The sequence below is a fragment of the Aliivibrio logei genome, from assembly GCF_001691055.1.
In the GTDB taxonomy this organism is placed as follows: Bacteria; Pseudomonadota; Gammaproteobacteria; order Enterobacterales; family Vibrionaceae; genus Aliivibrio; species Aliivibrio salmonicida.
In genome coordinates, this window is the sequence record NZ_MAJU01000008.1 from 1,047,533 (window position 1) to 1,105,203 (window position 57,671).

General features: G+C 40.9%; 58 protein-coding genes (1 of these 58 cut by a window edge). 1 reads left to right on the forward strand and 57 read right to left on the reverse strand.

Going from position 1 to position 57,671, the window contains the following annotated elements:
- From A6E04_RS08875 to flhA, 22 genes are all read right to left on the reverse strand, one after another.
- On the reverse strand, nucleotides 1–222 hold the start of the coding sequence (locus A6E04_RS08875; RefSeq protein ID WP_017023434.1) for an MlaA family lipoprotein. It extends 564 nt beyond the left edge of the window; 222 of the gene's 786 nt are visible here — the first part of the coding sequence; it begins with the start codon at nucleotides 220–222; its stop codon lies beyond the left edge, outside the window.
- A 153-nt stretch (nucleotides 223–375) separates the two neighbouring features.
- Nucleotides 376–1,590: a c-type cytochrome biogenesis protein CcmI gene (ccmI, locus tag A6E04_RS08880; RefSeq protein WP_012550776.1), complete on the reverse strand. Its 1,215-nt coding sequence runs from the start codon at nucleotides 1,588–1,590 to the stop codon at nucleotides 376–378.
- Nucleotides 1,587–2,099 (reverse strand): cytochrome c-type biogenesis protein, encoded by a 513-nt coding sequence (locus tag A6E04_RS08885; RefSeq protein WP_023603874.1) that lies wholly within the window; start codon nucleotides 2,097–2,099, stop codon nucleotides 1,587–1,589. Before A6E04_RS08885 ends, ccmI begins: the two co-directional genes overlap by 4 nt.
- On the reverse strand, nucleotides 2,099–2,650 hold the full coding sequence (locus tag A6E04_RS08890; RefSeq protein ID WP_023603875.1) for a DsbE family thiol:disulfide interchange protein: 552 nt from the start codon (nucleotides 2,648–2,650) through the stop codon (nucleotides 2,099–2,101). Before A6E04_RS08890 ends, A6E04_RS08885 begins: the two co-directional genes overlap by 1 nt.
- Nucleotides 2,650–4,608, reverse strand: a complete 1,959-nt coding sequence (locus A6E04_RS08895) for a heme lyase CcmF/NrfE family subunit (protein WP_012550779.1) — start codon at nucleotides 4,606–4,608, stop codon at nucleotides 2,650–2,652. The genes A6E04_RS08890 and A6E04_RS08895 overlap by 1 nt, the downstream gene beginning before the upstream one ends.
- A complete protein-coding gene (gene ccmE / locus A6E04_RS08900; RefSeq protein ID WP_023603876.1) occupies nucleotides 4,605–5,090 on the reverse strand; it encodes a cytochrome c maturation protein CcmE in 486 nt (161 codons plus the stop codon). The genes A6E04_RS08895 and ccmE overlap by 4 nt, the downstream gene beginning before the upstream one ends.
- Nucleotides 5,087–5,293 carry a heme exporter protein CcmD gene (gene ccmD, locus A6E04_RS08905; protein WP_012550781.1) on the reverse strand — a complete coding sequence of 69 codons (207 nt, stop codon included), beginning with the start codon at nucleotides 5,291–5,293 and terminating at the stop codon, nucleotides 5,087–5,089. Before ccmD ends, ccmE begins: the two co-directional genes overlap by 4 nt.
- Before the next feature lie 23 nt (nucleotides 5,294–5,316).
- The gene (locus A6E04_RS08910; protein ID WP_017023439.1) at nucleotides 5,317–6,069 is read right to left on the reverse strand and encodes a heme ABC transporter permease; all 753 of its coding nucleotides are present in this window, start codon (nucleotides 6,067–6,069) and stop codon (nucleotides 5,317–5,319) included.
- 43 nt (nucleotides 6,070–6,112) lie between these two features.
- Nucleotides 6,113–6,781, reverse strand: a complete 669-nt coding sequence (gene ccmB / locus A6E04_RS21150; RefSeq protein WP_017023440.1) for a heme exporter protein CcmB — start codon at nucleotides 6,779–6,781, stop codon at nucleotides 6,113–6,115.
- Nucleotides 6,782–6,784: 3 nt separating this feature from the next.
- Nucleotides 6,785–7,399 carry a cytochrome c biogenesis heme-transporting ATPase CcmA gene (gene ccmA, locus A6E04_RS21155; RefSeq protein WP_017023441.1) on the reverse strand — a complete coding sequence of 205 codons (615 nt, stop codon included), beginning with the start codon at nucleotides 7,397–7,399 and terminating at the stop codon, nucleotides 6,785–6,787.
- Between the two features lie 271 nt (nucleotides 7,400–7,670).
- Complete coding sequence (locus A6E04_RS08925) at nucleotides 7,671–8,132, reverse strand: DUF2802 domain-containing protein (RefSeq protein ID WP_017023442.1); 462 nt, start codon at nucleotides 8,130–8,132, stop codon at nucleotides 7,671–7,673.
- Nucleotides 8,132–8,626 carry a chemotaxis protein CheW gene (locus tag A6E04_RS08930; RefSeq protein ID WP_017023443.1) on the reverse strand — a complete coding sequence of 165 codons (495 nt, stop codon included), beginning with the start codon at nucleotides 8,624–8,626 and terminating at the stop codon, nucleotides 8,132–8,134. The genes A6E04_RS08925 and A6E04_RS08930 overlap by 1 nt, the downstream gene beginning before the upstream one ends.
- Before the next feature lie 28 nt (nucleotides 8,627–8,654).
- Nucleotides 8,655–9,704: a chemotaxis protein CheW gene (locus A6E04_RS08935; RefSeq protein ID WP_065610932.1), complete on the reverse strand. Its 1,050-nt coding sequence runs from the start codon at nucleotides 9,702–9,704 to the stop codon at nucleotides 8,655–8,657.
- Nucleotides 9,704–10,471, reverse strand: a complete 768-nt coding sequence (locus tag A6E04_RS08940) for a ParA family protein (protein ID WP_012550788.1) — start codon at nucleotides 10,469–10,471, stop codon at nucleotides 9,704–9,706. Before A6E04_RS08940 ends, A6E04_RS08935 begins: the two co-directional genes overlap by 1 nt.
- Before the next feature lie 9 nt (nucleotides 10,472–10,480).
- Complete coding sequence (locus tag A6E04_RS08945) at nucleotides 10,481–11,623, reverse strand: protein-glutamate methylesterase/protein-glutamine glutaminase (protein WP_065610934.1); 1,143 nt, start codon at nucleotides 11,621–11,623, stop codon at nucleotides 10,481–10,483.
- A gap of 15 nt (nucleotides 11,624–11,638) precedes the next feature.
- Nucleotides 11,639–13,804 carry a chemotaxis protein CheA gene (locus A6E04_RS08950; RefSeq protein ID WP_065610936.1) on the reverse strand — a complete coding sequence of 722 codons (2,166 nt, stop codon included), beginning with the start codon at nucleotides 13,802–13,804 and terminating at the stop codon, nucleotides 11,639–11,641.
- 9 nt (nucleotides 13,805–13,813) lie between these two features.
- Nucleotides 13,814–14,533, reverse strand: coding sequence for a protein phosphatase CheZ (locus tag A6E04_RS08955; protein WP_017023447.1), 720 nt, complete (start codon nucleotides 14,531–14,533; stop codon nucleotides 13,814–13,816).
- Nucleotides 14,534–14,565: 32 nt separating this feature from the next.
- Nucleotides 14,566–14,934, reverse strand: a complete 369-nt coding sequence (cheY, locus tag A6E04_RS08960; RefSeq protein ID WP_012550792.1) for a chemotaxis response regulator CheY — start codon at nucleotides 14,932–14,934, stop codon at nucleotides 14,566–14,568.
- Nucleotides 14,935–14,984: 50 nt separating this feature from the next.
- A complete protein-coding gene (locus tag A6E04_RS08965) occupies nucleotides 14,985–15,716 on the reverse strand; it encodes an RNA polymerase sigma factor FliA (RefSeq protein WP_012550793.1) in 732 nt (243 codons plus the stop codon).
- Complete coding sequence (locus tag A6E04_RS08970; RefSeq protein WP_012550794.1) at nucleotides 15,709–16,599, reverse strand: MinD/ParA family protein; 891 nt, start codon at nucleotides 16,597–16,599, stop codon at nucleotides 15,709–15,711. Before A6E04_RS08970 ends, A6E04_RS08965 begins: the two co-directional genes overlap by 8 nt.
- Nucleotides 16,596–18,080 carry a flagellar biosynthesis GTPase FlhF gene (gene flhF, locus A6E04_RS08975; RefSeq protein ID WP_017023448.1) on the reverse strand — a complete coding sequence of 495 codons (1,485 nt, stop codon included), beginning with the start codon at nucleotides 18,078–18,080 and terminating at the stop codon, nucleotides 16,596–16,598. Before flhF ends, A6E04_RS08970 begins: the two co-directional genes overlap by 4 nt.
- A gap of 33 nt (nucleotides 18,081–18,113) precedes the next feature.
- Nucleotides 18,114–20,207 (reverse strand): flagellar biosynthesis protein FlhA, encoded by a 2,094-nt coding sequence (flhA, locus tag A6E04_RS08980; RefSeq protein WP_017023449.1) that lies wholly within the window; start codon nucleotides 20,205–20,207, stop codon nucleotides 18,114–18,116.
- Nucleotides 20,208–20,487: 280 nt separating this feature from the next.
- Between flhA and A6E04_RS08985 the strand changes: the two genes are divergently transcribed.
- Nucleotides 20,488–21,153: a flagellar brake protein gene (locus A6E04_RS08985; RefSeq protein ID WP_017023450.1), complete on the forward strand. Its 666-nt coding sequence runs from the start codon at nucleotides 20,488–20,490 to the stop codon at nucleotides 21,151–21,153.
- 1 nt (nucleotide 21,154) lies between these two features.
- On the opposite strand, the gene flhB is transcribed toward A6E04_RS08985, so the two are convergent.
- From flhB to A6E04_RS09160, 35 genes are all read right to left on the reverse strand, one after another.
- Nucleotides 21,155–22,285 carry a flagellar biosynthesis protein FlhB gene (gene flhB, locus A6E04_RS08990; RefSeq protein WP_017023451.1) on the reverse strand — a complete coding sequence of 377 codons (1,131 nt, stop codon included), beginning with the start codon at nucleotides 22,283–22,285 and terminating at the stop codon, nucleotides 21,155–21,157.
- Between the two features lie 30 nt (nucleotides 22,286–22,315).
- A complete protein-coding gene (fliR, locus tag A6E04_RS08995; RefSeq protein ID WP_012550799.1) occupies nucleotides 22,316–23,098 on the reverse strand; it encodes a flagellar biosynthetic protein FliR in 783 nt (260 codons plus the stop codon).
- A gap of 62 nt (nucleotides 23,099–23,160) precedes the next feature.
- Nucleotides 23,161–23,430, reverse strand: coding sequence for a flagellar biosynthesis protein FliQ (gene fliQ / locus A6E04_RS09000; RefSeq protein WP_012550800.1), 270 nt, complete (start codon nucleotides 23,428–23,430; stop codon nucleotides 23,161–23,163).
- A gap of 9 nt (nucleotides 23,431–23,439) precedes the next feature.
- Nucleotides 23,440–24,255 (reverse strand): flagellar type III secretion system pore protein FliP, encoded by an 816-nt coding sequence (gene fliP, locus A6E04_RS09005; RefSeq protein ID WP_370527174.1) that lies wholly within the window; start codon nucleotides 24,253–24,255, stop codon nucleotides 23,440–23,442.
- Nucleotides 24,256–24,295: 40 nt separating this feature from the next.
- Nucleotides 24,296–24,685, reverse strand: coding sequence for a flagellar biosynthetic protein FliO (gene fliO, locus A6E04_RS09010; protein ID WP_012550802.1), 390 nt, complete (start codon nucleotides 24,683–24,685; stop codon nucleotides 24,296–24,298).
- A 31-nt stretch (nucleotides 24,686–24,716) separates the two neighbouring features.
- Entirely contained in the window at nucleotides 24,717–25,100 is a 384-nt protein-coding gene (fliN, locus tag A6E04_RS09015) for a flagellar motor switch protein FliN (RefSeq protein WP_017023452.1), read from the reverse strand.
- A gap of 22 nt (nucleotides 25,101–25,122) precedes the next feature.
- The gene (fliM, locus tag A6E04_RS09020; protein ID WP_017023453.1) at nucleotides 25,123–26,154 is read right to left on the reverse strand and encodes a flagellar motor switch protein FliM; all 1,032 of its coding nucleotides are present in this window, start codon (nucleotides 26,152–26,154) and stop codon (nucleotides 25,123–25,125) included.
- A gap of 7 nt (nucleotides 26,155–26,161) precedes the next feature.
- A complete protein-coding gene (gene fliL / locus A6E04_RS09025) occupies nucleotides 26,162–26,647 on the reverse strand; it encodes a flagellar basal body-associated protein FliL (protein WP_017023454.1) in 486 nt (161 codons plus the stop codon).
- A gap of 57 nt (nucleotides 26,648–26,704) precedes the next feature.
- Nucleotides 26,705–27,928 carry a flagellar hook-length control protein FliK gene (locus A6E04_RS09030; protein WP_065610938.1) on the reverse strand — a complete coding sequence of 408 codons (1,224 nt, stop codon included), beginning with the start codon at nucleotides 27,926–27,928 and terminating at the stop codon, nucleotides 26,705–26,707.
- A 192-nt stretch (nucleotides 27,929–28,120) separates the two neighbouring features.
- Nucleotides 28,121–28,558: a flagellar export protein FliJ gene (fliJ, locus tag A6E04_RS09035; protein WP_017023456.1), complete on the reverse strand. Its 438-nt coding sequence runs from the start codon at nucleotides 28,556–28,558 to the stop codon at nucleotides 28,121–28,123.
- Nucleotides 28,559–28,614: 56 nt separating this feature from the next.
- Complete coding sequence (fliI, locus tag A6E04_RS09040) at nucleotides 28,615–29,934, reverse strand: flagellar protein export ATPase FliI (RefSeq protein ID WP_012550808.1); 1,320 nt, start codon at nucleotides 29,932–29,934, stop codon at nucleotides 28,615–28,617.
- Entirely contained in the window at nucleotides 29,935–30,732 is a 798-nt protein-coding gene (gene fliH / locus A6E04_RS09045; protein ID WP_065610940.1) for a flagellar assembly protein FliH, read from the reverse strand. It abuts the gene before it with no gap.
- Nucleotides 30,733–30,865: 133 nt separating this feature from the next.
- Nucleotides 30,866–31,918 carry a flagellar motor switch protein FliG gene (gene fliG / locus A6E04_RS09050; RefSeq protein WP_017023458.1) on the reverse strand — a complete coding sequence of 351 codons (1,053 nt, stop codon included), beginning with the start codon at nucleotides 31,916–31,918 and terminating at the stop codon, nucleotides 30,866–30,868.
- Nucleotides 31,911–33,647: a flagellar basal-body MS-ring/collar protein FliF gene (fliF, locus tag A6E04_RS09055; protein ID WP_017023459.1), complete on the reverse strand. Its 1,737-nt coding sequence runs from the start codon at nucleotides 33,645–33,647 to the stop codon at nucleotides 31,911–31,913. The genes fliG and fliF overlap by 8 nt, the downstream gene beginning before the upstream one ends.
- Nucleotides 33,648–33,664: 17 nt before the next feature.
- A complete protein-coding gene (gene fliE, locus A6E04_RS09060; protein ID WP_012550811.1) occupies nucleotides 33,665–33,976 on the reverse strand; it encodes a flagellar hook-basal body complex protein FliE in 312 nt (103 codons plus the stop codon).
- Between the two features lie 100 nt (nucleotides 33,977–34,076).
- Nucleotides 34,077–35,513, reverse strand: coding sequence for a sigma-54-dependent transcriptional regulator (locus tag A6E04_RS09065; RefSeq protein ID WP_023603885.1), 1,437 nt, complete (start codon nucleotides 35,511–35,513; stop codon nucleotides 34,077–34,079).
- A gap of 2 nt (nucleotides 35,514–35,515) precedes the next feature.
- Complete coding sequence (locus tag A6E04_RS09070) at nucleotides 35,516–36,559, reverse strand: sensor histidine kinase (RefSeq protein WP_017023461.1); 1,044 nt, start codon at nucleotides 36,557–36,559, stop codon at nucleotides 35,516–35,518.
- A 126-nt stretch (nucleotides 36,560–36,685) separates the two neighbouring features.
- On the reverse strand, nucleotides 36,686–38,167 hold the full coding sequence (locus tag A6E04_RS09075) for a sigma-54 dependent transcriptional regulator (protein WP_017023462.1): 1,482 nt from the start codon (nucleotides 38,165–38,167) through the stop codon (nucleotides 36,686–36,688).
- Between the two features lie 196 nt (nucleotides 38,168–38,363).
- Nucleotides 38,364–38,774 (reverse strand): flagellar export chaperone FliS, encoded by a 411-nt coding sequence (fliS, locus tag A6E04_RS09080; RefSeq protein WP_012550815.1) that lies wholly within the window; start codon nucleotides 38,772–38,774, stop codon nucleotides 38,364–38,366.
- Between the two features lie 15 nt (nucleotides 38,775–38,789).
- Entirely contained in the window at nucleotides 38,790–39,080 is a 291-nt protein-coding gene (locus A6E04_RS09085; protein ID WP_017023463.1) for a hypothetical protein, read from the reverse strand.
- A 33-nt stretch (nucleotides 39,081–39,113) separates the two neighbouring features.
- Nucleotides 39,114–41,054, reverse strand: coding sequence for a flagellar filament capping protein FliD (gene fliD, locus A6E04_RS09090; RefSeq protein WP_023603886.1), 1,941 nt, complete (start codon nucleotides 41,052–41,054; stop codon nucleotides 39,114–39,116).
- 24 nt (nucleotides 41,055–41,078) lie between these two features.
- Nucleotides 41,079–41,498, reverse strand: a complete 420-nt coding sequence (locus A6E04_RS09095) for a flagellar protein FlaG (RefSeq protein WP_017023465.1) — start codon at nucleotides 41,496–41,498, stop codon at nucleotides 41,079–41,081.
- Nucleotides 41,499–41,624: 126 nt separating this feature from the next.
- On the reverse strand, nucleotides 41,625–42,761 hold the full coding sequence (locus tag A6E04_RS09100) for a flagellin (RefSeq protein ID WP_012550818.1): 1,137 nt from the start codon (nucleotides 42,759–42,761) through the stop codon (nucleotides 41,625–41,627).
- Between the two features lie 247 nt (nucleotides 42,762–43,008).
- A complete protein-coding gene (locus A6E04_RS09105) occupies nucleotides 43,009–44,136 on the reverse strand; it encodes a flagellin (protein ID WP_023603887.1) in 1,128 nt (375 codons plus the stop codon).
- Between the two features lie 460 nt (nucleotides 44,137–44,596).
- On the reverse strand, nucleotides 44,597–45,730 hold the full coding sequence (locus A6E04_RS09110; RefSeq protein WP_044583308.1) for a flagellin: 1,134 nt from the start codon (nucleotides 45,728–45,730) through the stop codon (nucleotides 44,597–44,599).
- A gap of 392 nt (nucleotides 45,731–46,122) precedes the next feature.
- A complete protein-coding gene (locus A6E04_RS09115) occupies nucleotides 46,123–47,256 on the reverse strand; it encodes a flagellin (RefSeq protein ID WP_065610942.1) in 1,134 nt (377 codons plus the stop codon).
- A 57-nt stretch (nucleotides 47,257–47,313) separates the two neighbouring features.
- The gene (locus tag A6E04_RS09120; protein WP_065610944.1) at nucleotides 47,314–47,691 is read right to left on the reverse strand and encodes a hypothetical protein; all 378 of its coding nucleotides are present in this window, start codon (nucleotides 47,689–47,691) and stop codon (nucleotides 47,314–47,316) included.
- 251 nt (nucleotides 47,692–47,942) lie between these two features.
- Complete coding sequence (locus A6E04_RS09125) at nucleotides 47,943–49,082, reverse strand: flagellin (RefSeq protein ID WP_012550823.1); 1,140 nt, start codon at nucleotides 49,080–49,082, stop codon at nucleotides 47,943–47,945.
- A gap of 561 nt (nucleotides 49,083–49,643) precedes the next feature.
- Complete coding sequence (gene flgL, locus A6E04_RS09130) at nucleotides 49,644–50,837, reverse strand: flagellar hook-associated protein FlgL (protein ID WP_065610946.1); 1,194 nt, start codon at nucleotides 50,835–50,837, stop codon at nucleotides 49,644–49,646.
- A gap of 16 nt (nucleotides 50,838–50,853) precedes the next feature.
- Nucleotides 50,854–52,734: a flagellar hook-associated protein FlgK gene (gene flgK / locus A6E04_RS09135; RefSeq protein ID WP_017021165.1), complete on the reverse strand. Its 1,881-nt coding sequence runs from the start codon at nucleotides 52,732–52,734 to the stop codon at nucleotides 50,854–50,856.
- Nucleotides 52,735–52,985: 251 nt separating this feature from the next.
- Nucleotides 52,986–53,984, reverse strand: a complete 999-nt coding sequence (gene flgJ / locus A6E04_RS09140; RefSeq protein WP_017021166.1) for a flagellar assembly peptidoglycan hydrolase FlgJ — start codon at nucleotides 53,982–53,984, stop codon at nucleotides 52,986–52,988.
- 151 nt (nucleotides 53,985–54,135) lie between these two features.
- Nucleotides 54,136–55,257, reverse strand: a complete 1,122-nt coding sequence (locus A6E04_RS09145; RefSeq protein ID WP_017021167.1) for a flagellar basal body P-ring protein FlgI — start codon at nucleotides 55,255–55,257, stop codon at nucleotides 54,136–54,138.
- A 2-nt stretch (nucleotides 55,258–55,259) separates the two neighbouring features.
- Nucleotides 55,260–56,045 carry a flagellar basal body L-ring protein FlgH gene (flgH, locus tag A6E04_RS09150; protein WP_012550828.1) on the reverse strand — a complete coding sequence of 262 codons (786 nt, stop codon included), beginning with the start codon at nucleotides 56,043–56,045 and terminating at the stop codon, nucleotides 55,260–55,262.
- A 12-nt stretch (nucleotides 56,046–56,057) separates the two neighbouring features.
- On the reverse strand, nucleotides 56,058–56,846 hold the full coding sequence (gene flgG, locus A6E04_RS09155) for a flagellar basal-body rod protein FlgG (RefSeq protein ID WP_012550829.1): 789 nt from the start codon (nucleotides 56,844–56,846) through the stop codon (nucleotides 56,058–56,060).
- Nucleotides 56,847–56,900: 54 nt separating this feature from the next.
- Nucleotides 56,901–57,650, reverse strand: coding sequence for a flagellar basal body rod protein FlgF (locus A6E04_RS09160; protein WP_017021168.1), 750 nt, complete (start codon nucleotides 57,648–57,650; stop codon nucleotides 56,901–56,903).
- Nucleotides 57,651–57,671 lie beyond the last annotated feature (21 nt).

Consider the following 57,671-nt stretch of genomic DNA (forward strand, 5'->3'; position numbering starts at 1 on the left):
GGCAATAGATACCGGACGAACTAAGTAAGGGTCTAAAATATTATAGTTAAGATCCCACATAACTCGGTTAAACCCTTCAATTGGGTCACCATCATGCGAGTCATCGTATTCAACTTCGACAGCTTCATTGGTTTCTATTTCAGGATCACTCGACTCAGGTGTTTGAGAACACCCCGTGATCACAAAAAGTAGTACCCAAGGAAAACATATTTTTTTATACACAACACACCTTTAACCTACTGAGACTAACTGAACGAGTAACTTGCTCGGCTGTACTCTTTATTTATTATTATAGTTATACAATTATAGTCATAAAAAAAACGGGCAGAAGCTCAATGCTTCTGCCCGTCATAGTATGACATTTGTTAAAAGGTATTAGTATTGCTTATCAATATCAAGCGACACATTCTTTCCTAATGTGCTGACTGCGCTCTCACCATACCAATCACCTTCTTTCGTAGACACATTGCCATCTTGGTCAATACGTGCTCGAACGATAAAATCAGGCATATCCGACAGCTTACGCTGTTCAATCATATTATTGTCATCTGACATCATGATTTTCAGAGGAAAACGGCTGAGTGGGATACGAGCCGCTGCAACAGGCATAGCAGAACCATCAGCAGGGTGAATTGAAACAATCACGACACCTTGTGAAGGCAACGTCACATTAGAGCCTAAATTCACAGTGATAGGAACTTGCTTATCTAAAGTCGCTTCTGGGTTCATCTTAGATTTTGCACGTTCAATACTGCGTACTAGCATTTCATAACGTGAATCATCAGGACCAATCAGCATTTGCATCGCTTTCCAAGCAGATACTGCACCTTTATAATCTTGACGCTCAAACGCACTGAACGCTAATAATGATAATGCACGTAGATTGGTTGAGTCTTGACGCAGAACTTGACGAAGTAATGTCTTCGACTGCTCTGCTTTCGCATCATCACCAGAAAGCATTAATGATTGCGCATAACCCAATTTAATTTCAACATCGTCAGGCTTAAGCTTATAAGCTTTTTGCATTGCTCCAACAGAAGTATCAATATCTCGGTTAGCCATACCAATACGACCTAATAACAACCAACCCATTGCATCGTTTGGTTCTTCATACAATTTAGTACGAAGTCCTAACGTTAAATCGATCATTTCAGAATCACTTAACGAAACACCTTCAGGATTCATCAATTGTTTTGATAACTCCGGTAAACGTTCAGAAACTTCATGCCATTTTTCAATTTTATCGATATTACCGAACTTAAAGTAAAAACCGTAAGAAATAGCAACAAACACAAGAATAGATGGCAAGATGAATAATTTTGCATCCATGCTGTCTTGCTGTGCTTTCTCTGGCGCTGGAATATCATCAAGTAATGATTGTTTAAGCTCTGTGATCAACTCTTCTTGGTTGTTCACAAGACCTTCAGCGTCTTCTTCTTCTAACTCCAGTAAGCGATCTTTATAGAACGCTTTGTTCAATTCATCTCGGCGAGCATCATCATCTTGCGCTTTAGCTTTCCATAGCGGAAGAACGATGAATGCGATACCAACAAAAATTAGGGCTAAGGTTGAAATCCAAAACAAACTCATTTGTTTACCTTCCCATCTTCTTTAGTGTCATCTAGTAATGCGTTCAAACGATCTTCATGTTCGTTATCCCACTCTTCTGAATTGTCTTCAGTTACGGTTTTGCTTTTACGGCTACGAAGTACAATGAAACCAAATCCAAACACTAATACAGCCAATGGACCTAACCATAAAACAAGCGTACCAGCAGTTAGCGGTGGATCATAAGTAACAAAGTTACCGTAACGATCAATCATATAAGAAACGATCTCATCATCAGATTTACCTTGCTTGGTCATTTCATACACTTTGTGGCGCATGTCTTGAGCAAGCTCAGCACTTGAATCAGCAATGTTGTTGTTCTGACATTTAGGGCAACGCAAGGTTTGCCCTAATTCTTTAAATTGCTGTTCTTGTTCTGGTGAATCAAATTTATACAAATCGATAGTGGCATAACTTGCTTGAGCAGCAAAAAAGCTCAACGCAAGAATAGCAGCAAGACGAAGACTCAATTTACGTAATATCATCTTCATTATTTAGACTCCGCAACTAGTTGATCGTACATTGGTTTTAGTTTCTCATTCCAATTACGATCATTTACATCACCAACGTGACGATAGCGAACGATGCCATTACTATCGATTAAGAACGTCTCAGGCGCACCATAAACACCTAAATCCATTCCTAGCATGCCGTCACCATCAAACAGCGTAATTAAGTATGGATTACCTAATTCTTTAAGCCATTTAACCGCTCCTGCTCGCTCATCTTTATAGTTCATACCAATAATTTTTACGCCTTCAGTTGCCAGCGTATTAAGGTATTGATGCTCTGCATAGCATGTTGGACACCATGTTGCCCATACATTTAGAAGCAGAGGTTCGCCTTTAAAGATACTTTGATCATAAAGCTTACCTTTTTCCGCTAGATCTTCTAAGCGAAATTCAGGTACCGGTTTACCCACTAAAACTGATTCCAGTTTTGTTGGATCATCGCCATTTGAGTTACGCGTTAATTGGGTAGCAAACACGGCAACTAAAAGTAAAAACAAAGCGAGTGGCACAAATAAAAACTTCTTCATTATTATGCCTCCTGTTTTTTCGATGTTTTACGGAAACGGTAACGCTTATCAGACATTGCTAACACACCGCCTAATGCCATGAATAGAGTACCAGCCCAGATCCAACGAACAAACGGTTTGTAGTAAATACGTACAGCCCATGAACGGTTGTCATCTAAACGCTCCCCCATTGCAATGTATAGATCACGAGTAATGCCACGGTCAATCGCCGCTTCCGTCATCATCGCTCCAGACGTTGCGTAGAAACGTTTTTCAGCGTGCAATGTATTGATGGCTTTACCATCTAACGAAATATCAAAATCAGCGGTATAACCATCATAATTAGGACCATCAGTATCACGAATGCCAGCAAAGTAGAATTGGTAGCCATTCATTTCAATGTGCTCACCAGGTGCCAAACGTACGTCTTTTTCAATACTGTAGTTTTGTACCATTGCAATACCGATAATCGTAATAGCAAGACCGATATGTGCAGATACCATCGCCCAATGACTGCGGCCAAGTTTCGTTAAACCAACAGCAAGTGTATGACGGTGAGTTGCACGTTCATACATTTCAAAACCATGAAGAATAATGATCCAAATTGACATCATCCAACCTAGGTAAGCCATAAATAGGAACTTATCGGCAAAGATAACCATCATTACAGCAGCAAGAGGAACGGTTACCGCTCCTGTGATTACCATACGTTTAACAAGACTATTTAAATTATCTTTCTTCCAACGGATCAGAGGACCGATACCCAATAAGAATGCAAATGGGATCATCAACCATGCAAATAGCATATCGAAGAACGGTGCACCGATTGAGACTGAACCTAAACCAAGTTGCTTATGTACTAAGGGTAATAACGTACCAACAAGAACAACAACTAAAGCCGTTATTAATAAAATATTATTGGCTAATAATGCATTTTCACGAGAAAAAAGAGCAAAATTACCACGAACACGAACTGAAGAACCTTTTAAAGCAAACAGCAGTAATGAACCACCGATAACCATCACTAAGAAGGCAAGAATGAACATGCCTCGAGCGGGATCAGAAGCAAAGGCATGAACCGATACCAAGATGCCAGAACGAACAAGGAACGTACCTAATAAACTTAATGAGAATGCTGATATTGCAAGTAGAACGGTCCAAGCTTTAAACGTACCACGTTTCTCGGTTACCGCTAATGAGTGCATTAGTGCGGTACCAACAAGCCAAGGCATGAATGATGCGTTTTCTACTGGATCCCAGAACCACCAACCGCCCCAGCCAAGTTCATAATATGCCCACCACGAACCTAGAGAGATACCTACGGTTAGAAATGACCATGCAGCAATCGTCCAAGGACGAGACCAACGAGCCCATGCAGTATCTAATCGACCCGTCATTAATGACGCAATAGCAAATGAGAACGCAACAGAGAAACCAACGTAACCCATATAAAGCATTGGTGGATGAATGATCAACCCAGGATCTTGAAGTAATGGGTTTAAATCACGCCCATCAATTGGGAAAAATGGCAGAGTACGTAAAAATGGGTTCGATGTTAAAATGATAAACAGTAAGAAACCAAGGGTAATCCAGCCCATCACTGCCAATACTCGAGCAACAGATTCTTGAGGCATTCCACGACTAAATGTCGCTACAGCCACAGTCCAACCTGCTTGGATTAATACCCAAAGAAGCAATGAACCTTCATGAGCACCCCACACCGCCGTTAAACGATAATACCAAGGCAGTAAACTGTTTGAGTTACTTGCGACGTATTGGAGAGTGAAATCGTTAACGTAGAATGCCCACATTAAGATCCCAAATGATAAACTGAGGAGTAGGAACATCCCCCAAGCGAGAGGTCTTGCACTTTGCATTAATGCTTTATTGCCACGGCTTGCACCGTACATAGGCAATATACTCAATAGGACAGCAAGTCCTAATGAGGCAATCATCGCAAAATGACCGAGTTCTGGAATCATTGACCAGTTCCTTGTTTTTGTTCTTCTGTGTATTTAAGAGGTTCGTGCGTTTTTTTCATCGCTTCTGCAACCTCTGGCGGCATGTACTCTTCATCATGTTTCGCTAATACTTCATGAGCCTTAACTGTTGTCGCATCAACAAGAACACCTTGCGCGACAATACCTTGGCCTTCACGGAATAAATCAGGAAGAATACCATCATAAATAACGGTGACTTTAGGGCCAATGTCTTCAACTTGAAAACGAACTTCTAAAGACTGAGAATCACGTTTAACCGATCCTACAACAACCATACCACCGATACGTAAACGTTGGCCGACTTCAGGTTTTGTTCCATCAGGCTTACCATTCACTAATTCTGTTGGGGTATAGAATAAATCCATATTTTGATTCAATGCATAAAGCATCAACCCAACCGTTGCACTCGCCCCTAGGACTAGAGCAAGGATCAACCCTAGGCGCTTTTTACGTCTTGGATTCATAATGTATTCTCCATAGTTTTTGCTTTTTTAATTCGTTCTTCTCTTGCCATTCTTTGCTCAATTTCTTTTAACAATTGGCGTCGTTTTCCAAGGCTAGAAAATAGAATCCAAAATAAAGAAAGAAAAGTAGCGCCAAAAGCACCCCATACATAAGCGGCGTAACCACCCATGGCAAAAAAATCACTTAATGTTTCAAAATGCATAACAGTAATTCCCTTCTCTTACATTATTTAGAGACGGTAGATTTAGTATCTACCAATGCTCTAACCCAAGGACGATGACTCTCTTTTGCTAAAATTTCATTCCTAAAACGAATAAGAGTCACAGAACCGAAGAAAGTTGCAAAGCCTATGATATTTAATAGTAAAGGCCACAACATATCTGAAGAAATCGAAGGTTTATCAAACTTTGTAATACTTGCACCTTGATGAAGCGTATTCCACCATTCGACAGAGAAGTGAATGATTGGCAGATTAATCACACCAACAATAGCAAGAATACCCGCAGCACGAGCAGCGGTTCGTTGATCATCAAACGCGTTATATAACGCCATAACCCCAAGGTATAAAAATAGAAGAATTAATTCTGACGTTAAACGGGCATCCCATACCCACCAAGCACCCCACATAGGTTTGCCCCAAACGGCACCAGTAAGTAAAGCGATGAACGTAAATACCGCACCAATAGGCGCCATTGCTGCCGCGGCCATATCTGACAATTTTAATTGCCAAACCAAACCGATAAAAGCAGCTATCGCCATCGACATATAAGCGGCCATAGACAAAATAGCAGCAGGTACGTGTATGTAAATAATTCGAAAACTGTCACCTTGTTGATAATCAGAAGGTGCAAAAGCAAGGCCCCAGATGGTCCCAACGGTCAAACTGATGATAGAGATCACCGCAAACCATGGTAGCAGTGTAGTACTTAATTGATACGCTTTTTCTGGTTTAGCGTAAGGATGTAGCCATTTCCACATTGGTTTATCTCACTTACTTAAATATAAAAATTATAATTATGATTTATTGCACACTGACTCGTAGTGCCGAACTAATGGCAAACGGAGTCAATGTTGCGGAGCCCATAAGAAGCGCCCCTAAAATAGCGAGTTGGCCATTATAAGCCATCCCTAGAGTTGCAGCATCAATTGCAGATGTCGCAAAAATTAGAACCGGTATATAAAGTGGGAGTATAAGAAGGCTTAGCAACACTCCCCCTTTTTGCAGACCCACAGTTAATGCAACCCCTACCGCACCAAGAAAACTCAGTGTGGGTGTTCCAAGTAACAGGGTAAGTACAATGGCTAACCATGTATTGAAATCTAAGGATAATAAAATAGCCAGTAATGGGCTGATAATAATCAGCGGCAGGCCAGTCAGTACCCAGTGAGCAAACACTTTGGCTAATACTAAAACCGACAATGGGCTTGGCATTAACATCATTTGTTCTAATGAGCCATCGGAAAAATCGTCTCGGAATAAACGTTCAAGAGAAAGTAAGGCAGACAATAAAGCAGCAACCCAAACAATACCCGCCGCAATACGCGCAAGCAGAATTGGCTCAGGGCCAATACTTAATGGGAATAAGGTAATCACGATAATAAAAAACCACAACGGGTTTAAAACATCGGCTTTACGACGAAAAGCGATCAATAATTCACGTTTTATTATCGTAGTCATTGAAGAAAGCATCTATTACTCACCTAACCTGATTTTTTTCAATTCGTTACTGTCAGTAAATAAATCCTGATGCGTCGTTAGCAAGACAATTCCACCCTGTTTTGCGTGATCCATAAACAACTGCTCTAACACCTTAACGCCCTGCTTATCAATGGCAGTTAATGGCTCATCAAGAACCCACAACTTATGATTGCTCAACCAAAGACGAGCTAATGCAACTCTGCGCTGTTGTCCTGCGGACAATTGCCCTGCTGCGACATCTTCTCGACCCGCTAAGCCAACACGAGCAAGTGCATCCCAAATAGCCTCTTCATTATAGTTGTTATGCATTGATTGATAAAAAGCCAGATTTTCAAATGCTGTCAACTCACGTTTTACACCCGTGTGATGACCTAGAAAAAGTAACGCGGAATGAAAGTCTTCTCGATTCTGTTTAATCGATTCGCCATTCCAATAAATATCACCTTCATCAGAATAACCAAGACCGGCAATAATTCGCAATAATGTGGTTTTTCCTGCACCATTTTGACCTTCTATTTGAATTAACTCACCGTCTGATACGGTAAAGCTGAGTTGTTCAAATAAAACTCTTTCATCTCGAATACAGGTTACATTACGAATTTCTAGCATAGACTTTTATCATTAGAGAATATTGAAAGTATTCTAGCACAGCAAAAACAGGGAAACTTAGATATAAAACAAATCTATTTGCATAGATAAGTAAATAAATATGTCATTTAGTTTCATTTTCATAATGAAAAAAATCCACATTTAATTCATAGGGTTATATATTAAAAAATTAAATACCACCTTATGGGTAGCTGTATTTTTTACCATATCCCATAACGAAAAAAAGCCCCTTAAATAAGGAGCTTTTGAATTCGTTAATCTGAAGAAATCGTTATTCTTCGTCTTCCATTCTTAATGGTGGCATAGAGCCTTTACCGCCAGCAATTTTGGCTTGTAAAGACATCATTAACTCAGCTTCGGCTTTTGGAAGTTCACATTCTTCCATAAGCTCATTAATCCCTGCACCCAGTTGAACCAATTTATTTGCTCTTGAATACAATCGACTGTCGACATCCGTATTCTCAAGTTCATTTAATCGGTCATCAAAATGTTGACTTAATTGAGTCATTTCCGCGACTTTCTGCCCCATATTAATAGAGCCAGAACGAAATTCAACAAATTGCTTTTGCAGCTTTTGTTGTTCATCTTGAAGGTTTTTATACTGCGCTTTCGCTTCTGTCAGCTGTTGCACGAGTTGCTTATTTCGTCTATTTAGTACAAAGAAGAAAACCAAAACAAGGATCATTGCTGTTGCAGCTAGTAGCTCTGAGAGCTGAGTTAAAATATCGACCATTATAGGCTTGCCATGTCATCCCATTCGTCTTCAGACAAAAGTTTATTAAGATCAACCAAGATAAGTAGTTTGCCTTCGCGGTTACTAACACCCTGAATAAATTTAGAGCTGTCTTCCGTTCCAACACTTGGCGTTGTATCAATTTCTGATGAACGTAAGTATACAACTTCTGCCACGCTATCAACAAGGATACCGATAACTTGATGTTCTGATTCAATCACAATGATACGTGTATTATCACTGATCTCGCCTTGCATTAAGCCAAAACGTGAACGAGTATCAATCACCGTTACTACGTTACCACGAAGGTTGATAATACCTAGAACGTAGTCTGGTGCGCCTGGTACTGGCGCAATTTCTGTATGACGTAATACTTCACGAACTTGCATTACGTTAATACCATAGGTTTCTTCTTCTAATTGAAAAGTCACCCATTGTAGTACTTCATCGTTTACTTGATCTTTACGGATCTCTACTTGATTATACTGAGACATTGTATTTCCTCGTCCTCTTAGAGTTATCTTACTCTATTCCCTTAATGTCGAGACCGGCATTAAGCATCGTAATCATTGCCTCAACGTGAATCAAGGCACACATCTTCTCTTTTACCATTCCAGACAACCACGGACGTTTTCCTGCGGTTTCACGCCAACGAATTCGATCACTGGTTAATGTTTCTGTTCCGGCTAACGCATTACACGCTAATCCCCATTTGCTATCACCAAGCATAACAAGGTATTGGTAATTCTCTTTGTAGCTCTCATCTTTGATGCTTTGTGGCATCACCCACTTCGCGGTATCTAACGCATCAATGGTGGTTTCTCGATTATTTTGTAACCCAAGATACCAATCAGGACGACCAATTAAATGACTCAATTCCGTGATCTGATGTATGCCACCTAATTGAGCCAATGGCACAGCAAAGGTCACGCCCATCACTTCAAAAAATAAGACTTGGAACTCTTCATCTAATTCTGAGTTCTTCCAATCTAACCCAATTAAAGGAGGTGATTTTCCTGTTTGAGTCTCTAATTTTATCTCTGAATCAATTGCAGGTTCTTCAGAAATCAACTCGAATTCTTTTATTTCTTCTGGTTTTTTAGTAACAATTTTATCTGAAATATCCCAATCAGAAAGATCCAGTTCTTCTTCCGATTCTTCACTCTCAATGTCATTAACCACATCTTGAGACACCATTGTCGTTTCAACAGCGAGATCTTCTTTTTCTTGTTTTACGAATGCATCGGTAATTAATGAATCAATTTCAACCTGAACTTCAAGTTGTGAATTCTCTAATTGACTTAATAATCGTTGAACATCCTCCAATTGAGGCAACTCAAATGGGTATTCATCGTCATCATCAATGTGTTGTGCTAGTTGTGGTTGATAGTGAGAAGTTACCTGATCTTCTACCATTACCGCTTCAGATGTCCATGTAATCTCTGGCTCTGGCTCTGGCAAAATGATCTCAATATCTTGATCATCTTCAAGCTCAATTATCTCTTCATTTAATAATGCTGAAAAGTAATCTTCGAGTGCTTCTTCACTGGTCAATGGTTTGAAACTCGCCATTAAACTAATCGCTCCAAGTAGTTCAACAACGTTTTATAGGCAAAAACACCACGGCTGTTTGGAGAAACAAAAGACGGTGGCATTCTTTTTAGACTTGCATCTCTAAATTTTGTATCAATAGGAACGGCTGAAGCCCACACTTGATCAGTATACATATGCTTCAGTTCCATTAATGTTTGTAACGACGCATTCGTTCGTTTGTCATACATTGTTGGAATGATCGTAACATCAAATAAAGACGGTTTATTTCTTTGCATGATGGCTAATGTTTTCATCATACGTTCTAAGCCTTTCATTGCTAAGAACTCTGTTTGAACTGGAATTAAGACACGGTTACTGGCCGCTAAGGCATTAATCATCATGACACCTAAGATCGGTGGGCAATCAATAAGTACATAATCGTATTCATCTTCAAGCGCTTTTAATACACGCTTAAGGACCAATCCCATGCCGGTTCGATTCCCCATCACACGATCAAGTGTCGCTAATGACATATGTGCAGGAATAATGTCTAAGCCCGGTACCTTGCTGTGTAAAACAAACGGTTTCACGGTTGTTTTATTTATCGTTGGAAGTTGAAACAATCCAAATAAGCTAGAAGGTAAATTGTCTGAATCATAGCCTAAGTACGTAGTTAACGAACCGTGTGGATCGGTATCCACCATAAGTACTCGTTTACCACGTTCATTTAATAAACCAGCCAGTGTAATTGTTGTGGTTGTTTTACCCACACCACCTTTCTGGTTTGCTATGCTCCAGACAATCATTCGGTTTTCCTACTTTAATCCAACTTCAACAAGCATTCGTTCAGCGACACGTTCTATCGGCAAACTTTCTGAAGACAAACCGGCTTTATCGACGGCTTGTGGCATGCCATAGACAACACAACTTTGCTCATCTTGAGACCAAATGGTTGCGCCAGCAGCTTTAAGCATACGACAGCCTTCACGGCCATCCGCTCCCATACCCGTTAAGATCATAGACAATACTTTATCGCCATACACTTTCGCGGCAGAGCCAAAAGTCACATCAACACATGGTTTGTAATTCATGCGTTCACCACCATCAAGGATCTTCAAACGAGAAGAACCAGGACGACCATCAACCATCATTTGTAAGCCACCTGGAGCCAAATACGCACAACCCGGCTTTAAAATATCGCCATCTTGCGCTTCTTTCACTTGGATCTTACATAAGTTATTTAATCGAGCGGCAAACGCAGCAGTAAACGTTGCTGGCATATGCTGAACTAAAATAATCGGATGTGGGTAATTAGCAGGAAGTGCCGTTAATATCTTTTGTAATGCCACAGGGCCTCCGGTTGAAGTCCCTATTGCGGTTAGCTGATATTTTTTACCCGTCGCTTTAAAACGTTGACCAATAGGTGCACTTGGCACTGCTTTTACTGGTTCAGCGCTCATTGGCGATGTAATTCGTGACGCAGTTACTCTTGTTGTTGCCGCGGCTCTAGGCTCAGTTTTAGTCACTTGAGTAGCTAAAGCAGGTCGACGCATAAACAATTTCTTACGTGCAATCTCAACAATGCGCTGCTGAAGCAATGAAACCGCCTCATCACGATTACGGGCGATATCTTCAAATTTCTTTGGTAAGAAATCCAATGCACCCGCATCTAACGCATCTAATGTCGCTTTTGCACCATCATGAGTTAACGAAGAAAACATCAAAGTTGGTGTTGGGCACACTTTCATGATTTCTCGAACTGCTGAGATACCGTCCATGACAGGCATCTCTATATCCATGGTGATAACATCTGGCTTTAAAGATTGCGCTTTTTCAACGGCTTCTTTGCCGTTTGTTGCTACATCGATGACTTCAAGGCGTGGATCTGAGTTGATAATTTCACTCACTCGACGTCGAAAAAAGCTTGAATCATCAACAACTAATACTTTTATTGCCATGTCAATCCTTGTGCATTAATGCATACGTACTGCATAACGCTTAAGCAAGTTTGGAACATCAAGAATAAGTGCGATGTGACCATCTGAAGTGATGGTTGCACCTGCCATTCCTGGAGTGCCTTGCAGTAATTCATCAAGAGGTTTAATTACCACCTCTTCTTGTCCAATCAGTGTATCAACCACGAAACCGACGCGTTGAGCACCTAATTGAATAATTACTACATGACCTAATCCCGTGCGCTCTGTTTTACGAGCACCAGAAACAAGCCAATCTTGTAAATAAAATAATGGTATCGATTTTTCACGAACGATGGTCGTTAGCTGCCCATCAACAATATTTGTTTTAGAAAGATCAAGATGGAAAATCTCATTCACACTTGCTAGTGGCAATGCAAACGGCTGGTTTGCAACCCCTACCATTAATGTAGGAAGAATAGCGAGTGTTAATGGTACTTTGATTACAATCTTAGTCCCTTCGCCCATGCTTGAATCAATATCGATAGACCCATTTAATTGGTTGATGGCTGTCTTCACAACATCCATACCTACACCACGGCCTGAAATGTCTGAGATTTCAGTTTTCGTTGAGAAACCAGGTGCAAAAATAAGGTTATAACATTCTTTGTTCGTAAGGCGAGAGGCTGCATCAGTATCCATCAAACCACGATTAACCGCGATTCCACGAAGCTTATCAGCGTCCATACCACCACCATCATCAATGATGCTTAGTAAGATATGATCGCCTTCTTGTGAAGCAGACAGAATCACTTTACCGGTACGATCTTTGCCCGTTTTTTCACGAACATCTGGCATTTCAATACCATGATCGACAGAGTTACGAACCAAGTGAATCAGTGGATCAGCAAGTGCTTCCACTAAGTTTTTATCTAGATCCGTTTCTTCACCGCGCATTTCAAGCACAATGTCTTTTTTCAGAGTACGAGCTAAATCACGAACAACACGTGGGAAGCGACCAAATACTTTCTTGATTGGCTGCATACGTGTTTTCATTACTGCGCCTTGGATATCAGCAGTAACGACATCAAGGTTTGAAACTGCTTTAGACATTTCTTCGTCATTGCTGTTCAAACCAAGACTCACTAAGCGGTTACGAACCAATACTAATTCACCCACCATGTTCATGATGTTGTCTAGCGTTGATGTATCAACACGTACCGTGCTTTCTGCTTGTGATTTCTGTTGTTTCGTTGGCGCTTTTTGAACTGGCTTAGGTGCTTCAACTGGTTTTGGGGCTTGTGTTCTTGTTGGCGCAAGCGGAGCTTCAACTACCGGTGCTTTTTCTACCACTGGCGTTTCTGCCATTGAAGAAGCAGGCTTAACCGCTTGTTCTAACTCTTCATCTGTTGGGCCTTTACCAGAACCGTGCAGCTGATCTAATAACTTTTCAAACTCATCATCAGACATTACATCCGAATCACCAGACATCGCAATATCGGCTGCTTTTGTGTCAACAACTGGTGCAGACACGGCCGCTACCGATGAATTTGTCGGGCTATTACCTGAACCATGTAGCTCATCAAGTAAACGCTCAAATTCATCATCAGTAATATCGCCTTCAGACATAGAGCTCACGGTATTTGAAGAAACAGGAGTTGACGCAACTGGCGCAGAAGTCACCGCTGAAGGTGCCGTTCCTTTACCGTGCAATTCATCTAACAGTTTCTCAAATTCATCTTCTGTAATGTCATCCACAGAATCATGGATAGCTGAAGTCGCGGTGATCACAGGAGCGACAACGACTGGTGCAACTACGGCAACTTCATCTTCGCTTGTCGGCTTACTTAGACGATGTAACTCATCTAAAACCTGTTGCGATGCTGGTGCTAAAGGCTCACCATTTTGCACTGAACCAAACATAACGTTCACGGTATCTAGCGTTTCTAGAATCGTATCCATCAGCTCAGAGGTAACTTTGCGTTTACCAGTACGAAGGATATCAAACACATTCTCCGCACCATGACATGCATCAACCAATTCAGTTAACGAAAGGAAGCCTGCGCCCCCTTTTACTGTATGGAAACCACGGAAAATTGCATTTAATAAATCAGAATCATCAGGGCGTTGCTCTAATTCAACTAATTGTTCAGAAAGTAGCTCAAGAATTTCTCCTGCTTCAATTAAGAAATCTTGCAGAATGTCTTCATCCATTTCAAAGCTCATAATATTCCTCTAAAATCCAAGACTGGCTAATAAATCATCGACATCATCTTGCGATGCCACAGCGTCTTCACGTTCATGCGGGTTCAAAATAGGACCCTCAGCTTTAGACGGCTTTTTAGATTCGTCTTCTGCAGCACCTAGGCGTTCTTCAACTTTAAACAACGTCAATATATCAACCAGTCGGTCTTCGACTTCCTGAACTAATGTTATTACACGTTTAATTATCTGACCGGTAAGGTCTTGAAAGTCTTGCGCCATTAAGATGTTGGTTAACTCGTTACGAAGTTCCGAGCTATTACCTTCAACTTGAGTAAGAAGTCCATCAATGTTGTGACATAAAGATTTAAATTGAGCTAACTCAATTCGACCTTTCATTAGACTATTCCATTGAGGACGAACCTGAAGAAGTCCTTCATGCAACTCGTCAGCAATAGGTAATGAACGATCAACAGCATCCATGGTTTTATTGGCGGCTATTTCCGTTTTATCAATCACATATTGCAAACGATCACGTGCATCAGGGATCTCATCATTAGCAATAGCAACAACGCGGTGATCAAGTTTAAAGTTCTTTAATGATTCGTGAAGATCACGAGTTAAAGATCCTATTTCTTGAAGCATTGGCTGCTCTTGAGGAACGGCGAGTGCGGCAACCAATTGATTGGCTTCTTCTTGCTTGCCGTCTTCTAATAAAGCGACAAGTTCCTTGGCATCTGTTAATGAAATCATTGTTAGGTGGTCCTTACTTACGCAACACTTTCTTATAAACGTTCAAAAATCTTGTCTAATTTTTCTTTCAATGTTGCAGCAGTAAATGGCTTAACAATATAACCATTAACACCCGCTTGAGCGGCTTCAATGATCTGCTCGCGTTTTGCTTCAGCGGTGATCATTAATACAGGTAAGTGTTTTAATTCGCCATCGGCACGAATTGTTTTTAGCAAGTCGATCCCTTGCATGCCTGGCATGTTCCAATCTGTTACTACAAAATCGAAACCGCCCTTTTTAAGCAATGGTAATGCTGTTAAACCATCATCCGCTTCTTGGGTGTTATTAAAACCTAAGTCACGTAATAAGTTTTTTACAATACGGCGCATTGTTGAGAAGTCATCAACAATAAGGATCTTCATGTTTTTATTCAAAATCGCCTCCAGTGAGGGCACAAAGTAACGGGATTTAATTATTCTACTGTCCAAGTTGATAACTTGGCCCGTAGTCGTTGCATTGATTGACTGTGTATTTGGCTGACACGAGACTCGCTGACACCAATAACTGCACCAATTTCTTTCAAATTTAACTCTTCATCGTAATAAAGAGATAAAACTAAAGCTTCTCTTTCTGGAAGGGTTTTAATCGCCTCCACAAGAGCAACTCGAAAATGTTCATCTACAACACCTTGAAATGGAATATTATCATCAGCGTGTTCTTCCGTTGTTATGACATCTTCGGAAACGCCTAAATCTTCCATACCGACAAGTTTACCGCAATTTACATCATTAAGTATCTGATAATACTGATCTAACGGTAATTCTAAATGTTCTGCTATCTCTTTATCGGTCGGTTCGCGAGAAAGTTTAGCTTCAAGTGCTTTAATTGCTGCATTAACCATTCGACTGTTCTTATGAACAGAGCGAGGAACCCAGTCCCCGCGTCGAATTTCATCCAGCATCGAACCTCTGATTCTTATTCCAGCGTATGTTTCAAAACTTGCGCCTTTACTGCCGTCATAATTTTGTTGTGCTTCTAACAGGCCGATCATTCCAGACTGTATTAAATCATCAACTAATACACTTGCTGGTAATCTTGCCATTAAGTGATGGGCAATGCGTTTTACCAGTTCAGAATAGCGCTCTAAAAATGCTTTCTGACTGTTCACATTGCCTTTATGATCGTAAGTTAAGGTATTAGACATAGTCGTCCTCTACTTCGCTGGTTTTTTCATTTCGTAGCAGTTTCTCTACAAAAAATTCTAAATGTCCACTCGGTGCTTTAGGTACAGGCCATGTCACGATTTTATTCGCTAATGACTTCATCGCTAATGCCGCAGGTGAACGAGGGTAAGCGTCTACAACTACTTTTTGCTTTCTTACCGCTAAACGCACTTTTTCATCTAATGGAATACAAGCCACTAATTCCATGTTTGCAGATAAAAAACGATCCGTTACTAACGTTAGTTTTGCAAATAGCTCGCGGCCTTCACGGTAACTTCTCACCATGTTAGCGACGATTTTAAATCGTTGAACATTATGTTCACGACTCAGTAATTTAATCAGTGCGTATGCATCCGTAATTGACGTTGGTTCATCACATACCACCACTAATACATCTTGTGCAGCACGAGCAAAGCTCGTCACCATGTCAGATATGCCAGCCGCGGTATCGATCAGTAATATGTCAATATCATCTTCTAAGCTACTAAAAGCTCGGATTAACCCTGCATGTTGCACAGGCGAAAGTTCGGCCATCGATTTTGTACCAGACGTCGCGGGAATAATTTTTACTCCGTACGGGCCTTCTACAATGATGTCCGCTAAATCACATTCGCCTTCAAGTACGTGACCTAGGTTTTTATGCGCACGGACACCAAGCATGATATCAATGTTTGCTAAGCCAAGATCGCCATCCAACACCATCACTTTCTTTCCTTGCTGAGCAAGTGATAATGCTAAATTTAATGTTACGTTTGTTTTACCTACGCCGCCTTTACCACCCGTTACGGCAACCACTTTGGTCAACGTAGGTTTGGTCAGTCGTCGTAATCCACTAGCCTGATCGTATATATTATTATCAATCATAAATTATTTGCCTCTGGCATGTCGCTATTCCAGAAATGAGGGTCCTTTTCCGTCGCTTTTTCTAGTAATTCATTTGCTTTAGCTACTAGGTATTTAGGTTGAGCAAGTACGATATCTTCAGGTACACGCTGACCATTAGCAATATAAGAGATCGGTAACCCATTTTCGATGGTTACACTAATTAACTCACCTAAGCTCAATGACTCATCAATCTTACTTAAAATACACCCAGACAATGGGATACGTTTAAAGTGATCGATCGTCTCTTGTAACACTCGGCGCTGTGCCGTTGCTGGCATAACTAAATAACTGTTTATTTGTGAGCCACTATGCTCCATTAATGTGTCTAATTGCTCTGTTAATCGAACATCACGTTGACCCATACCCGCAGTATCTACCAAAATTAAACGGCGATTGCGTAATTGATATAAGACGGTTGCAAGCTCATCGGCATCTTTTGCAATTCGAACTGGGCAACCCATGATTCGGCCATAAATAGCCAATTGTTCTTGTGCCCCGATACGGAAAGTATCCGTTGTAACTAAGGCAACTTGATCTGGTCCATATTCCATTGCAGCTCTTGCTGCTAATTTTGCGATTGTTGTTGTTTTACCAACCCCAGTAGGACCAAGCAAAGCAACAATACCACCACGAGCCAATGTATCGACTTTAGTGGTTGGAATTTGCTCTGCTAACAATTTTAGTAATGATGCCCATGCGTCTTTAGGTTCGGTATCTTCAGGAATATAACACGCTAATTGATCCGCTAATTCTTCAGATAAACCCATTTTCTCTAGACGTTTAATTAACATTGCACGAAGTGGCTCTCTACGCTCGACTTCTTGCCACATTAATCCTGACACTTGATGTTCTAACAAACGACGAATAGACGACATTTCAGAACGCATGCCTTCTAAATCTTCATTCGATTCTTGATTTGATCGTCTTCCTTTCTCATAACGAGAAGGGTCTAATTTAGGCTGCATTCTCTCAGGACGATCATTCATTGGATTATCCGAAATAAGGTGCGCTAAGTTTGGATTACTTTGAATCGCACGAGTCATTTCAGACGTATCTAATTTAGGTCTTGAGTGTGTTGCAGGCTTTGATGATACAGATTGATGTTGAAACTTAGATTGACGCTGAAGCAAAGCCGCTAAACTGTCTTCTTCACGTTGCTCTGTCTTTTCAGGTTCAGCAGGAGCCCCTGAATTTGAACCATATTGCTTTATCATATTAGCAAAGCGACGCGTCATAGAGCCTTTATTGTTATTGCCTACATTCACTCTGTCATCTTCAATTTCACGACGAACAGGCGCAGCAGATGACGTTGAACTACCGTTAGGATCGATTGCCGCTACGATTTCAATACCGCCAGTGACTTTTTTATTTGACATAATGACGGCGTCAACACCCAGTTCTTCTTTTACTTGAACTAGAGCTGAGCGCATATCTTTTGCAAAAAATCGTTTAATTTTCAATTTCGTATTCCTGCGTTAAATAAGTCGACGCGATTAATTACCAACGGCTTGAACTATTCTAATTTGCTTCTCATCTGGAATTTCTTGATAAGAAAGCACTCGTAAATTTGGAATTGTATTCTTAACAAATTTCGCTAATGTTGAACGCAACACGCCCGATGTCAGCAAGACAGCGGCCTCTCCTTTTAACTCTTGTTCTTGAGTCGCAAGCGTTAATGAAGCTTGCAAGCGTTCAGCCAAACCAGGTTCAATGCCCGTTGTTTCACCGCCTGACGCCTGCATAGTTTGATGCAAAATTTGTTCCAGTTCTGGGATTAAGGTAATAACAGGCATTTCAGCCTCTACCCCATTGATTTCCTGAACAATTAATCGTTTTAGCGCAATTCTGACGGCGGCCGTCAAAATGTCGGGTTCTTGACTTTTTGGCGCATATTCAGACAAAGTTTGGACAATGGTTCTAATATCACGAACTGGAATTGCTTCATTCAACAAATTCTGAAGTACTTTTACAACCGCCCCTAACGGTAATTGATCGGGTACTAACCCTTCAACCAATTTAGGTGAGCTTTGTGAAAGCAACTCTAATAAGTTCTGAACTTCTTCATGTCCTAATAACTGCGCCGCATTATTTGTTAGTAATTGACTTAAGTGGGTTGCTAATACCGTTGCAGCATCTACAACAGTATAGCCCAAGGCTTGAGCATGCTCTCTTTGCTCTTCGTTTATCCATACGGCTTCAAGACCAAAGGCTGGATCAAGCGTTGGTTCACCTTCAATCGAGCCATACACTTGCCCTGGGTTGATCGCTAATTCTTTATCTGGACGAATTTCAGCTTCGCCACCGGCCACACCCATCAAGGTAATTCTGTATACGTTTGGTGGCAGTTCTAAATTATCTCGAATATGAACCGCAGGTACCAAGAAACCGAAATCTTGAGACAGCTTCTTACGAACCCCTTTAACACGATCAAGAAGCTCACCACCTTGTTCTTTATCTACCATTGGGATCAAACGATAACCAACTTCTAGTCCAATCACATCGACAGGTTGAACATCATCCCATGACAGTTCTTTTGGTTGTGAAGAAGACAACTCCATTGGAGGTGCTGCTTTTTTATCTTCTCCCTCTTCTGCTTTTTTCTTCGTCAGGTAATACGCCCAACCACTCGCTAGAAGTGCAAGCAATATAAATGGGAAATGCGGCATTCCAGGAACAATACCCATAACAAACATGATCCCACCCGTTACCATCAATGCTTTTGGGTTATCAACTAATTGAAACACCAATTGCTCACCCATGTCTTCGTCTGTGTTTTGACGAGTTACCATGATCGCAGCACCAATCGACAATAGTAATGATGGGATTTGAGCAACCAAGCCATCACCAATCGTTAGCAAAGTATAAATTTGAATCGCTTCACTAAAACCTAAATCAAATTGCGCCATACCGATGGCAAAGCCACCAATAATATTAATAAATAGAATTAAGATACCGGCAATGGCATCCCCTTTTACAAATTTTGACGCGCCATCCATTGAACCGTAAAAGTCAGCTTCTTTGGTGACTTCAAAACGACGCGTTCTTGCTTGTTCTTGATCGATTAAGCCGGCATTCAAATCCGCATCAATCGCCATTTGTTTACCAGGTAAGGCATCCAAGGTGAAACGTGCACTTACTTCTGAAATACGGCCCGCACCTTTGGTTACAACCATAAAGTTAATGATCATCAAGATAATAAAAACAATCAAACCAACCGCATAGTTACCGCCGATAACCACATTACCAAACGCCTCGATAACGTTACCTGCCGCCCCCGGCCCTTCATGACCATGCAGCAATACCACACGAGTCGATGCCACGTTCAAAGCAAGGCGAAGTAAGGTAGATACAAGAAGAATGGTTGGGAACGCAGCAAAATCAAGAGGTCTACGAGTGTAGATTGTCACTAACAATACAACCATTGCTAAGGCGATATTGAAGGTAAACATAAGATCGAGTAAAAAAGCCGGGATCGGTAATATCACCATCGCTAGTGCTGATAACACTAAAATCGGCGCACCTATTGATGGGATTTTCTTGCCTTTTAAGGCAGAGAGTTTATTCGGTAGTGGAATTTGAAATTTCATCACTTAGGCTTCTTACTCATTGTTATTACTAATAAAAATTAATAATCTTAGTCTGATCATTTACGGCTACATCTAACAAAGCAATTTTCGAGCCAGATTAATGTCAGTTTTTTGGCTCTAAAGTCCTCTTTTTCTGACAGGCCGTCTATCTCTTGAACAACATTCACATAAATGCAATTAACCAGTTAATTTTTATAAGAAAATAACAAACAACATTGAAATAAGTAGTGCACTTTGTATAATCCTACTGACACTTTAATTATTATCTTCAGGTGATTCCATGTCCAATGTATCTCTTAGTACAAATCAAAATGAACTAAAAAAAATGGATATCGGTGGGAGGGTAATGATTGAAGTGAACTGTCCCAATGGAAAATCAGCCCAAGTAAGCTCAACCTTAATTGGTTTTAAAAAAGGACAATATATATTTATTGAATATCCTTCAGCAACTTCACTTGAATTTAATAAGATTTATCTTGAAGGAGCAGATGTCACCTTCCGAGCCATAACCAATACAACCTATCGTGATGTCATCGCCTTTAGAACCAAAATTCACTCTGTTATTTATCGTCCGATGGAAATGATTTGTCTGTATGCGCCAAGCAGTATTTCAATGCGACAAATACGCTCACACCAAAGAATCGACGCAAATTTTTCATGCAAAGTAGCCAGCAGTAATAATTCGATATCTGGCACTATGGTGGATTTTTCATCCGGAGGGTGTGCTATTTATTCACCATCAGAAACAGCATCACTTTTAAATCAAAACGTCACTATTAATGTAAATACTGAAAATAATACAAACATAATTCTTCATGGCGTAGTGAAGAGTATAGACACAAAGAATCAATTATCTAAAATTGGGATAATGTTTAATACTGACAACATTGATGATAGTTCATTGCAAACATTACATCATTTAGCGGCTTTTAAAGAGTTAGGGTAAATTATTTCTTTAATTCATCAGGGATGGTCAGTGAATCATCATCTAGCTCAGGTTTCGTTCCACCGCGCTTTTTATACTGCTTCATTTGAAATATATAAGCCAATATCTGCGCCACAGCAGCAAATAAACCATCAGGGATTTGTTGTTCCACTTCTGTTGAGTGGTATAACGCTCGTGCAAGAGGTGGGGCTGGCAATATATCTATATTATGTTCACGAGCAATTTCTCGGATTTTCATTGCGATATGATCGACCCCTTTCGCCACCACAATCGGTGCCGAGTCTTTAGTTTGATCATAACGTAAAGCAACAGAATAATGCTCAGGGTTGGTGACAATAACATCCGCCGACGGTACATCCGCCATCATTCGACGTTGCGTCATTTCACGTTGCAGCATACGAATACGCCCTTTTACTTCTGGCTTCCCTTCTGTTTCTTTGTATTCATCTTTAATTTCTTGTTTTGTCATTTTCAATTGATTGGCGTGTTGCCAAATTTGAAAGGGAATATCAATCGCGACAACAATCAATAAAGTACAGCTGATCAACAGAATAAAATTCAATAGGATATCTAGAGAATGAAAAATATTCGACGGATACGTATCTAAACTTAATTGAAATAAGTCCGCCTTACTTTTATTGATCAAATAGAAAGCAGTGCCACCAACAAGCGATACTTTTAAGATCGACTTTAAAAGCTCAACCCAACTTTGCATACCAAACATACGTTTAATACCTGACATTGGGTTCATTTTAGACGGTTTTGGCATTGCGGCTTCGGCAGAAAAGCTGATCCCACCAAGGCCTGCGGCTCCAATTAAAGCCGCCACAAACAACATAAGCAGAATTTTTAAAACAGGGAAAACTAAGGCGACTAACGCCCCGCCCACTATCTCAAGTAATTTATTGGTATCGAAGATTTCTTCTCTAGAAATAGAAAAGAAGCGACTCATGATCGATAACAATGCTTTACCAACCTCATCACCAAACCACATCAACGAAATAGCACCACAGACTAATACTGACACTGACGCCAGTTCTTTTGACCTTGCAACTTGCCCTTTATCTTTGGCCTGTTGCAAGCGTTTGGACGTGGCGTCTTCGGTGCGTTCTTGACCGTCACTATCAGCCATTATGACTCTCCATCGACTTCAGTGTCTTCATCAACAATCCAACCTTATTAGGCTACAGATCTGTGCTTCAGCACGACCCCAATGCAAATCATAATGAGTGAATAACCCAAGAACAATGTAAGACGTCAGCAACAAACCAACCAGTAATGCAAACGCAAAACCCAATGAGAAAATGTTTAATTGCGGTGCGGCACGAGTCATAACACCAAACGATAAATTCACCGTAAGTAGCGCAATGATCCCAGACAATGACATACTTAAACCGGCTTTCATCATAATGCCAAGCCAACCAGCAAGAGATTGAAAATCAACACTGGTTAATTTACCGACTCCGACAGGCAACGTAGTGAAACTCATCACCGCAAAGTTAATCATTTTTAAGTGCCCATCCGTTCCTAAAAAGAACAAGATCGACAAAAACATAAACAATTGCCCAAGCAGAGGGGTATTTTGACCATTAGCCGGGTCAACCATAGAGGCAAAACCTAAACTCGATTGCATACCCAAGATTTGCCCAAGTAAGACGAATGTTTGGGTAACAAAAACAGTCACCATTCCCATCGCAACACCAATGATGATTTGCTCCGCAGTGGTCATAAAACCTTGAAAAGACAACAATTGGATTTCAGGAGGCATTGCAGGAATCGCTGGCATGACCGCAAACGTAATACTTAATCCCAAATACAGTCGAATTTTAGGTGACACAAATCGAGCCCCAAACACCGACATCACCATTAACATGGAAGAAATTCGAGTGTAGGGCCAAAAATAGGTCGCAATAAAATCTAAAACTATTTGAGTTGGGTATTCCATAACATCAGCTTGTGCTTAGTAATTTGTATTTAGTCATCAAGTCGTTGTGTATCAACACTGGATTAATAAAGTATCGTCGGCATTCGAGCGATCAGCTCATAAAAATATTCCATCAACATTCTCGTCATCCAATGTCCAAATAACATTAATGATAATAGCGTCACGATCAAACGAGGTAAGAAACTCAACGTTTGTTCATTGATAGAGGTTGCCGCTTGGAAAACCGCAACCACCAAACCAATTAATAAGCTTGGAATAATAATGGCACACACCATGATAAGCACCATGTACAGTGCGCCGCGGAATAGCTCAATGGCCATTTCAGGGGTCATGTTGGATCCTTAAGTAGTAAAGCTGCCAGCGAGAGTTGAAAGGATTAAATTCCACCCATCGACCAACACAAACAACATAAGTTTAAATGGTAACGACACGATCATTGGCGAAAGCATCATCATACCCATGGCCATCAATACTGATGCCACCACTAAATCGATAATTAAAAACGGCAAGAACAGCATAAAACCCATTTGGAATGCGGTTTTTAGCTCGGAAGTAATGAAGGCTGGAATAACGACCGTAATTGGCACATCTTCTGGGTTTTCAACTTCTACGCCTGACATATTCACAAACGTTTCTAAATCTTTAACACGGGTTTGCGCCAGCATAAATTCTTTCATTGGGATTTGAGCAGCATCAAACGCTTCACGTGCTGTAATTTCTTCACCAATATAAGGCTGAATCGCCGTCTCATTTACCTTGTCAAAAACCGGCGCCATAATGAAGAAAGTTAAAAACATCGCAATACCGATGATCACTTGATTCGAGGGCGTCTGTTGTAGACCCATTGCCTGTCGTAAAATCGACATCACAACAACAATTCGAGTAAATGAGGTCATTAGGATAACCATCGCAGGCAAAAAGCCTAGCATGGTCATTAACCCTAATATTTGGAGATTAACAGAATAGTCTTCGCCACCGCTGGCATTTGTCGTCATGGTAAATGCGGGAATGCCACCACCTGAACTGCTGCCTTTTGCAATGGTTTTTGCAGCCCCTGAATCTTTTTCCATTGCAGTAACGGTCATGCCTTCAGCACTGGCCGCAGTCGCAGGAATAGAGGTTGCTAAGTCATCAACTGCCCATGCAGGCGATGCCATAAAGAATAGGGAAAAAACCGCCAGAGTGACGGCAATTAAATTAGTTTTTAGCATCTTTCTTCATCAGTTGGCTGAGTTGTGTTGAAAATGGCGTTAGTTTTTTTTCGTTCACTTCTAACGGTTTTTCAAGCTTACTTAGCATATTGATATTTTGAGAAGTGATCCCAATTAGGAATTGTTCTTCTCCAACTTGAATAACAGCAACTCGCTCTTTTGTACCAACAGGCAATTGTTTCACAATGTTCATGCCACCGCCTGAACCACCAGTCATACCGGGAACTTTCATTCGTTTTAATAACCATGCAAAGAAAAGAATCAATGCAATAACAAAAATAAGAGAGCCTAACGTTGCCGCTAAGTCGATATTTGGTGCACTCGTTGCTGCGAACAAAGGAAAGGGCAAAAATGCCAATAACCATAGCTGTTTCATATTCCTTTCCTTTTTGTTCAATGTTGTTCGATTAACGCAATTTCTTAATACGTTCAGTTTGGCTGATAACGTCAGTTAAACGAATACCAAACTTGTCATTCACGACAACGACTTCGCCATGAGCGATAAGCGTGCCGTTAACCATAACGTCCAGTGATTCACCAGCGATACGATCAAGCTCAACCACAGAACCTTGGTTAAGTTGCAGTAAGTTACGAATACTAATATGTGAGCGCCCTACTTCCATAGAAATAGTCACAGGAATATCTAGAATCGTATCAAGCTTACGGCGTTCATCTTCGTTAAACGCAGGTGCTGTTTCTTCTAAATCTTCCAGAGGTGCACTTACTGCTTCTGCACTTTCACTTAATGCTGCTGCCCATTCGTCAGCCATTTGTTGCTCATTTGAATCCATGATCCACTACCTTATCTATTTCTTATTCGTCATCTAAATCAAATAAAACGTCTTTACCTAAGAAGGCAAGATCCGTTTTGACCATGTCTGGGCGCTTGATTTTCTCTGTGATCTGTACTGCTAATTTATCACCAGATTTACCTACTTTACCGCGATACGTCGGTAAATCTTCGACAAACACGGTTGCGGCTTCTGGCATTTCAATTGGAATAATATCACCCGCTTGAAGGTCCATTAGATCGCGTAATGAGATTTCGCTTTCTAATAAATTCACTTTCATTTCAACAGGAACGTCCATGATTTCATCACGTAACGCTTTACTCCATCGAACATCGGTGTCCATCTTGTCACTTTGAACACCAGCATCAAGTAGTTCGCGTATCGGTTCAACCATTGAGTATGGGAACACGACATGGAAATCACCACCGCCACCGTCAACTTCAATATGGAATGAGCTTACGACAATAACTTCTGTCGGGCTTACAATGTTTGCCATGGTTGGGTTAACTTCTGAATCTAGGTATTCAAATTCAACCCCCATGACAGGAGACCATGCTTCTTTGTAATCTTCAAAAACAACTTTCAACAATAGCTGAATGATTCGACGCTCAGTCGGTGTAAATTCACGACCTTCGATCTTAGCGTGGAAACGTCCATCACCACCAAAGAAGTTTTCAACTAAAATGAAAACCAAACGCGCTTCCATCGTAACTAATGCCGTGCCTTTCAATGGACGAAAACGCACCATATTCAGACTTGTCGGTACATAAAGTGTATTTTGATACTCACCAAATTTAACCATTGAAACGCCGTTAATCGACACTTCCGCGGTTTTTCTCAGCATATTAAATAAGCTAATACGCATATGACGAGCGAAACGTTCATTGATCAACTCCAGTGTTGGCATTCGACCACGAACGATTCTGTCTTGCGATGAAAAGTCAAAACTCTTCATCGTGCCTGAGCTGTCATCAGCACCGACAACATCATCTTCTACGTCATCTACACCATGAAGTAGAGCATCAATTTCATCTTGGGATAATAGATCTGTCACATTGAACCTATTGCATTACAAAGTCAGTAAATAATACTTTTTCAATTACAGGTTTCGCTGTAATTTTAGTAAAGGCATCTTGAATATCACGCGTTGCCTGTTCACGAAGTTCGATTCGACCACGAGGCTCTCTTAATTGCTCAACCGTTGCCGCAGCAAAAGTCGATAATAACGTACTTTCTACTAATGGCGTGTGCTGTTTTGCTATTGCTTCATTATCACTACCGCGCATCATTACTTGCACTTTTAATTGTACAAGACGATCTCGTTTATCACCTGTCACATTGAAAATAAAAGGCTGTGGCAAGTTTAAATACAATGCTGGCATTTTTGCTTCTAACGCCGCGATATCATGCTCTGTTGGTTCTGGTTTACTCTCTCCAGACATAAAGAACCAAGCGCCAACGCCTCCCACTACTAGCAATAAAACAAGTAGTGCGATGACAAACATCATCTTCTTTTTGCTTTTAGGTGCGTCACCCTGCTCAGCCATTGTCTTTCCTCTTGAATAAACCGTTAATTATTATTTTAAAAATCCGTTGATGCACTATTAAGCGTAAAAGCTAATACCATCTTTAGGTTTCGATACTTGAACATTAATTTCATGCTCTTCTGAAGACTCTTCACTGAAGCCAGAACCTTGACGAGACGATTCCTCTTTCTGATAACCATACTGTGAAGAATCACCTGAACTTTGTTGCTGTACAGACGTATCGGCCAATTGAATCCCTTGTTGAGCAAACATTTCACGTAATCGTGGTAAAGATTGTTCAATCGCCTCTTTTGCCTGTGGATTCGATACCGTAAATTGAACCCCAGCACTGTCTGCGCCCATATTTAGGCGAATGTACATGCGTCCCATTTCTGGTGGATCTAATCGAATATCAACGTACTTTAAATTCTTTGCCATCATCATATTGATGCGTTCTGCCACTTCATCACTGACTTGTTCTTGACGAATATTCAGTGGCATTGCAGCTGGATCGGTTCGCTGACTTGCGGTGACTTGTTGTGTTCCCGTTGTACCAGAAACATTAGACAGTTGTTGTGCAAACGAATCACTGCTTTTAGCGTCGGTTAAACTGATCGCTTCTCCATTGGCAATCTGTGTCATGCCTAATGCAGAAATGTCCATTTTACCTTTTTGCTTTTCAACTAACTTACCGGCTTCCGCCTCTGCTTTACCAATTAACGCCGCTGACGTTAACATTTCTTTGGTCGATTCTTTATTACCAGAAGCATCGCCCTTTTCTTTTGTTCCTTCCGATGACGCTTTGCTAGACTGTCCCCATTGAATTTCTTTTAATGGGTCAGACTTAGAAGTATCACCTTTTACCGATTCTTTTCCTGCCGCAGCGGCTTGGGCTTGAGTAAGCACAACCTCACCGTTTTCAGTCACTACTTTGTCTTCTGAATCAGAGGTTTCTTTATCTGATTTTTCTTTTAATTCTTTCTCTTTAACTAATGTGCCATTGGCTTGATCAAGTCGAGATAATAGCTCTGAGCCTTCTCCAACTTTCTCTTCAACGGTGTCTTCTTTTTTTTCTGCGTTATCATTTTTTTCTTTTTCTATGGCCGCTGCTTTTTCATCAGCGGCTGTTTTTTCTGTTTCCGCTGCTTTTTTGGCGTCTTCTTTGGCCTCTAAACCCATCAACTCTTTCAGCTCTTCAATGAAGCCTTCTGAATCGTTTTTTTCTACGGCAGCCGTTTTAGTATCAGGCTTTACAGGCGCAGTGGTGTTGATACTTTTTAATGATAAGTCATTACTGCTCATAGTATGTTCTCTACATTGAGTGTGGATTTTTTGACGAGTGCCATAGAACACTAATTTTTACTATTTTAAAGCAAGTATTAAGCCACTTTTAATTAGACCTTTCACAACGTCTGTTTAAAAGCGACATAATCACAGGAGAAAAAGAGAATACGACCAAGCGAGAAGTGATAAATAAAAGACGTGTTAACGAAACTATTTTGGCCTACGTGCAAATTGCAACGTCACGTATTCATCCATCATTTTTTGTTCTTGTTTATCCAGCATTTTTTGTTTTTCTGCTTTTTTCTTATCCATCATCCACTCATAAGAGCGACGTTGCTTACGGGTTTCTTGCCAATAGGTTTGACAGTTATCCACTTGAGAAGTGAAATGAGATTCCGCACTCTTTTGTTTTGTTAGGGTTTCATCTAACTGAACAAGAAATTTATTTAGGTGGCTGTATTGGCTTGCAGTTAACCCTTTCTGACCACGTTCTAATAGCTGATTACAGTAATCCAAACGGTATTTTTCAATTTGTTTTACTTGCTCATAAAAATTATCCAATTCAGATTTGGCTTTGTTTAACGCCAGTACCGATTGGTTCTCTCTTTCTTGAGCTTGTTCTAGTAAAAAATCAAAGGCACTGCTCATGCAATTTCCTCGTGGTCATTAAAGGGTTTTACAACGAAAAATAAGTTAAATAACGATTAACCACTTAACAACATTTTAAGCATGTTTTTACACATATCGAAAGGAACCGTTTCTTTCATGCGTTGCTGCAAGTATTCATCTAATCGTGGTTTCAACGTAAAGGCTTGGTCTATCGCCGGATTCGTTCCTGGTTTATACGCACCGATAGAAACCAGATCTTGGTTTTTACGACACGTGGCCAGAACTTGACGCACCGCTTTTGACATCAGCATGTGCTCTTCGTCCGTAATCTGTGGCATAACACGGCTGACAGAACGTTCAACATCAATCGCCGGATAATGTCCTGCATCGGCCATTTCTCGTGATAATACAATGTGACCATCCAAAATAGCTCGGGCAGCATCGGCAATTGGATCTTGCAAATCATCGCCTTCAGTTAACACGGTAAAGAAGGCCGTGATAGAACCTTGATCTTCATTACCGTTACCCGCACGTTCAACCAGTGCAGGTAATTTAGCGAATACCGATGGCGGATAGCCCTTGGTCGCAGGAGGCTCACCAACCGACAAGGCGATTTCACGCTGAGCTTGAGCAAAACGAGTCAGTGAGTCCATTAATAACAACACGTCTAACCCTTGATCTCGAAAGTATTCAGCAATGGTTAAAGCGGTTTGGCACCCTTTTAATCGCATTAATGGTGATGAATCGGCAGGAGCAGCAACAACAACAGAACGTTGGCGGCCTTCTGTACCCAGAATGTCTTCAATGAATTCTTTTACTTCTCGTCCACGTTCACCAATCAGCCCCACAACCACAACTTGAGCCGTGGTACCACGAGTCATCATGCCAAGTGTGACCGATTTACCCACACCTGAACCTGCAAAAAGACCAATACGCTGACCTTTGCCCACCGTCAGTAATCCATTAATGGCTTTTAAGCCAACATCCAATGGCTCTCTGATGGGTTTACGAGAAAGTGGATTGATAGGTGTTGATGTAAAAGAAGCCGTTTGTTCAGTGTAAATATCACCTAACCCATCGATAGGTTTACCAACACCATCAATGACTCGGCCCAATAATTCCATACCAACAGGTATGCCACTGACATCGGCAATTGGCGTGACTTTCGCTCCAGGTAATACCCCAGAGATTTGTTCGTTTGGCATTAAGAATAAATTGTCACCTGAAAACCCAACCACTTCCGCTTCAATTTCACCATTAACGGTTTCAACCATGCATGAGCTGCCAATCGGAGCTCGGCACCCTGTCGCTTCAAGGGTTAGTCCAACAACACGAACTAACTTGCCAGAGGCAATCGCACGGGTTGTCAGTCCTGATGTTTTGTATTGAGAAAGACGTTCAGATAACGGCAGCATTTACTGATTTCCTTGATGACGATTCACACCACAAAACTTAGTTAATACGGTTTTAATTCTCTCTTCCAGCAAGTAATTCACTTTAGAGTCAAATGCTTGAATATTAATATCGCCTAAATTCATGGATGGCTCGATAGATAAGGTCCATTGCTTTTGAGCTAACGCTTCTTCGCCATACGCCTCAACCACTCGTTGGTGATCTTCAGGATTTAACGATATTTTAATTTCTCGCTCCGTCACGGGAAGGGTATCTACCGCTTCACGTACCGTGTCTAAAATAATTTGAGGATTGGTTTTTACTTCAACATGAGTCACTTCTTTAGTTAACGCCAATACCATGTCGATAAGTTGTTTTTCTACTTGAGAATCAAGTAAGGCAAGCGGTTCAGAAAATTTATCCGCCATTTCAATCAATTGTTGAATACGCGCTTGGATCTCAGCTTGTCCCGCTGCGATACCTTCATCATAACCCACTTGATAGCCCTCAGGCTTACCTGTTTCAAAACCTTCTGCTTGGCCTTTTTCTAGCCCTTCTTTGTAGCCAAATTCTTGACCTTCCAATTTCCCTTCATTATAAGCGCCTTGCTTGATCTGCTCGATGATTTCATCTGTCAGTACAAACTCTTCAGCCACTTCTTCTTTCGGTAATGACGGCGTCCAGCTTGGGTCATAGTTTAATGCAGTTTCACGAGCAGGGTTTGCAGGATCAGAGTAATCAGGAGATTGCCAAATATTTGTTTTTTGCAGTTCACTCTCATCGGTAATACGAATAAAACCACGTTTTTTGCTGAGACTCATGATGATAACCTGTAGGGATATAAGAAGATTAAATTAGAATTCAGATACTTATTTTGAATATCAAAAAGTATAACGGCCATTCCATAATCTAATGAAATAGCCGTTTAATTATAGCTTAGAAGACGACATCGTATTACACGAATTCATCAGCACCACCGGTTAACATAAGGTCACCGGAGTCCGCCATTCTTCTCGCCACAGCCAAGATCTCTTTCTGTGCCGCTTCAACATCAGCAACACGTACCGGTCCCATGGCTTCAAGATCATCACGCATAAGTTCTGCCGCACGTTTCGACATACACTTAAACATTTTCTCTTTAAGACCGTCATCTGCACCTTTAAGCGCTTTTTGTAGCACTTCTTGTGGTACATCACGCAGCAACATTTGAATACCCGTATCTTGAACATCTATCAGGTTTTCAAACACAAACATTAGATCTTGAATTTGCGTTGCTGTTTCTTCATCTTGATCACGGATTTGATCCATCAACATACCTTCAATACTGTTATCTAGGTAGTTCATGATTTCTGCCGCCGCTTTCAGGCCGCCAATTTTGGCTGCTTGAGCACCAGATTGACCCGCGAATTGTTTCTCCATGATTTCGTTCAATTCAGCCAGTGCTGATGGTTGAACTTCTTCAAGGTGTGCAATACGCATCATTAAGTCAAGACGAACACGTTCAGGGAACTGGGATAAAATCTCAGCAGACTGATCAGGGTCTAAATAAGACAGTACTATCGTTTGGATCTGTGGATGCTCATTCATAATGATACTAGCCACTTGACGAGGATCCATCCATTTCAATGAATCCAACCCTTTAGACCCGCTGCCCAATAAAATTTGGTCAACAAGGTTGTTGGCTTTGTCTTCACCAAGTGCAGCAACTAATGCATTACGCATAAAGTCTTCGCTGCCCATGCCAATCGTTGTGTACTTCTGAATATCTTCTAAGAAAGCACGGTGAATCGCGGACACTTTAGTCTGATTTAAATCAGACACTGTTGCCATTGCTGCACCGACTTTCTGAACCTGTTTTGGTTCTAAATGGCGAATGATACTTGCGGCGTCATCTTCACTTAAACTAAGTAATAGAATCGCTGCGCGCTCTGAGCCCGATAATGAAGAAAGATCAAACTCTGTCGCGTCTTCCTCTTTCTTGTCTGCTTCAATAATGTCATTAGCCATTTTCAGATACCCAATTTTTAACTACTTGCGCTGCTAATTCTGGTTCATTTGCAACAAGTGCACGAACCGCTTTCAATAAATCTTCATCTTTATGCAGATTTGGTAAATCAATGCCTGAACCAAATTCAAATCCATCGCCATCCAAATCACTGCCAATCAGTCCCATGTCGCCATCAGCGCCAGTGTTACCATTCGCAAGGGCATCTTCTTCTGCTTGATTAGGGAACAGAAGTTTATTCATCGCAGGACGTACAAGAATAAGAAGCACAGCAATAATAACTAATGCACCAGCAAGCCATTTAACCCACTCGTTAAAGTTAGGATTTTCCCAAATAGGCACATCAATTGAAATTGGTTGCTCTTCAATCGCAAACTTCACACTGATAACATTCAGTAAGTCACCACGATCTTCGTTAAGACCCACACTGCCAATTATAATTTGACGAATTTTATCAATTTGTTCAGTCGGTACTGGTGTATACGTTACTTCACCCGTATCAGGATTGACCGTTCTAAGTTCTTTGACTGCAACAGAAACCGTTTGACGAGACAATGTCCCCGTTTGCTTTCGCTCATGGCTGATCGTCGTATCCAATTCAAAATTTCGAGTCGCTTCTTTATGAACCGCGCCCTTACCAAGCACTGAACCGTCTTTTAGCTCAGAAATGTCTTGCGGAATAGCAGAATCAACAGGCGGTTGATTGCTCAATGCCCCAGGGATACCCGCAATGACATTGCCATTGTTGTAATCTTCTAATGTGTATTCACTTCGTGTTGATGGTGTTTGCGGATCGAACTGTTTACGCGTTTGTTCAATCGCGCTGAAATCCATGGATACATCAACTTGTGCGGTATAGTTACCTAAACCGAGAATAGGAATAAGAATCGCATCAATTTTATCGCGTAAAGATTGCTCTTGTTTACGCTCTAACTCTTGTTCTTTACGATGCGCTGTCGCCATTGGATCTTGCGAACCAGAACTCAATAAACGACCGTGTTGATCCGTCACCGTGACACGCGTTGGTTTCATGCCAGGAACGGCACTTGATACCATATCAACAATCGAATCGACTTCTTCTTGTTTTAAATTTGCGCCCATACGCATCGTCAAGAATACCGTTGCAGAAGCTTCTTGATTATGACGTACAAACACACTTTGTTTTGGCATTGCAAGTAGCACTTGAGCTTTACGAATTGGACGCATTTGCTCAAATGTACTGGCTAATTGACGTTCACGGCTTAATTTTAGACGTTCTAGCTCTAAACGCTGTGAAACACCAAAGCCCATGTCTTGTAATAATATCTCGTCCCCTTCTCCGTTAACGCTGCCATTTAAGCCAGCACGTGAAAGGTTAAGTTTCATTTGACTGAATTCTGAAGCAGGAACTAAAATCGTATTCCCATCCAGTTTGTATTCTGCTTTTTGAGCATCAAGATGGTCGAGAACTTGAATAAGTTCGTCTGTTTCATAGACACCCAATGGGCGCATTTCAGGTTCTTGAACCCAAAAAAACAGCATAACGATCAACGCAACACAGATAGAAACAGACAGAACTAAGATAACTTGACGTAATAAATCAAGGTTACCTAATGCTGAATCCAACTTTGATGAACTTTGCTCATCAACGTCTGGGTTCTGTACATCAACAGAGCTATCAAGTGCCATTGCACCGCCTATTGACATATCATCAGATACTGACAAATCTGTATTTTTCTTATCTTCCGACACGGCTTACTTCCTAGATATTATACAGGCATGTTCATTAGTGTTTTATAAGCGTCTACTAGCTTATTTCGTACTTGAATGGTTGCATCAAAAGCAACACTTGATTTATTTCTTGCGATCATAACGTCAGATAATGAAACCCCTTCATCACCTCGGTCAAAACGCACAGCCAAATCACTTGACGCTTGTTGTAGACCATTTACGTTATTTACTGCTTTTGCAAACATAGCACTGAAGTCCGCACCGACTTCTTTACCTGTTGCTGGACGCGTCGTATTTGTCGCGTCTAGCATCATTGCTTGCATTTCGTCCTGTATACCACCGATTTTCATTTATCTTTCTCCGACCCAGTCAACTAATTGACTTAATGTTACGACCCGAAGTATATAAAGCAATTTACATACCAAAATATCAATAAACGTAACCCATTGTTTAACTTGGGATATCTATTCCAGCGTCACGCATTTTTGCTAATTTATATCTCAGTGTTCTTGGGCTGATACCTAGCTTTTCAGCCACTTCTTTACGCTTTCCATCACACGCTTTAATCGTTTCAAGAATAATAATGTATTCTTGCTCACGTAATTCCCCACCCAGCCCTGTCGACGAACTTGATGCATCCATATTGACGCTATCTGTTGATTCAACTGAAGGTTCATTTATTGACGGTATTTGTTGCTCAGGCTTAATCGTTGGCACTTCACCACTGACTATTTTCTGTAAACTACTTGCATCAGCCCAATCAACACCTTCAAGTAATATGTCATCCGCAGTGATGTAATTCTCTTCTGCCAAAATAAGAGCACGTTGAACAACATTGTCTAATTCACGTACGTTACCAGGCCAAGGATACATCTCTAATTTGGCAATCGCTTCAGAGGTTAATGTCGGCACTGGCAGGCCTTGTTTTTGACAGTGACGCTCAACCAAATGTTGAGCCAGAGGAATAATATCCCCTTTACGTTCTTTTAATGGCGGCCATGCAATTGGGAACACATTTAGTCGGTAATATAAATCCTCACGGAAATTACCTTCTTCAACGTATTTCTTAAGATCTCTGTTACTGGTTGCCAAAATACGAACATCTAATTTGATGCTCTTACGGCCACCTAAACGTTCCACTTCTCTCTCTTGAAGCACTCGAAGCAATTTAACTTGTAAGTTAAGGTCCATTTCACTGATTTCATCCAGTAAAATAGTGCCACCTTGAGCTTGCTCAAACTTGCCCGGACACGCTTGAACTGCACCAGTAAAGGCACCTTTCTCATAACCAAATAAAGTTGCTTCCAACATATTATCTGGAATTGCCGCACAGTTAATGGCAATAAAAGGCCCTTCACTGCGTTGGGAATTATTATGAATATAGCGAGACATAACTTCTTTACCTGAACCACTAGGCCCAAGTACCATCACGTTCGCGTCAGTTCTTGCCACTTTGTCAGCTAACTTAAGTAATTTTAAGCTTTTTTCATCAGCTACAATGGCATTGCCTGTTTGTTCGTTTTTAACTGGCGCATAGCGACTGACCATATTAAGCAGCACTTCTGGCGCAAACGGCTTCGCCATGTAATCAATTGCGCCATCTTTCATTGCTGAAACGGCATCTTCAATATTGGCGTAAGCGGTCATCAATAAAACGGGCAAATTCGGCCAATTTAATTTAATGCTACGAAGCAAGGCTAATCCACCCATTCCTGCCATTTGCACATCAGAAACAACAATATCAACGGGTTCTTTCTTCAAGATAAGTAATGCAGTTTCCGCACTATCCGCCTCTACCCACTCATAACCTGCCAATTCCAATGTGTCGATCAATGCTTCGCGTAGACCTTCATCATCTTCAACAATTAATACTTTGCTTTGAGCCATTGTTATTCTCCAGAATCAGTTTGAGTAGTGGTTAGAGGAATTGACATGGTGAAGCACGCACCATCATCTGGTTTTGAATACAAATCTAATTGCCCTTTGTGTGCTCGGCAAACCATTTGAACAACCGCCAAACCAAGACCTGTGCCTTGTGACCGTGTTGTAAAAAAGGGTTCCATAATTTTATCTTGTAGCTCAAGCGGAATACCGGGGCCGTTGTCTTGCACCGATATTTTTAAGAAACCGTTAACTGGTCGAAAAAAGACATCAATTTGAGCGCCTTTTCCAATGACCTGAATCGCATTCATAATGAGGTTACTGATGGCACTTGCAATGGCGTTTGCATTTCCCATCATCGTTGTATGTTCATGCTCAACTTCTAAGTAGTAATCAACGTTATTCGATTGCAATGCGGTTTCTACCATTGGGCGATATTCAGCAACAAGCTCTGCAATTGAAAAAGGTTTAACCACTTTATTGTCGCCGCCTTTGGCAAACAACAGCATGTCATTCACTTGTTTTTCTAGATCATGAAGTCTATCAACAAGTTTGGTTTGAAATCGTTTGTGTGTCGCGGCAGGGAGATTTGGAGAGCCTAGATTAGAGGCATATAGCATGGCGCTTGATAGTGGCGTTCTTACTTGGTGAGCCAAAGAAGCCACCATTTTACCTAATGAAGATAAACGCTGTAGATCACTGACGCGAGATTGTAATAGCCTTGTTTCAGTCAAATCCGTAATAAGAATCAACTGGCCCGTCGCAGACGCAGAGATAGCTAAACGTACTTTTCGTCCACTGCGTAAAGAGATCTCGTGACCATCATCTTCTTTAGGATCAAACGATCGTTGAATGACTTCAAACCAGCGTTCACCTAATAATGGCGGACCTAATAACTTAACCGCTTCAGGGTTTACTTCACACACAATGCCTTGGGTATCCAATAGGATCACACCAGCAGGCATAACATCAAGCACTTGCTTATATCGTGTATTTTGCTCTTCTACCGAACCAAGAAGTGAGTAAGATTCACTCTCAATATTACCTTGCATATATTTATTTCCCGCCAAAACAACAAAAGGGCTGATGCATTTTACATGCCAGCCCTTTTGTTGTTAATTATCAATAAGTTAATCTAAAAACTTATTGACAGTGACGAGTCAATTAATTGTCACACACTATCTGACGTCATCTTTATTTAGATTGTATTTACGCATTTTCTCAACAAGAGTCGTACGACGCATACCTAACATATCAGCAGCACGAGCAACAATGCCGTTCTGAGCTTCTAACGCTTGGCAGATCATATTAACTTCGACATCCGCAAGCATCTCTTTTAGATTTAATCCATCTTCAGGTAAATCACTTGAAGAAGGCCCAAAACTTTGATTATTTACTTGAGGTACACCACCATCATTGAAGTTTGCAAACATATCCGCTAACGCAGCTTGTTCTTGCTCTTCAATACTTTGCTGATTGTGGTTTTCTGGTTGAAATTCAGGAATATCACTGTAACGATACTTAGTGGGTAAATGGTTAACGTCAACCGACTCACCAGGAAATAAGATCATTAAGCGTTCAATTAAATTAGCCAGTTCACGGACGTTACCCGGCCAATGGTGTTCCATTAATGAATTAACAGCACGAGGCGTTAAGCGCACACGAGTACTGCCTTCTGCTTCCATTCTTGTTAGTAATTCTTGCAGTAATAACGGAATATCCTGTTTACGTTCACGCAAAGCAGGCATTTCAATTGGGAAGACATTTAAGCGGTAATAAAGGTCTTCACGAAAACTGTTATTTTCAATCATTTCATCAAGATTACGATGCGTTGCCGCAACAATACGTACATCCGCTTTAATGCTTTGATTACCACCAACACGCTCAAAACAACGCTCTTGAAGTACTCGAAGTAACTTCACTTGCATCGACATTGGCATATCACCGATTTCATCTAAGAAAAGCGTACCACCTTGAGCCAATTCAAAACGACCTTTACGAGCAGTGATTGCCCCAGTAAATGCGCCTTTTTCATGACCAAAGAGTTCACTTTCAAGAAGATCAGGGGGAATCGCACCACAGTTAACCGGTACAAATGGTCCTTTACGACGAGGAGAATGATAATGCAGATTACGAGCAACCACTTCTTTACCCGTACCAGATTCACCCAATACAAGTACACTTGCTTCGGTACCGGACACTTGCTCAATCAAATGACGAACGGCGCTAATCGCTGAACTTTGTCCAACCATACTGCGAAATAACGTATTTTTTCTACCAAGATGAGGAATACCTAAGCCACGACGACCCATGAATTCTTGACAATGACGCAAGGCATCTGTCAGTTGAGGATAGTTAATCGGTTGATTCAATTCACCCACATAGTTAGTTAAATCCTCAATATCATGCGTAGCCCCCGCAATCATGATAACGGGAATATGGTTATGAGAAACCAGTGAGTGTTTGATTGATTTTTTTAAGGATTCATCAGTAACTTTACCTAAAAAGCATGCGCTCCAAGGATCACTCCAGTCAAAAGTAGACAGTTCTGATGTTGAGATAGCATGACAATGCTCGCCAATAAACTCAAGAATTACCTCAAGATTATGTCGGTTCTGATCGTCATCTTCAATAATTAGTGTCTTTGCTAAACCTTGCATAGGAGTGTGATATGCCTTAATTCTTTGATTTAATTGGCCAATTCATTGAACAGCAACAAAATTGTTTCACCATTTTATAGCATAAGAAAAATAAGGCAACCATGAGCGTCAATCTATCGACGCCATATCATCACCCGTACGGTAAATGAGAGGTTAGTATAATAATTTAAAACTAAATTTGATTTATACGTAATTGTTATATTCCGACTTGATCGGCTGTCAAATTATGAAATTCAGCGGGGATTTGATCCCATGCAGATTTGATTTCACGCAGCATCTCAACCACATCATCAATCGGTTGAGCTTCATTATTTTGATTTGCTTGTGAAATTTGACGGATCATAAAATCATACAGAGAATCTAGGTTGCTCGCAATGTCACCACCGTCATCCATTGATAAACAAGAACGTAAACTAATTACGATATCTAATGCTTTACCAAGACGCTCGCCTTTTACAGCAGTATTGCCCTGTTGCATTGCTGCTTTCCCTTGGATCAGGCGCTCAATTGCACCAGCCATCAACATTTGAATGACCTTATGAGGTGATGCAGCACTTAATTGGCTATCAATTGATACCTTTTTATATGCCTGTAGTGAGCCTCTCATCGTATTTCCTCAGTATTATTGAAATTTTCTATAGAGCTGAACCGATTTTTTCGCATGGTTCAACTTTTGATAATCTAATGCAAATTGCTGACTTAGAGTGGTCATTTGTTTAATGATCAATTCAGTTCGTGCAATTGCGGTTTGCCATTCAGTAGAATTCACTATTTCTGACACTTGCATACAGTCATGCAAAAGTTGTTCCCGATCTGATAAAAAAGTAGCCAGCAATTCAAAATTAATATCGTGGGCTTGATATTCTTGTTGTAATTGCTGATCTAATTCGTTCAATTTTGCTAATAAATCCATCGGTAACACCTTTTTTGACTTCTACTCTGCTTGTTAACCTAACGCATTCATCATGCCAGACAATTGGGCTTTCATTTTCCCTGTCACATCTTGCATGTTGGCAAATTTATTGCGAGTTCGCTCTTGAACACTGTCCATTCGACGATCCAAATCAACTTGTTGATCATTTAAACGGTAATTCTGGTCACGTAACGTATTCATACGTGTACGAATTGGCCCCGCGACCCCAGTCATACTCTGAATAACGTCTTCAACTTTTTTAGCAAAACCTTTAGAACCGTCAAAAAATGTGTGCATTTGACTGAAGTTCTCATTCAATTGACGATCAAGCATTGCATCATTGATTTCTAAAGAGCCTTGACGAGTGGTTGAGATACCAAGCTCGATCAAGGTTTTTATCCCTTTAGGTGCCGATTCCACTGGAGCAACAAAGACTGACTTTAAACGAGATTCAGCAGAACGAACGACACTGTCCCCAGCCAATGGACCACTTTCCCCTGTCGCAGGATCAAACCCACTCAGTGATTGCGTGGTTTGATAAAACTGGTTATAGGTTGTTACAAACTGCTCGATAGCGGCTTTCACACTCGCTCGGTCAAACTCAACGTCTAATTCAACACGTTTACCGTCTTTTGTGGTTGTATTCTTTAATGTTAAATCAATGCCTTGAATTGCATCTTGAATAACATTGGTGTCACTACTAATTCGAGCTACACCATCTAACACCACTTTAGCACTGGTTGCCGATTGCACTTCTTGAAGCCCTGAATAAAGGGGTTTTCTTGGCTTCATTTGATCCACTAAATCTTCAATGGGCTCTAGCTTTTTCTTCGCTATTTCTTTAAGTGCAGTAGGAACTTGTTCAATTTTTTCTTTTGCTATCTCAACGACGTCTTTCTTTGGCGCAGGTTGAGATGGTTCATAAGTAATGCCCGCGGCATTAAATACGGTGTCAGGTGTTTGTCCAATTTCGGCAAGGGCTTCTGCGGCTGATTGATCGCCTTGCTTTGCCGCTTTTGCTAATTCAATTTTTTCATCAGCACTTGGTAATGCGGCTTGTAATGTACCCGCTGTTCTTTCGCTCCAACCAGACATGCCAGAGGTAGGATCCGTTGGATCTTCTAACGTAGACAATGCCGCTGTCGCTTCTTGCTGCTGAACGATTTCTTTGGCCGCTTGATCAAGTTCAGCCGTCTCACGTTTTGCGTTATCAATAAGTGGTTTGAAATAAGCGAATTTCTCTTCATCTGACAGATCTTTCACTTCTTCTTTTGTTATTTGAACTGGCGCTTGAGGAGATTGTTGCGCTAATAACGTCGGAATATCATATTCAGTCGACACTGAAGGATCAAAATCAGGATTAAATCCAAAACGATGCAGTGTATTATTATATTTAGCTTTTACATCGATTTTGATTTCATTGCTTTCCCCTGGTTTGTCAGAGGCAAGAATCAGACGAGATCCGCCATCGTCTTTAACGATAGAAGACTGCACTCCCGGATTACCAGGTGCGCTGTTAATTTGTCGTACAATGTCGGTGATTTTATTCTGATCACCAACGACCGTCAGTGAGAACTCTTTTTCACCAAGATGAATAGTTAATTCACCAGGGCCAAATCTTGCGTCCTCTTTTACTGGAGACGATGCTAACTTTTGTGCTTGTGCCAATTGCAATACATCAATCGAGTATTTACCGGCAAGCGCATCTGGTGATGCAGTCGCATGAACGGCATCTTCATTACTGGTATTCACACTTCTCGAGGCAAACGTATCCTCTTGACGAAAAGTCGCCATCAGAGTTTTCATAGTATCTAACGATTCTTGCAGACGACCATAACCACTGATATTCATGTCTATGTCTGAACGCTCACGGTCGATGCGCTGCTGCTTTGGTAAGCGCTCGCTTTCAACTATTTTGCTCACCATAGAATTAATATCTAGGCCACCACCCATCCCCATCGGGCTCATACTCATGAATCGTTTTCCTCAATTAATGGTTTATATCTTCATGGCGATTAACCCTGATGCACTAGCAGCAAGATCTCTAGCAACTTCCAACATCTTTTCGTCTGGGATCTGGCGAATGATATCACCGGAGCTAACCTCAATAACGGTAATAACCTGCCGCCCTGATTCTTCATCAAGACGAAACGACAGTCCTCGATCTAAGCTTTTTACGTGTTCATTTAACGCTTTTACCGCGTTATGAAGTTCTTCTTTCTTTTTTGTTTCAAGCTTTTCCTGTGCTTCGACGACAATGGCTTGGCTAGGAGTCAATGATTCTGAATGCTCTACTGGCGCGGCCTGCGTGTCTGTTTTCACAGAAGGTGTTGGTTGTAGACTAGAACTAGCAATTTGCGTGCCGTCATTTGAAGAAAGAGAGGAGAAGATTGATGAAGAGACAGATGATAAGTTCATAATATTTTCCGCCTAATACGAAAAAAGACAGCAAGAGTAGCGTCTCCTGCTGTCATATTTCAGTAAGTGGGTTGACGATGAAGCCGCCCACCTACCTATTCATGTGTTATTACTTAATCGATACGATTAACGTAATAGACCTAGAGCAGCGTTTGGCGCTTGCTTAGCTTGAGCTAAGATAGAAGAGCTTGCTTGCTGTAGGATTTGTGCTTTAGTCATTTCAGTTGTTTCTTTCGCGAAATCAACGTCTTTGATTTGGCTCTTAGCAGAAGAAACGTTTTCGTTAATGTTGTCTAAGTTGTTGATTGTGTGACCCATACGGTTTTGAGCAGCACCTAGCTCAGAACGGTGGCTATCAACAAATTTCATTGCTGCATCAACAACCGCTACTGCGTCTTGAGAACCAGCTACAGTAGTAACATCGATGTTACCCACTGTTTTTTGAGCTTGAACAGCGTCAGACATACCAGTTTCGTTCGCTAGAGCACCAGAGAATGCGATTTCGCCTTCGATTGTGCCTTTAGCTGCGAATACTTGTAGCTTGCCATCTTCACCAACAGAAGCGCTAACTTTGTCAGTTTGGCCGTTGATGTAAGTTGCTACTTCTTCGATATCGTCGCCAGCTTTAGCGTTGATAGAAACAGATTGATCTTCGCCAGATTTATCTGTGAAAGAAATAGTCATGTTTGCGTCTTTACCAGCGGTCCAACCAGCAGCAACACCTTCTTTCGCAGTGAAAGATTGGCCACCCATGTTAGCTTCGTCTGCACGTAGGTTGTTCAAAGTAAGCATTACTGCTTCACCAGAATCAGCACCAACTTGGAAAGATTTAGTACCGAAGTTACCGTTAAGTAGACGAGTACCACCAAAAGAAGTTGTTTCAGCAATACGGTTCATTTCATCAGAAAGAGCCGTTACTTCTTGTTGGATCGCGCCACGGTCAGCGTCAGTGTTTGAACCATTTGAAGATTGCAGTGCAAGGTCACGTACACGAGAAAGAATGTTTGAAGTCTCTTTCATTGCGCCTTCAGCAGTTTGCATCATAGAGATGCCGTCGTTTGCGTTACGAACCGCTACGTCTAGACCACGAGTTTGCGTGTTTAGACGGTTAGAGATTTGTAGGCCAGCAGCATCATCTTTAGCACTGTTGATTTTGCTACCAGAAGACAGACGTTCCATTGATTGGTTAACGTCAGATGTTGCGCTGTTTAAGTAACGCTGTGCTGTCATTGCTGATACGTTAGTATTTACTGTAATAGACATAAATAGATCTCCTAAGGAAAATTGTTCAATGGTGGTTTAGTCTCATCCTCCAAACCAGCCATTGATTCTCACATATATTTAATAAAGCGTATCTCAATGCACTTTGTAGACTCTCACCTCTACAAAATACATAACGAGATAGCCTAAGTTTAATGTTTAAAAGTAAGTCAGACTTACTCATGACCTGTTGGGAAGGTATCCAGCGTGTCGCATAAACGCCCATTCTCACAAGTATTTACTATGCTGATTAGCCCAACAGGCCTAATGCTGCATTTGGTGCCTGCTTAGCTTGAGCTAGAATTGAAGAGCTCGCTTGTTGCAGGATTTGAGCTTTCGTCATTGCTGTCGTTTCTTTAGCAAAATCAACATCTTTGATTTGGCTGTTAGACGCATTAACGTTCTCATTAATATTTTCTAAGTTGCTGATAGCGTGGCCAAAGCGGTTTTGGAAAGCACCAAGGTCTGCACGGTTTGAATCAACGTATTGCATTGCTGAATCAAGAATCGCAACGGCTTTTTGTGAGCCACCTACGGTTGTGACATCGATGCTTTTTACTGTATCGGCAACCTTGTTACCCATACCTAATTCACTGCTTAGTGAACCACCAAATTTAATATCACTCGCGTCAGCAGATGCAAATACTTGCAGTTTGCCTTCACCGGTAACAGATGCGTTTATCGCATTACTTTGACCATTGATGTAAGTCGCTACTTCTTCAATGTCGTCGCCAGTTTTCGCATTGATTGAGATGTTTTGCTCTTTGCCGTCTTTATCAACAAAATTCATTGTTAATTCTGAGTTCTCAGCGCCTACTTTCCAGCTTGAATCTTTGCCTTCAGTCGCTGAGTAAGTTGAACCACCCATCTCTGTCGTATCAGAGCGCATGTTATTCAGTGTTAGCATTACTGCTTCACCTGAATCTGAACCGATTTGGAAAGACTTAGTACCAAATTGACCATTCAGTAGGCGAGAACCACCAAATGACGTTGTTTCTGCAATACGGTTTAACTCGTCATTCAAAGCAACCACTTCTTCTTGAATTGCGCCACGGTCAGCTGATGTATTTGAACCGTTTGAAGATTGAAGTGATAAATCACGCATACGTTGAAGGATGTTCGTTGTTTCGTTCATCGCGCCTTCAGCAGTTTGCGCCATTGAGATACCATCGTTTGCATTTCGAACTGCAACATCTAAGCCGCGAGTTTGAGAAGTTAGACGATTTGAAATTTGTAGGCCAGCCGCATCATCTTTTGCACTGTTAATTTTAAGACCTGAAGACAAACGCTCCATTGAGCTGTTTAGGTCGTTAGTTGCGTTGTTTAAGTAACGCTGTGCCGTCATTGCTGATACGTTTGTGTTTACATTTATAGCCATAATCTTATATCTCCGCTTTGGTTTCGAACCACTCCGCTCCTGGATTGGAAACCGTATTAATCATCGTTAGTACTTAACTTAACGACCTGATTTCAAATTACTTTAGAAAAACTTTTCATTTTTTAAGTTTTTCTTTTTCAAGAATTTTCAATTTTTCAGGCGTTATGCTTTGGTAATTACGTTATCGCACGATCTCAGAAAGTCTTTAGTAAAAAATGCAAAAAAAACGAAATTAATTGGGATGAAAGGTAAAATGTGAGGAAGATCTCTGCAAATAGATGATTATTGATGACTTTATAAACAAAAAGAAAAGCCAATCCAATTTACAGTACGATACTTTATTTATAGCGTTAATATAAAAAACAAAATAATGAAATAAAAAGCATAAAAAAAGCCGAGGTAATCCCCGGCTTTGGCATAGTGTGAGAGCACTATTACCTTAGAAGCTTTTCACTGTCGACTATCTTAATAGACCAAGAGCTGCGTTTGGCGCTTGCTTAGCTTGAGCTAAAATAGACGAACTTGCTTGTTGAAGAATTTGAGCTTTTGTCATCTCTGTCGTTTCTTTTGCAAAATCGACATCTTTAATACGGCTATTAGACGCAGATACGTTTTCATTAATACTATCTAAGTTAGAAATCGCGTGACTAAAGCGGTTTTGGAATGCCCCTAAATCGGCACGATTAGAATCAACAAACTGCATTGCCGCATCCAGTATCGCCACTGACTTCTGAGAGCCACCCACTGTCGTTACATCAATACTTTTTACGGTTTCTGCTTGAGCTGCGCCCATTTTTAGTTCGCCAGCAAGAGAACCACCGAAGCTTACTTCACCTTTAACTTTATCATTAGAGGTCACAATCTGAAGCTCACCCTTTTCTGAAACAGAGGCATTAATAGAATCCGTTTGACCATTAATGTAAGTCGCAACTTGCTCAATGTCATCGCCAGCTTTCGCATTAATAGTTAACTCTTTCTCTTCGCCTGCTTTATTTAAAAACGAGACTTTTAATTCTGAATTTTCAGCATTAACTGCCCAACCAGCACCAAGCTCTGTTTCTGCCTTATAGCTTGTGCCACCCATTGATGCAGAATCTGAACGCATGTTACTTAAATTCAGCATAACGGCTTCACCAGAATCAGCACCGATTTGGAAAGACTTAGTACCAAACTGACCATTAAGAAGACGTGAGCCACCAAATGATGTTGTTTCTGCAATTCGGTTTAGTTCATCATTCAATGCACCCACTTCTTGCTGAATCGCTTCACGATCAGACGTGGTATTTGATCCATTTGAAGATTGAAGCGATAAATCACGCATACGTTGCAGAATGTTGGTTGACTCATTCATCGCCCCTTCTGCGGTTTGTGCAATAGAAATACCATCGTTAGCATTACGAACAGCAACATCTAAGCCACGAGATTGTGACGTTAAGCGGTTTGAAATTTGCAAACCAGCCGCATCGTCTTTCGCGCTGTTAATTTTATAGCCAGAAGATAAGCGTTCCATTGATTTATTTACGCCATCTGTTGCATTGTTCAAGTAACGCTGAGCCGTCATCGCTGATACGTTCGTATTTACTGTAATCGACATAGTGGTATCTCCGTTTAGTTTTCCGATTGTTTTCCGGAGTTCGGAAAACTGAGCTTCATTATTCGGTGCTACCAATCCTAACCAGTAGCGCCTGATACTTAATTTAGCGACGGTTAAAAATAAACCTTTATTGTTTTCTTTATAAAATAACCGATTACTTTATGAACCATGATCGTGCTTCAAAGTTTTTAAAATCTGACAGAAAAATAGCTCAAGTTTTAAGCCAACCCGCCAAGTGAACAGTATCTCATTGATATAAAAAGAATCTTTTGAGTACTTTATCAACAAAGGGCGCATTCTCTGTCTTTAAACGTCACTTACCTTTTCTCTAGGCGAAAAAAAACCAGCTCAATGCTGGTTTAATAAAAAGAGAAAAGACATTCACTCCCTCATTAGCCTAATAATTTTAATGCAATGTCAGGGGATTGCTTTGCTTGCGCTAATATTGTCGAACTTACCTGTTGTAAGATCTGTGCTTTCATCATTTCTACGGTTTCTTTTGCAAAGTCCGTGTCTTCAATTCGGCTATTTGATGACGCGATGTTCTCATGAATATTATTTAAATTATTAATCGCATGACCAAATCGATTCTGAAATGCCCCTAATGTCGCTCGCTCTTGATCAACAAAACCTAATGCGGCATCTAACGTCGCAATCGCTTTTTGTGAACCACCAACACTGGTCAAATCTAAATCGTTCACCGTATCAAAAACAGCACCACCAACCGCTAACTCGGCGGATAAGGTTCCACCAAACGTCACAGCACTGGATACCAAGTCCCCCGCTGTAAATAACTGCAGTTGCCCGTTATCATCAACAGACGCTTGAACCGTATCATTTTGCCCATTAATGTAAGTGGCTAGCTCTTCAATATCATCACCCGCTTTCGCTTCAATCGTGATCTCTTGTGCTTTGCCTTCTTTATCATTAAAAGACAGGGTTAACGTTTGACGGCCTTCTGGCACTGTCCACCCTCTGTTTAATTGGTTTTGAGAGGTGTAATTAAAACCGCCCATCGCTAATGTATCTGATCGCATGCTGCCTAGCGTGAGCTGAACCGCTTCACCTGCGTTAGCACCAATTTGAAATGTCGATGTACCAAATTGACCATTCAATAAACGGCGTCCACCAAAAGACGTTGTTTCAGCAATACGATTAAGCTCATCGTTTAATGCGTCGGATTCTTCTTGAATCGCTTGTCTATCTTGAAGGGCATTAGACCCATTCGACGATTGCAAAGCTAAATCGCGCATGCGTTGAAGGATATTGGTGCTTTCATTCATTGCACCTTCCGCCGTTTGAGCAATGGAAATACCATCATTCGCATTACGAACGGCAACATCTAACCCACTCATCTGCGCTTGCAATCGATTCGATATCTGCAAACCGGCGGCATCATCTTTCGCGCTATTAATACGCTTGCCGGATGAGAGGCGTTCCATTGACTGATTTAAATGGTCGGTTGCTTGATTTAAATATCGCTGTGCCGTCATTGCAGACACATTGGTGTTTACCGTTACAGACATAACAATCTCTTAATGAATTTTTATCTTAATAAGTATATCGGCCTAAATACTCAAAGCTTAACTGATATTTTGATGCTGACAGCGTTCACTACTTTCTATTTGATAATAGCGAGGATCAATACCTTCACTTTTCAATAGTTTAATAAGTGCAGGATCTGAACACCCGTTACCTAAATAGTGTTTTAATCCCTTTTTTGATGAGTGTTTCACTTTGTGTTTAGGCGTATTAAAGCACGAACCATACCCTTTAACATGGCTGTTTTCAGGAGTAATCCCTTTCTCTTCAAAATAGGAGACGACGCTAGAATCAATGCATGACTTCGCTAAAATAAACGAATCATAGTTGGAAACAGATATAGAAGAATGATGCGGTTGAGCACTTAATGCAGAAAAAGGCAGAGAGCTTAATAATAAAAAGCGTAAGAATGAGTTCACAACATGACCTTACTTAAATAAATAGACAGTAAGTCATCGACCGTTGTGTGATTTTCTAAATAAAATAGGATGAAATTTGAGGGGGAAGCCCCTTACGGGGCATAAAGCTAGGTTGGTTTTTTATGAGGAGATCTGTGAGAAGAACCACAAAAAACCAGTTACCTAAAGCTTGCCAACAATCAGTTGAACAAGAGGTTGATGAGAGATGAGAGCACCTCTTGTTCAATCTTAATGACTGTTGTTCGTTACTATTACTGCAGTAATTTTAGTGCAGCGTTTGGTAACTGTTTCGCTTGAGCAAGAATAGAGGTACTAGACTGCTGAAGGATTTGTGCTTTTGTCATGTTTGTTGTTTCTTTAGCAAAATCAGTATCTTTGATTCGGCTATTAGAAGCAGACACATTCTCTTGAATGTTAGACAAGTTGTTGATGCTGTGACCTAGACGGTTTTGTTTCGCGCCTAAATCAGCACGTTCACGGTCAATGTAAGCAAGCGCTGAATCGATAACACCGATAGATACTTGTGCATCACCAACAGACGTTACGTCCAGTTTATCAACCGTTGCTTTAGTACCAACGCCGCCAGCTAAACCTAGCTCTGAAGCAAGATTACCAGAAACCGCTAATTCACCTTCAATTGATGGTTCAGCAACAAACAGTTGCAGTTTACCTTCATCACCAACAGACGCAGAGATCTTGTCTGATTGACCATTGATGTACGTTGCTAGTTCTTCAATGTCATCGCCTGCTTTAGCATTGATATTGATAGAAACCGCTTCGCCTTTCTTCGTAGTAAACTCAAGTTTTAAGTCGTTTTTACCCGTTTCAACGTTCCACTCAGCTGTTTTTCCGTTTTCAGAAACAAAACGCTGACCGCCCATGCTGTCGTCATCAGAACGTACAGATGGCAGTTTAATAAGAATAGCTTCGCCTGAGTTTGCACCAATTTGGAATGCAGATTCACCAAATTGACCATTAAGTAGTCGACGACCACCAAATGACGTTGTTTCAGCGATACGGTTTAATTCATCAGATAGCGCGTGTACTTCTTCTTGAATTGAAGAACGATCTTGGTTTGAATTAGAACCATTTGCCGCTTGCAATGACAAGTCACGCATACGTTGAAGGATGTTTGTCGATTCATTCATCGCACCTTCAGCCGTTTGAGCGATAGAAATACCATCGTTCGCATTACGCATAGCAACATCAAGACCACGAGTCTGAGCTGTTAAACGGTTAGAAATTTGTAGACCAGCAGCGTCATCTTTTGCGCTGTTGATTTTAGTACCTGAAGACAAGCGCTCCATTGAATTATTTAGATCATTTGTTGCGTTATTCAAGTAACGCTGTGCAGTCATCGCAGCTACGTTAGTATTTACATTTACAGCCATGGTTGCTCTCCTTCGGCTTCGTTTTCACGAAATCAATTTCTGCTCTATTCAGAAATATTTAAAATTCATAGTTAATATTAGCCACAATTGGCCAATGATTATCAATGTCACAAATTCATATTCGTACTCATACTAAATCAGTAGAAATACAAAATAAGGACTAACATACAAAAGCAAAGCTTCGAACTCTACTTTGCAACTGCTATGCCACCATTTACCATTGGCAAACTGTGAACTACTCAGTCATAGTTATTAGATAGCATAAGATGTGCCAGTTTTCTTAAAAAAAGAAAGTAATACTAAAATAAACTGACAATTAATTTGTTTTCAATGACTTAATCAATACAATTTTCATGGTCATCATTAGATAGTAAGGTTATTACTCTTTATTTTAGTGAAAAATTACGTGTATTTAATCACGGAATTTCTCATTTACGCGGCAACAAAATCAATGAAGCGGCAACGATATTCCCATGCAAAAAACTGATAATTCAATCAGTTAGCAATCAATAAAAAAGCCCAGCATTTCTACTGGGCTTTTTTATTTCAAATGAATGTCCGTTACACGTAATTAAATAAAGTAATGTCTTTTACTTTACCAAACGCTTGCTGTGAAGCTTGAAGTGCACGGGTGTTTTCATTAAATTCAATCACTGCTTGAGCGTAATCAAGATCTTCTATTGAGCTTAATGATTTTGAAATTGTTAAATCAAAATCTTGATGTTGTGATTCTTGTTGGTCAAGCGTGTTCTGTCTAGTACCTACTTCTGCTCTTGCTTGGCTTAAATGAATAAACGCCGCATGAAACTCTTCAGTCACTTGGTGTAATTCAGCCGTGCTAGACGCATCTGAAACATCTTTCATTGATAGTTCTTGTGCTTTTTTAAACGCATCAAAAATGCTGATGGTTTTCTTTGGTTCTAATGTAATAGTATCGCCCGCTTTTAATTGCCCACGAACCTGAATATCAACGCCTTCGTATTTAATCCCTTCTGCTGGATTAAATTGGGCACTTTTTACGACACTGCCATCTTGAGATAACTGGTAATTGTATTGCCCATTGTCTGCAGCACTAAAAGCGACTTGGTACGTTGACGTGTCGGTGTAATCCATATTTTTTGCTTTTGACAGCAATAACTCGGACCCTTCTTGAAGTGCATATTGTGGGTCGTAATCACCAAATGGATTTTTAATCTCAGTAAACAGTTTATTACCTGCATCATTTACAGCAACTTCAATTGAACCTGACACTTTTAAGTTACGTTGGTAGTCATCACCCGCGTAGGTCACTGTTCCATCATTTGCTCTAAAAAAAGGCTGAGTTTTTGATTTAGTTCCTGAGAATAAGTAATTGCCTGATTCATCTAACATATTGGTTAGATTTAAAAAGTTATCAGCAATCCCTTTAATGTCTTGGGCGTGAGCATAGCGGTCTTCTGGTGCAAGAGAACCGTTAATCATTTCCATAACACTACGTTTAGCATCATCGGCAAATTGCTCAGCATTCGCAATCGCAACTTCATGACGCTCTAAACGGTTACGAGCTAATACAATGGTATCGCTGTATTGACGTAATTCTTCTTTTTTCTGCGTTAAATTTTGTGCGTATAACGCAGCAACAGGATCATCCCCTGCCGTTAATAGCTTTTTACCTGAAGCCAATTGTGCACTGTTATGATGCAATTTCACTTCTTGGCGAGAAATATCATTCTGCACTGATTGGTAATTATGAAAGCTTGAAATACGATTTAACATATCTGATGCCTCTTAGTTACGATAATTGCAGAATTGTATTAAACGTTTCATCTGCCGCTTTCATTATGCGAGAAGACGCCATGTAAGCTTGTTGAAACTTCATCATGTTTGCCGCTTCTTCATCCAAGTTAACACCAGAAACAGACGCAACGCGACTTTGTGCCGCTTCGGTCTCTACACGTGCAACTTCAGTTAAACGAGTGGCGGTTGCTTTTTTAAGGCCAACTTCTGTATTTACGTTTTGGTACAAGTCGATCACCGTTGAACGGCCTTCGTCCATGACCTTACGAGTTTGCAGACCTTGCATTAGCAACAAGTTACCGTTATCCCCTTCTGATGGAACGAGGTTTGCTGCAAACTTATCATTTGCGGCAGCACCACCAGACAATTCAAACGTAGTTCCACCGACAGTCACTGGACCTTTTGGCGGATAGGTTTGTGGCTCAAGTAACATTTTGCCTTTCATGTCTAACACAGCAAATTGATTCGCTGCTGGAGAAATCACAACTTGGAACTCTTTTAAGTCGCCTGACTGTAATACTTTAAATTTCGCATTACCTGTCGCAAACGTTGCGGAGCTCGCATAACTTTGTGCCGCAATTTTCTCAGCTTCGTTCATTTCAAGCTTCATGTCGCCAGCCGCAAGACGGGTTGGACGAAGTAATATACGCTCACCGGCACTTAGTGGTTCGCGAATTTCTACTCGCATGCCATCTAAGAAAAAGGTCGATGGGTTACCGGTTGGGTCTAAGCGTTGTACTTCGCCTGTAGGTCGGGTCACCGTATATTGGCTGCCATCGTATTTAAGGGCGTAATCACCGGCTTTCAATAAGCTGATGTCGTCAATAAATACACCGATTTCTGCTGAAGAATCACCAGAAATAATGGCACGACTACGAACGGCTTGTTCTGAGTTTACGTCAGAGAAAATATTTGCACCGACCTGCCCACGTAAATCAATGGCTTGGCTTTGTAAACGGTTAACTTCACTGCTGAAGCCTACAGCTACTCGGCCTAGTTCATCCATAATCGTAGGGATCGTTTTATCGCGCAGCTCAAACAATGACGATAATTTACCGCCAATGCTGTCATGCTGAATGGCTTTAACACCATTGCCCTCAACCATCGCTAGTCGACGCTGTAATGGGTCAGGCGTTCCTTGAATCATCTTCAATTGACTTGATTCAGTACCAGACACTAACATGTGCCCACCACCAATTAAGACATTGAATGAATTCTCATTGTCACGTTTTGTGATCGTTACTTTTGTGTATTGAGACAGCTCTTTAATTAACTTTTCATGACGGTCCATTAGGTCATTGTGCGGACCTGGGGTCTTAACCATCATCTTGTTAATGTCTTTTAACTCTAGAGCAATACCATTCATACGCTCTACAGTAAGATCCATCTTTTTATTTACGTCGGCATTTTGCTGACGTACATTTTCATAAAAGTCGTTCAAGCTTTGTGAAATAAGACGTGATTTTTCAAGGACGACTTTACGTGCGCCGATTTCGTTAGGGCTATCAGAAAGCGTTTTTACGGCATCAAACCAATCATTAATGTTTTCAGGAATACGTTTAGCGCCAATAGACGACATCATATTCGTAAGAACATCAAGATTTGCTTCTGTATCCATCGAGTAATTTAGATTGGTTGTCGATAGGTTCAGTTCATTGGTTGCGAACTGATCAAACGAACGTCGCACAGCGGCAACATGCACGCCTGCGCCGAGGTTTGCACCTGACACCCAATGAGGCATATTTGTTTCTTGAACTACCGATTGACGACTAAAGCCTTCAGTATTAACGTTGTTAATATTGTGACTGGTCGTATTCAGTTGACGCTGCGCCGTAAGCACACCTTGTGTACCTAGATTAAGCAGATCAAGTCCCATGTAGCCTCCAAAAAACTCTATAAAAGATGCAGTAAAATTTCCTAACAAATCTAATATAGCAATCAATGTGCCAACTTTTATTTTGTTAATTATCAACAAGATAAAGAGACACTACTGAAACTATGGGAAACGATTGCCTCTTTTTATCCTCTTGCTCACCTTTCTTTGCCTCTTTCCTTTTATAAGCGGCAATAAAAAATCCTGCCACTTAGATTTAAGAGACAGGATTCAAGAGGTTACATTGTGAGCGATTATTTTAGTAAGTCTTCAACCGTCTTCATTACGCTCATTACTTTGCTTGAGTAATTAGGATCCGTTGCATAACCCGCACTGTGAATGCCTTTAATAAAGCTTTCTGAACTTTGTGTTTGTTGCAATGCGCGTTCATAACGTGGGTTTTGATTTAAGAAACGCACAAAGTCACTGAAGCTTTCTTCATAATTGTCGTATGAACGGAAAGCGGCATTCTCTGAAACGGCAATGTTATCGTGATATTCCAACGTATTTTTAGCGATCTTATCGCCTTGCCAGCTTCTGTCTGCTTTAATGTTGAATAAGTTATGGCTTGAATCCACTGAATTCTTAATAACTTTCTTACCCCAGCCAGTTTCTAATGCGGCCTGAGCGATTAATACATTTGAATCAATACCTAAGGCCTTTGCCGCTTTTTCAGCGTATGGCTTCATCGTATCAACAAATTGCTGAGGTGAATCAAACTTCTCAGGCTGTTGAATTTGTCTTGCCGCTAGCATTTGTTCTAATTTAACGGCCGATGGTGATTCAGTTTGTGACGCTTGTTTTGCCGCAGACAGGGGTTGATGCTCTGCAGGCAAACGCAATGTTTCATCCGTTGCCGCTCTTCGCATTGCCACTCGTGCATTTTGCTCTAAATTCTTGCCATTGTGCACTGGCGGTTCTTGATTTAGTGAGGCACCAAGTTGTGCAACAATCATATCCGCTAATCCTAGCGAGCCTTGCTTTGATAATTCGGTCGACATTTGGTCGTCACGCATTTGTTCAAAGAACTTTTGATTATCACTGCTCATCATGTCTGATTTAAATGAACTGTTAGCATTACGCATTGATTTAAAAAGCATTTGTGTAAAGATCGATTCAAACTGCACAGCCGCCGCACGCAAGGCTTTGTCTTGGCTTTCTTGATCGCCATTTACCGCACTTTTACGTAATTTATCTAGGCCACCCACATCGTGGATAAAGCCAACGTCTGTCATATTTACTGAATTATTCATCGTCACACTTATTATTTAAAATCAGGCCAACTAACACTCTATTAACTAGAGCAAGTTTAATGCCAAGTCGTCGTGCTGCTAATTTTGTAAATAACAAACATAAAAAAACGCACCTCAAAAAAGTGCGTTTTTAGAATCATTGAAATCAAACTTAAATAATGATCAGTTGGCCTTCAATTGCGCCTGCTTGTTTCAACGCTTGAAGAATTGCCATTAAATCGGATGGTGCTGCACCAACCTCATTCACCGCTCGAACCAAATCGTCTAACGTTAAGCCCGGTTCAAATTTAAACATCTTACCCTGCTTCTCGGTTACTTCGATGTCAGAGTCTTGTGTTACAACCGTTTTACCATTACCGAATGGTCCCGGTTGACTCACTTGTTGGTTTTCTTTGATTGCTACTGTCATTCCACCGTGAGTCACTGCGGCCGCTCTTAATCTAACGTGTTTACCAACCACAATCGTACCAGTACGAGAATTCACAATAATTTTTGCTGAGCCATCTGCTGGGTCAAAGTTAACATTTTCTACCGCAGATAAAAACGCAACTCGTTGGCTAATATCTCGGGGAGCTCGAACTCGAACAGAAGTCGCATCAACCGCTGAAGCCATATTAGGGCCAAGGAAATTATTGACCGCATCAGCCATACGTTGAGCGGTTGTAAAATCTGAATCTAGTAAGTTGAAGGTAATGAAATCACCACGACCGAATGGCGACGGAACTTCACGCTCAACCATTGCACCACCAGAAATACGGCCGACTGTTGGGTTATTACCCACAATTTTAGAACCATCAGCACCGGTTGCACTAAAACCACTCACAATTAAATTACCTTGTGCAATGGCGTATGTTTTTCCATCCAAGCCTTTTAAGAAGGTTTGTAATAATGTACCACCACGTAAGCTTTTTGCTGAACCAACAGATGAAACCGTAATATCAACCACTTGACCTTGCTTTGCAAAAGCTGGCAATGTCGCAGTGACCATCACTGCTGCTACGTTTTTCGTTTTTGGTTTTGTGCCTGGTGGCAATTGAATGCCAAAGTTTTGTAACATGGCATTGAAACTTTGATCGGTAAATGGCGTTGATTCGCCCGTTCCCGGTAAACCAGAAACCAAACCATAGCCGATTAATTGGTTACTACGAACTCCTGCAACTTCTGACACGTCTTTAATACGTGCCGCTTGTGCAGTAGAGATACTTAGGCATAACCAAGTAAGAATTAAGGTAACTAGGTTTTTCTTCACGTCAAAACTCCAACGATTCGTCATTATTATAGTGCTACATTAAAGAATCGTGCCAAGAATCCAGGTTCTTGCATATCTTGTTGATCACCCGTGCCTGAATATTGAATTCGAGCGTTTGAAATACGGGTTGAGGCTATTGTGTTATCAAAAGCAATGTCATCCGGACGAATCGTGCCACTAAGACGAATGTATTCATCCCCAGTATTTAGGGTTAACCACTTCTCCCCACGGATCAATAAGTTACCATTAGAAAGTACTTCAATCACTTCCACCGTAATGGAACCACTTAAGCTGTTACTTTGGTTCGCAGACGTATTACCTGTAAATTTATTATCGTTAGATAACTCATACGAGAAATTATACTGCCCACCCACTTGCAACTCTTGACCACCCACTTGCAAAGGGTCCATGCTTGAATCGTTTTTCTTTGATAATTCTGCATCGGCACTTTTTGCCGCTTTGGTATTTTCAGCAAGCATAACGGTAACAATGTCGCCTAAACCACGCGGCTTAGTGTCATCGTACATGTCTTGTGCATGATCCACATTAAACAATGAGCCAGTTGCGGCTGCATAATGTTCTGGTTTTTCTTTTGGATGAATCGGCGCCCACGCTGGATCACCTGAAATAGGCTCACTACGACCACGAAGCGTATCGATAATGCCCGTATCTTCTTCTTTGTCACCCTCAACTGCATCCACGTTGGTGGTCGCTGAAGTCACTTCATTTTCTTGTAAATTTGGATTCTGAATCAAGAAAGATCCACACCCAGTCAAGGTAGTTAATAGCAGTAAACAAAGAAGACGTTTCATCCTAATCACCAATTATAATTGTTGGTTAACAAAGCTTGCCATCTTATCAACAGCAGAGATTACTTTAGAGTTCATTTCATAAACACGTTGCGCTTCAATCATGTTTACCAATTCTTCGGTTACGTTTACGTTTGATGCTTCAAGCATAGATTGACGAATCGCTCCTAAGCCTTCTAAACCTGGCGTGCCTTCCTGAGGATCACCACTTGCACCCGTTGGTAAGTAAAGGTTTTGGCCTACAGGTTCTAAACCACCTGGATTAATGAAATCAACCGTCGTAATTTGACCAATCACTTGGTTATCTTGTTGACCACGTAAACGAACAGACACTTCGCCATCTGTACCAACGGTCACGTTAATTGCATCTTCAGGAACCACAATTTCTGGTTCTAAAGGGTAACCAGAACCGGTTGTAACCATTGCGCCTTCAGAGTTCAACGTAAATTGACCGTTACGAGAATAACCAAGGTTGCCGTCTGGCATTGTAATTTGGAAAAAGCCTTTACCTTCGATCATCATGTCCATACCGTTCGACGTGGTTTGTGCATTACCGTTAGTAAATACTTTTTGTGTTGCCACAACTTTAGAACCAGAACCAAGCATTAATCCCGTTGGAAGCTCTGTGTTTTGTGTTGATTGAGCGCCGGCTTGGTTTACGTTTTGGTAAAACAGATCTTCAAAAACAGCACGGCTTTTTTTAAAACCAACCGTTGAGGCATTCGCCAAGTTGTTTGAGATAGTCGCGATGTTGGTTTGTTGTGCGTCTAAGCCTGTTTTACTTACCCATAATGCTGGATTCATTTTGTATTCCTATAAATTTTTTAATGTATAAAGTTAATCAAGTTAATTGTTCAATTAACCCATACGTAATAATGAGCTTGAAGCTTTATCCATTTCTTCAGCAGTACTCATCATCTTGACTTGCATTTCAAACTGACGCTGCAAATCAATTAAATTGGTCATCTCACCTACGGCATTTACGTTACTGCCTTCCAATGCACCTTTAAGCACCGTCACGCTAGCGTCGGCTTGAAATGCATTATTAGGATTTTTAGAACGGAACAAACCATTCGTATCTTTGAATAAATCACGGTTATCTGTTTTTACTAATTTAATGCGGTCGACTTCAGCCATGGCTTCTGCTGGTGCACCTTGCTCTAATACTGAAATCGTACCGTCTTTTGCAATTTGAATTTTTGAAATTGGAAGCGGCAAAGTAATCGGCGCATTATTTTCGCCCATCACCAAATGGCCACTGCCATTCATTAGCAAGCCTGTCTCATCAATTTTTAGATTACCTGCGCGGGTCAACCCTTCGCGGCCAGTGTTGTCCATTACTGAAATCCAACCATCACCTTCAATGGTTAAATCTAAATCGCGGCCCGTCGTGATGACAGAACCTTGTGCAAAATTTTGTCCCGGGCGTTCAGTCATGCTGAATACGCGACTAGGTAAACCTTCACCATACGCCTGCATTGCACGCGCTTGCTCTAAATCAGCACGAAAACCAGTCGTACTTACGTTGGCAAGGTTGTTTGAGCTAAGCTGCATAGCTTGCATGTTTTGCTTAGCGCCACTCATGGCTAAAAATAATGCGCGATCCATAATGAACTCCAAAAATCTATC

Excerpts from the sequence above, each read along its gene's own strand:
- ccmI (WP_012550776.1), bottom strand. The coding sequence starts at position 1,590 with ATGAGTTTGTTTTGGATTTCAACCTTAGCCCTAATTTTTGTTGGTATC.
- A6E04_RS08885 (WP_023603874.1), bottom strand. The coding sequence starts at position 2,099 with ATGAAGATGATATTACGTAAATTGAGTCTTCGTCTTGCTGCTATTCTT.
- A6E04_RS08895 (WP_012550779.1), bottom strand. The coding sequence starts at position 4,608 with ATGATTCCAGAACTCGGTCATTTTGCGATGATTGCCTCATTAGGACTT.
- ccmE (WP_023603876.1), bottom strand. The coding sequence starts at position 5,090 with ATGAATCCAAGACGTAAAAAGCGCCTAGGGTTGATCCTTGCTCTAGTC.
- ccmD (WP_012550781.1), bottom strand. The coding sequence starts at position 5,293 with ATGCATTTTGAAACATTAAGTGATTTTTTTGCCATGGGTGGTTACGCC.
- A6E04_RS08910 (WP_017023439.1), bottom strand. The coding sequence starts at position 6,069 with ATGTGGAAATGGCTACATCCTTACGCTAAACCAGAAAAAGCGTATCAA.
- ccmB (WP_017023440.1), bottom strand. The coding sequence starts at position 6,781 with ATGCTTTCTTCAATGACTACGATAATAAAACGTGAATTATTGATCGCT.
- ccmA (WP_017023441.1), bottom strand. The coding sequence starts at position 7,399 with ATGCTAGAAATTCGTAATGTAACCTGTATTCGAGATGAAAGAGTTTTA.
- A6E04_RS08925 (WP_017023442.1), bottom strand. The coding sequence starts at position 8,132 with ATGGTCGATATTTTAACTCAGCTCTCAGAGCTACTAGCTGCAACAGCA.
- A6E04_RS08930 (WP_017023443.1), bottom strand. The coding sequence starts at position 8,626 with ATGTCTCAGTATAATCAAGTAGAGATCCGTAAAGATCAAGTAAACGAT.
- A6E04_RS08935 (WP_065610932.1), bottom strand. The coding sequence starts at position 9,704 with ATGGCGAGTTTCAAACCATTGACCAGTGAAGAAGCACTCGAAGATTAC.
- A6E04_RS08940 (WP_012550788.1), bottom strand. The coding sequence starts at position 10,471 with ATGATTGTCTGGAGCATAGCAAACCAGAAAGGTGGTGTGGGTAAAACA.
- A6E04_RS08945 (WP_065610934.1), bottom strand. The coding sequence starts at position 11,623 with ATGGCAATAAAAGTATTAGTTGTTGATGATTCAAGCTTTTTTCGACGT.
- A6E04_RS08950 (WP_065610936.1), bottom strand. The coding sequence starts at position 13,804 with ATGAGCTTTGAAATGGATGAAGACATTCTGCAAGATTTCTTAATTGAA.
- A6E04_RS08955 (WP_017023447.1), bottom strand. The coding sequence starts at position 14,533 with ATGATTTCATTAACAGATGCCAAGGAACTTGTCGCTTTATTAGAAGAC.
- cheY (WP_012550792.1), bottom strand. The coding sequence starts at position 14,934 with ATGAAGATCCTTATTGTTGATGACTTCTCAACAATGCGCCGTATTGTA.
- A6E04_RS08965 (WP_012550793.1), bottom strand. The coding sequence starts at position 15,716 with ATGTCTAATACCTTAACTTACGATCATAAAGGCAATGTGAACAGTCAG.
- A6E04_RS08970 (WP_012550794.1), bottom strand. The coding sequence starts at position 16,599 with ATGATTGATAATAATATATACGATCAGGCTAGTGGATTACGACGACTG.
- flhA (WP_017023449.1), bottom strand. The coding sequence starts at position 20,207 with ATGAAATTTCAAATTCCACTACCGAATAAACTCTCTGCCTTAAAAGGC.
- A6E04_RS08985 (WP_017023450.1), top strand. The coding sequence starts at position 20,488 with ATGTCCAATGTATCTCTTAGTACAAATCAAAATGAACTAAAAAAAATG.
- flhB (WP_017023451.1), bottom strand. The coding sequence starts at position 22,285 with ATGGCTGATAGTGACGGTCAAGAACGCACCGAAGACGCCACGTCCAAA.
- fliR (WP_012550799.1), bottom strand. The coding sequence starts at position 23,098 with ATGGAATACCCAACTCAAATAGTTTTAGATTTTATTGCGACCTATTTT.
- fliQ (WP_012550800.1), bottom strand. The coding sequence starts at position 23,430 with ATGACCCCTGAAATGGCCATTGAGCTATTCCGCGGCGCACTGTACATG.
- fliP (WP_370527174.1), bottom strand. The coding sequence starts at position 24,255 with ATGGCATCGCCTGCATGGGCAGTTGATGACTTAGCAACCTCTATTCCT.
- fliO (WP_012550802.1), bottom strand. The coding sequence starts at position 24,685 with ATGAAACAGCTATGGTTATTGGCATTTTTGCCCTTTCCTTTGTTCGCA.
- fliN (WP_017023452.1), bottom strand. The coding sequence starts at position 25,100 with ATGGATTCAAATGAGCAACAAATGGCTGACGAATGGGCAGCAGCATTA.
- fliL (WP_017023454.1), bottom strand. The coding sequence starts at position 26,647 with ATGGCTGAGCAGGGTGACGCACCTAAAAGCAAAAAGAAGATGATGTTT.
- A6E04_RS09030 (WP_065610938.1), bottom strand. The coding sequence starts at position 27,928 with ATGAGCAGTAATGACTTATCATTAAAAAGTATCAACACCACTGCGCCT.
- fliJ (WP_017023456.1), bottom strand. The coding sequence starts at position 28,558 with ATGAGCAGTGCCTTTGATTTTTTACTAGAACAAGCTCAAGAAAGAGAG.
- fliI (WP_012550808.1), bottom strand. The coding sequence starts at position 29,934 with ATGCTGCCGTTATCTGAACGTCTTTCTCAATACAAAACATCAGGACTG.
- fliH (WP_065610940.1), bottom strand. The coding sequence starts at position 30,732 with ATGAGTCTCAGCAAAAAACGTGGTTTTATTCGTATTACCGATGAGAGT.
- fliG (WP_017023458.1), bottom strand. The coding sequence starts at position 31,918 with ATGGCTAATGACATTATTGAAGCAGACAAGAAAGAGGAAGACGCGACA.
- fliE (WP_012550811.1), bottom strand. The coding sequence starts at position 33,976 with ATGAAAATCGGTGGTATACAGGACGAAATGCAAGCAATGATGCTAGAC.
- A6E04_RS09065 (WP_023603885.1), bottom strand. The coding sequence starts at position 35,513 with ATGGCTCAAAGCAAAGTATTAATTGTTGAAGATGATGAAGGTCTACGC.
- A6E04_RS09070 (WP_017023461.1), bottom strand. The coding sequence starts at position 36,559 with ATGCAAGGTAATATTGAGAGTGAATCTTACTCACTTCTTGGTTCGGTA.
- A6E04_RS09075 (WP_017023462.1), bottom strand. The coding sequence starts at position 38,167 with ATGCAAGGTTTAGCAAAGACACTAATTATTGAAGATGACGATCAGAAC.
- fliS (WP_012550815.1), bottom strand. The coding sequence starts at position 38,774 with ATGAGAGGCTCACTACAGGCATATAAAAAGGTATCAATTGATAGCCAA.
- A6E04_RS09085 (WP_017023463.1), bottom strand. The coding sequence starts at position 39,080 with ATGGATTTATTAGCAAAATTGAACGAATTAGATCAGCAATTACAACAA.
- fliD (WP_023603886.1), bottom strand. The coding sequence starts at position 41,054 with ATGAGTATGAGCCCGATGGGGATGGGTGGTGGCCTAGATATTAATTCT.
- A6E04_RS09095 (WP_017023465.1), bottom strand. The coding sequence starts at position 41,498 with ATGAACTTATCATCTGTCTCTTCATCAATCTTCTCCTCTCTTTCTTCA.
- A6E04_RS09100 (WP_012550818.1), bottom strand. The coding sequence starts at position 42,761 with ATGTCTATTACAGTAAATACTAACGTATCAGCAATGACAGCACAGCGT.
- A6E04_RS09105 (WP_023603887.1), bottom strand. The coding sequence starts at position 44,136 with ATGGCTATAAATGTAAACACAAACGTATCAGCAATGACGGCACAGCGT.
- A6E04_RS09110 (WP_044583308.1), bottom strand. The coding sequence starts at position 45,730 with ATGTCGATTACAGTAAATACGAACGTATCAGCGATGACGGCTCAGCGT.
- A6E04_RS09115 (WP_065610942.1), bottom strand. The coding sequence starts at position 47,256 with ATGTCTGTAACGGTAAACACCAATGTGTCTGCAATGACGGCACAGCGA.
- A6E04_RS09125 (WP_012550823.1), bottom strand. The coding sequence starts at position 49,082 with ATGGCTGTAAATGTAAATACTAACGTAGCTGCGATGACTGCACAGCGT.
- flgL (WP_065610946.1), bottom strand. The coding sequence starts at position 50,837 with ATGTTAAATCGTATTTCAAGCTTTCATAATTACCAATCAGTGCAGAAT.
- flgK (WP_017021165.1), bottom strand. The coding sequence starts at position 52,734 with ATGGGACTTGATCTGCTTAATCTAGGTACACAAGGTGTGCTTACGGCG.
- flgJ (WP_017021166.1), bottom strand. The coding sequence starts at position 53,984 with ATGAATAATTCAGTAAATATGACAGACGTTGGCTTTATCCACGATGTG.
- A6E04_RS09145 (WP_017021167.1), bottom strand. The coding sequence starts at position 55,257 with ATGACGAATCGTTGGAGTTTTGACGTGAAGAAAAACCTAGTTACCTTA.
- flgH (WP_012550828.1), bottom strand. The coding sequence starts at position 56,045 with ATGAAACGTCTTCTTTGTTTACTGCTATTAACTACCTTGACTGGGTGT.
- flgG (WP_012550829.1), bottom strand. The coding sequence starts at position 56,846 with ATGAATCCAGCATTATGGGTAAGTAAAACAGGCTTAGACGCACAACAA.
- A6E04_RS09160 (WP_017021168.1), bottom strand. The coding sequence starts at position 57,650 with ATGGATCGCGCATTATTTTTAGCCATGAGTGGCGCTAAGCAAAACATG.